Source organism: Caballeronia cordobensis (genome assembly GCF_001544575.2).
In the GTDB taxonomy this organism is placed as follows: Bacteria; Pseudomonadota; Gammaproteobacteria; order Burkholderiales; family Burkholderiaceae; genus Caballeronia; species Caballeronia cordobensis.
In genome coordinates this window covers 56,666-113,219 of the sequence record NZ_FCNY02000020.1, presented here as the reverse complement: position 1 = coordinate 113,219, position 56,554 = coordinate 56,666, and the positions used below count along the sequence as shown (strand labels likewise).

Below are 56,554 nucleotides of genomic sequence, written 5' to 3'. Positions count from 1 at the left end.
AAGGGCGCTTCGCTCAGGGAAGGATGATGATGCGGGAGCGCGAAGGCTCCCGTAAAACGCGAGCGCGTCGATCAAAGCTGAACGCCGCGCGTCAACGCGCCATCGACGACGAAATTCGCGCCGCTCACGAAGCTCGCCGCCGGACTCGCAATGAACGCCACCGCGTTCGCGATCTCCTGCGGCTTCGCCATGCGCCCGGTCGGATTCAACGCGAGCGCGCGGGCAAAGAGCGCGGGATCGTTGTGTTCGATCCAGTCCCACACGCCGCCTTCGAAATACACATTGCCCGGCGACACCGTATTCGCGCGAATGCCCTTCGCGGCGAGCTGATTCGCCAGCCCCTGCACGTAGTGCACGAGCGCCGCCTTGAACACGCCATACGGCCCGGCGGCGAAATCGATCTCGCGCGCCGACACGCTCGAGATCGCGACGATCGATGCCGCGCCGCTCGCTTCGAGATGCGGCATGGCGGCATCGACGAGATTGACCGTGCCGAGCAGGTCCGTCTCGAACTCCTTGCGCCACGATTCGATATCGTTGCCGATCGCGAGCGCGCTCACGTTCGCGACCACGATATCGAGCCCGCCCCAGTCTGCCGCGACGCTTTCGACCCATGTTTTAAGGGCTTTGCCGTCGGATACATCCACGGCCGCGCCCGATGCGCGCGCGCCGCTCGACGCCGCGAGCGCATCGGCGGTCGTCTTCACGCTCGCTGCATCGCGTGCGCAAATGGCCACGTCCGCGCCCTCTTTCGCGAGCGTCTGCGCGATGGCGAGCCCGATGCCTTTCGTTCCGCCCGTCACGATCGCCTTCAAACCTCTGAGCTGCAAGTCCATGTTCGTCGCTCCCGTGAACTTACTTGAGATAGCGCTTGGCGATCATCGCGCCGACCGTATATTTCGGATCGACGAAATTGCCGAGGCGCACCTTGCCGACCTGGCTGAGCATCATGTAAGCATCCCACTTGTCGAAGCCGTAGTCCGCGGCCATCCATAGAATGAGCTCGCGATAGGCGATGCGCGTCGCGTCTTCGAGCGGACGCGCGCTGCCGATGCTCATCAGCGCGTCTTCGTTTTCGAGGCGCGGCCAGGCGATCTTCCAGCCCTTGATGAGATCGACGCGCACGGTCGTCGTGCTCTGATATTCGACCGCCGTGCCGCACACTTCGCCATCGCCCTGACACGCGTGCGCATCGCCGATAAAAAGCCGCCCGCCCGGCGAACGCACCGGCAAGTACGTGATGCTGCCCGGCCCCATGTCGGGCACGTCCATGTTGCCGCCGTGCTGATCGGGCGTGAGCGAGTTGATCGAATCGAGTTCGGGAGAGAGGCTCAACGTGCCGATATGCGGCCGGTACGGCAGCGTATGGCGGCGGCTCCAGTAGACGTTCTCTTCGTCGATGCGGATCTTGCGCACCTTCTCGGGCAACGGCTCGTTCAGGAGCGCCGTGTAGTCGGTGCCCGTGAGGCCGCCGAAGTTCTGGATCATGGCGCAGAAGCCATGCGGATCGGGGCCGCGCGGCGACATCTTTTCGATGTGCACCGCGACTACATCGCCTTTTTCCGCGCCTTCGATCATCACTGGTCCGTTCTGCGGATTGAGAAACGGCACCTCAAGCTTTTCCGATGGCCTGTCGTTTTCATCCGTGAGTTTGCCGCCGAAGGCATCGCGCGTGTCCACGACGATGCGATCGCCGGGCTTCACATGCAGCACGGGCTCCGAATACGGGCCGATGGTGTAGTGAAACGTCTTCTGCACGTCCTCTGTCAGATGATGCTCGACCGGCTCGCGCCCCGCGCCCACGCCGCGCTGCATCATGATCGAATCTTCGAGCCACTTCATGTTGCGCCCTCCGTCACAGAGTCAGGGTTGGCGAACCGGTTGCTCAATGTAGCCTACTTCACCCATCCCCGTTCGATGAGCGGCACATCCCACGCCGGCTCGGGGCTCACCTGCTCGGCGAGAAACTCGACCAGCGCCTTCACCTTGAGCCCCTGGCGCTGCGTCTCGGGATACACGGCGGCGAAGCTGAGCGGTGAGAGCGCATAGTCCGCGAGAATCGGCACGAGCGCGCCTTGCAGCAGCGACGTGCTCGCGACGAGCGTCGGCAGGCATACGATGCCGCCGCCCGTCAGCGCGTAGTCGTGCAGCAGATGCACGGAGTTGGAGCGGATAATGCCGGGCAATTCGATCTCGACGGCATCGCCGCCGCGCGTCATCGTCCACCGATTGCGCGACGGATAGCCGGAATACAGCGCTGTCCTGTGCGCGAGCAGATCGCGCGGGTGCTGCGGCGCGCCATGCTCGCCGACATACGAGGGCGCGGCGCAAAACAGCCGCCGCACCGTGAAAAGACGCCGTTCGATCAGCGATTCGGAAATGGCCGGGAAGATTTGAAACGCGACGTCGAAGCCTTCTTCGATCGGATCGACCACGCGGTCATTGACGATCACGTCGAGCTGAATGCCGGGATACCGCCGGTTGAACTCGGCGAGCGACGCGCCGAAGTGGCCGAGCGCGAAGCCCGGCAGCATCTGGATGCGAAGGCGTCCGGTGGGCGTCGCGCGCAACTCGCGCATCTGGTCGGTCAGTTCGTTGACCCGTCCCACCACTTCGGCGCAATCGCGATAGAACGCCTCGCCGACATCGGATAGCCGCACATGGCGCGTGCTGCGGTGAAAGAGCGGCGCATCGAGGAAGCGTTCGAGCTGCTGGATGCGGTGCGTGATGACCGACCCGGTGACGCCAAGCTGCCGCGCCGCCTCCGCGAAGCTGCTGGTTTCCGCCACCCGCACGAAGGCCTCGATGCTGAGAAAACGATCCATGCTGGTCCCTTTCGAGCGTGTCCAGCATGGAAGTGTAGCCGCAGCGGCGCTCGTGCAACGCGCCGTGATTACTCGGGTTGCGCGTTCCCGCTCAGCGCCGGCGCCTGCGCCTTGCGGCGCACTTTGGCGGGTGCGGTTTCTTCGAGCAACAGGCTCACGCCGACACCGAGCAGCACCGCGAAGATCGGTAGCCACATGATATTCTGGATACCGAACTTTGTTGCGACGAAACCGGCCAGCGCGGGCGCAATACCGCCGCCGAAGATCTCGCCCGCGCCCACCACGATGCCGATCGCCGTCGATACCATGCCGGCGGGCGCCGCCTCCGTCGCGACCGGACCCGAGAGCAACGCGACGAGACCGAGCGTGAAAAAGGACGCGGCGAACAGCACGATGAACAGAAGCAGCGGCTGTGCGCCGACGCCGCGGAACACGTACAGCATGACCGCCGTCCCCGCGAAACCGGCGATGCTCGCTATCCGCCGGCCGACGAAATCGGAGAGACCCGGCAGGCCGAATTGTCCGACGAAGCCGCCGAAGCCGATCGCCGATACCACGATGCCCATGCGCTGCGTGTCCAGCGAAAGGTAATCGGTGAGGTAGAGCGGCAGCATCGCGCCGAGCACGAAAACGCCGGTCATCGCGCAGAAGAGCGCAATCATCGCGACGGGAATGTTGCGGCTCTTCAGCACGTCACGCCAGTTGCCGCGCTCGACGGGCTGCGCGGCCGGTTCGCTCATCGAACGCGGCTCGCGAATGACGAAGTACATCGCGAGCCCGATGATCAATCCGGGAATCGACACGAGCGCGAAGACCCAGCGCCACGACATGACGCCGAGCAGTTGCGTCGCGATGATCGGCGCGAGCGCGAGGCCGAACAGCGCGAAGCCGCTTTGCTGAAGCCCCAGATTGAAGCCGCGCCGCTTGGGATGGGAAGCATCGGCGGTGGCGGCGAAGCTCGTCGGACAGAACGAGCCTTCGGCGACGCCCATCAACGCGCGAACGGCGAGCAGGCTGGCGAGGCCGCCGGCGACGCCCGAGAATCCCGACAGCAGCGAGAACCCGATGATCGCGGGAATCAGGACCTTGCGCCGCCCGATCTTGTCGGAGATGCCGCCCATCAGTGCGGCGAAGACGCCCCACGACAGACCCAGTATGCCGATGCAGTTGCCGACGTCCTGCGCGGTCAGATGCAGGTCCTTCATGATCGACGGGAACAGCGGCGCGATCAGCCACCGGTCGAGGCCCACCAGGCCGAATCCAAGCGCAAGCAGCGTCACCGCTTTCCATTCGTAGGACGTATCCCACCGGTTCGATTTCATCCTTGTCTCCTGAGTCAGAATCGGTGACGGCCGTAGAGGGCTGCACCGACGCAATGGAGCGTGACTCAGGCGGGAGGGGAATAGAATCCCATAACTCGCGAATGCGTCATTCGCGATATGCAAACAATGGCGGGGCTGCGGTACGAAGCGGCGTCGGACAAAGCGTTCACCGGGTCGATTCGACCGTCTGCATGCTATCGAACTCGATCGTCATCTCCGCACCGAGCGACGCGGAGATCTTCGCTATTTTCTTCGCGGGCCAGTTATCGCCCCAGGGATGCGACTTTTCCAACGCTGTCCGTGCCGACACATACTCAGTCGAGCTCTCGCTCAACACGGTCAAACTGTAGACGATGTTTTGAGCGATAAAGCCATCAACGATAAATCGCGTAGCGTTCTCGAAACGGAGGGTGACGAACCGCTTTTTATAATCATCGCAAAGTTGAATCGTCAGTTCATGCGCATTCATATCGACGGCGACGCCGACGATAAACCAATCATGAAACGATTGCATATATCCTCTCAGAACGGCAGGGGGCTGAAGGGAACAACGTCGAATCCGCCATCGCGACCGTTCGGCCCCCAGTTGTGAGCATGGGGGCGTAAGCCGTTGTGAACGTGGTCATAATCGAGGTCAACGACCGGCCTGCCGTCAGCACCATAGAGCCGCATTTGTCCGCTGCCGGGATTGGTGTACCAGGTTCCGGGTTCGCCGAAGTTTGGTGTCTTCGCGATATCGAAAATATCACCGTCTGGCATGTCCGGCTGGTACTCGAACGGCTGGGCGTCACTGAGCGATGCACCGACATCGCTGGCGTCAGTGTCAGCGAAGCCCTTGAGCATTGAATCGCTATCGCTGTCATCGTCCGATCCCGCGCCGCCGAGCGCAGTCCCGGCGACTGCTTCGACAGTGCCCAGCCAATCGAAACCGCCGCCACTACTCGCGCCACCCGCGCCGGATGCGAAATCGCGCACTGAACCGAAGCCCGATTCGCCATCAGCGCGCTTTAACGCCGTGAACTCGCGCAAGTCCAGAGCGTCGCCGCTCTTGGCTTTGAAGCTTACGCCGCCGCCTGGTTTCGGCCAGTATTGCGGCGCATACCACTTGTACACCTCTTGCCCGCTCCACCAGTATCGTTTGCGATTGATGGCGGGCACGAGGCGGCCATCCTGAACGGCGCGACGCAGCACACGCGTGATGCCGTCGCCATCGACCGGTACGTCCCAACTCGATACCCGCAGCTCGTGACGAATGAAATCGACATACTGGCGGAATTCAGTACTCAGGTATGCGCTGCGTCGATTGATGCGAGCCCGAAACAGCCGGTCGAAATCGCGCCGGTCCTGCGCGATCTGTCTCTCTTGCTCTTTCTCTTTAACGCTGCGCTCATCGTAGGACAGATCTCCGTATGGGTGAGTCCGCCACATATACCAGTCAATCTGATGAAATTCGCGTCGAGTCATCAGCGTGCATTGCCAGCCGAAGCCGCCTGACAGCGGCACATACAGCGCATTGAACGAGCGGCCCCATTTGGGAAACGCCATGTCACCTCCGCCTTCAACAGAAGTGCCAATGGTAGCGGGTGAGAATCGGGTATCTGTAGCGTTGTCTCAATAAGCAGGAAGTCGTGGCGGCGCCTTCTCAAAGGCACCGGTCCCAATGGACGCGCCCACGCCCCGCTTATTTGGTCCCTGCAACGACAAAAGCATCCGACCGGTCCGGCAGCGTCAGCCCCGCGAGCACTTCGTTGTTGGCGAAGAACACGACGCCCGTGACCGTCGCGCCGGGGTAAAGGCAAGGCGCGGGGCCGAACGTCACCGTGGCGTCGAGGAAATTCTTGTTGCCGTGCGGCGTCGTCGTTCCGCTGAATGTGCAGCCGCTTTTTCCCGCGCCCGAAACCGAACCGTCCTGACCGACGGTGAACGTCGCCGCCTCGCCGCCCTTGGTCGATCCCGCCGCGCCCGAATAGCTGCCGGCCACGGCGCTCAGCGAGACCGGGCGCTCATAGGCGGCGTCATAGACGAGGTTGTAGCGGATGCTGCTCAGCTTCGCCGTGCTCGTGTAGGCCACGCCCACGAGACTGTTCCGCTCGTTGTAGCCCGCGAGAACGGGCGTATCGACCGCGCCCTTGCCGCTGATGTCGAAAGTCCGCGCGTTGTCCGACTGGAACGTCCCGTGCGAGGCGGACGCCGTGCCCTGCACCAGTCCCAGCGCGCTGGTATCGGCGTTCGCGTACACGAAGTAGAACGCGCCTGAATCGAGCACCACGCCGCCTACGATGTTGTTGTTCGCATCGGTACCCGAATAGAGGCCCTGCGCGGCGTTGGGCGCAGGCGCGGCGGGCGCATTGTTCGAATCCGATCCGCCTCCGCCGCATCCGGCTGCAACGATCGTGGACGCACAAAGGGCAATGACGAGTTTCATGCTTGTTCTGTTTTGTTGTGGCTGTGGGAAATGCGCCAATAGGCGGCCTTCCGGGCTAACGGCATAGGGCGGAAAAACTTGAGGGCCCTGTTGCCGCTGTTACATTCTTCAACGTCAGAGCGCCGTTTAACTAAGGATGCCGAATCATATCGACGGCCAAATCGTTTCCCTGCCTGAAGGCCGCTGCTAAACTCGTGACATCGTCAAATTCGATTCAAGTCCGACCGCGATGCCCGATACCGTCCTGCCCGCCGATCTGAGCTTCTTTCCGACGCTTTCCGCGGCGGGCAGCCTGAGCGCGGCGGCGCGCGAACTCGGGCTCACGGCGGCGGCCGTCAGCAAGCGCCTGTCGCAGATGGAAACGCGCGCGGGCGTCGCGCTCGTCAACCGCACGACGCGGCGCATGATGCTCACGCCGGAGGGCGAGCTTTACCTCGAACATGCGCGGCGCATCCTCGACGAGATCGACGAATTGTCGGAACTGCTCGGGTCCGCGAAACGCAGCCCGAAAGGCCTGCTGCGCGTGAACGCGACGCTCGGTTTCGGGCGAAGCCATATCGCGCCGGCCATATCGAAGTTCGTCGCGAAGTATCCGCAGGTCTCGGTGCAATTGCAGTTGTCGGTCACGCCGCCGCCGCTCACCGACGATGCCTTCGATGTCTGCATCCGCTTCGGCGAGCCGCCGGATACGCGCGTCGTCGCAAGGCGGCTCGCCGGAAACCGCCGGCTCTTGTGCGCCGCGCCCGCCTATATCGCGGCGCGCGGCATGCCGCTCACGGCGCACGATCTCACGCGCCACAACTGCATCGGCATTCGTCAGGGCGATGAAGCGTATGGCGTGTGGCGCCTGAGTTCAGGACGCGGGGCGTCGCGCAAGACGGAGGCCGTGCGCATCAACGGCACGCTCACGACGAACGACGGCGAAATCGCGGTGAAGTGGGCGCTCGAAGGACACGGCATCCTCATGCGCGCCGAATGGGACATCGCGCAGTATCTGGCGGACGGTTCGCTCGTTCGCGTGCTGCCCGACCACGAAACGCCGAACGCGGACATCTTCGCTGTCTATTCCCAGCGGCATCAGATGTCCAACCGGATTCGCGCGTTCGTCGACTTCATCGCCCATGAACTCAAGGGCGAAATGGCCGCGCGCGGGTGACAGGCGCGCGGCGTGCAGCGCGGCGCGTTCAGGCGTCCGGTTTCAGATACGCCAGCAGCATGTCCAGATGCATGGCGGAAATGGACTCATGCGGGGCCGATTCGGCGTAATTGCGCCCCGTGAACGTATTGATGGTGAAGCGGTTCGACACGATGTAATACCCCATGCCCACCAGCGTCACGTAGAAATCCAGCGGATCGACGCCCTTGCGGAACTGCCCGGCCGCCGCGCCGCGTTCGAGGGTGACACGCAGCAGATCGACCACGGGCGAGATCGTCTCTCGCAAGCCGCTCGAACGCTCCAGATAGCGCCCTTCGTGCAGATTTTCGTTATTGACGAGGCTCAGCCATTGCGGATTTTCCCGCAGATACGTCCAGATGGACTTCGCCAGCTCGCGGATCGCTTCGGCCGGTTGCAGGCCGGACAGGTCGAGACTCGCCTCGCGCTCCGCGAACCGCACGTACATGGCTTCGAGCACTGCGACGTACAGGCCTTCCTTGCTCGTGAAGTAGTAGTAGAGCATGCGCTCGTTCGTGCCCGCCGCCGTGGCAATGGCGTCGACCCGCGCGCCGGCGAGGCCGAATTTCGTGAACTGCTCGGTAGCGGCTTCGAGAATGCGCCGTCTCGTGCCTTCCGGATCACGTTTTGCTCGTTGTTCGCTCATTTCTCGGCCACCAATGGGAGTTGCAACCATTAATTAATAGCCGACATTATGCCGAGCGTCACGCTCCACAGCATAGGGCGGCATATACGGATTGTTGCCGCCTTGACGGAGAGAATATGAAACGCTAGTGAAAGGATCGGTCGCAGCCCGCGCTTGCCGGCGCGGGCTGCGTATGTCGTGGACAGGTCGCGTGGCGCGATATTGTTCGCCTAGTGCAGCTTGACTCTCGGGGCGAGCAATCGTCCGAGGCCATGCGCGGCAATGCCGAAGACGGTTCTGCGCAAGCCCGACACGGCCACCAGATGCTTGCGATAGAGCGCCGCGTACATCAGCTTCGCGATAAAGCCTTCGACGAAGAACTTCCCTGTGCTCGTCATGCCGGCCACGCTGCCGACGGCCGTCGGCGAACCCAGCGAAACGAGCGAGCCGTGGTCCTTGTACGTGAAAGCGCCCACGTCCCGGCCTTCGATGCGCGCGCTCAGCGCCTTGCACAAGAACATCGCCTGCTGATGCGCGGCCTGCGCGCGCGGCGGCACCAGCACATCGGCTGTCCACGCGCAGCTCGCGCAATCGCCCAGTGCGAAGATGTCCGCATCCGTCTCGCTCTGCAACGAGCTCGCGACCTTGATCTGATTGACGTGATTCACGGCGAGCCCGTCGAGCGATGCCAGAACGGCGGGCGCCTTGATGCCCGCTGCCCAGATCGTGATATCGGCGGGAATCGATGCGCCGCCCGCGATCTCGACGCTGTCCGGCTGCACGCGCGTGACCGAGGTCGAGACGCGCACCGAAATGTTCATCTTCTCGAGGATGGCGCGGGTCGTATCGGACACGCGCCGGGCAAGCGCGGGCAAGACGCGATCGCCTCGTTCGAGCAGCGTGATGCGCATCGCGGCGCGCGGGCTCTCGGAAAGCAGCCGGAACTGCCGCAGCGTATGCTCCATGCGGCGCAGCTCGGCAGCAAGCTCGACACCCGTCGCCCCCGCGCCGATGATGGCGATATCCACGGCCTCGTCCGCGTCGCTCGCGCCTTGTGCGCGCTTTCTCAGGCAGACCTGAAGCAGGCGCTTGCGCAAGCGCTCCGCCTGCTCCAGCGTGTCGAGCGCGATCGCGTGATCTTCCGCGCCCGGTACGCCGAAGAAATGCGTGCGGCTGCCGAGCGCGAGCACCAGCGTGTCGTATTCGAGGTCGCGCGGCGGCAGCACTTCGGCGTCGCTGTCCTCGAATTCGAACATCGGGCCGATCTTCAGGCGGCGGCTTTCGCGGTCGAGGCCCGTCATCTCGCCGTGAACGAACGTGAAGCCGTTCCAGTGCGAATGGGCTGCATAGGCGATTTCATGCGCGTGCGTATCGAGACTGCCGGCGGCCACTTCGTGCAGTAGCGGCTTCCACACGTGCACCGCGGAGCGGTCGACCAGCGTCACGTGCGCACGCCCCGCCTTGCCGAGCCGGTTGCCGAGGCGCGTCGCCAGCTCCAGGCCGCCCGCGCCGCCTCCCACGATGACGATCCGATGCATCTGCAGGCCTCCCGTTCAGTTGTAGCCCAGGATGGCGGCCGAGTTGGCGTCCGCGCGTTCCGGCACGTTGCCCGCCATGACGGCGACGGGTCCTTCCAGCAGCTTCGAATAAGACGAACCGCGCGCCTTGCCGATCACGTTTTTCGACGTGGAGAGGTTGCCGTGAAACAAGGCTTGAAAGGAGAATGCTTCTTCGTCGATGAAGGGGTTCATGGTTCGGATGAGAACGTTCGTTAGGGAAAGAAGATCTGTCAGAACGATTCTCATGGCACCATTAACGGCCTGCAAACGATATAAATACTCAACGTTGTGCGTAACAGGAAGGATGTGTGAGACGCAAAATACCGAGCATCGACGCACTCATCGCGTTCGAGGCCGCCGCCCGGCACCTGAGTTTCACGCGCACGGCCGAGGAACTGTCGCTGACCCAGAGTGCGGTGGGCCGTCAGGTCGCGAGCCTGGAGGAATATCTCGGGACGCCGCTTTTCAACCGGCACAAGCGAAGAATCAGCCTGACCGAAGCCGGTGAGCTCTATGCAAAGCGCGTGCGGGAAAATCTCGAACGTCTCGAACGGGACACGCTCGCCGCGATGGCGCACCGCAATGCCGGCGGCATTCTGGAGCTCGCGGTCATCCCGACCTTCGCCACGCGCTGGCTCATTCCGCGGCTGCCGGACTTCTATGCGGCCCACGACGACATCGTCGTCAACCTGACCACGCGCGCCGCGCCGTTTCTCTTCAAGGACACGCCGTTCGATGCCGCCATTCACTTCGGCGATCCGGTCTGGCCCGGCTCGGTGGCGAAGTATCTGTTCGGCGAGGAGATCACCGCCGTATGCAGTCCGCGTCTGCTCGACGGACGCACGAAGCTCGCGCCCCGCGACATCGCGGACTTCACGCTGCTGCATCAGTCGGCGCGGCCCGACGCATGGCGGCAGTGGCTCGCGCAGGCAGCCGTGCATGACGTCGACAGCATGAAAGGCCAGCGCTACGAACTCTTTTCGATGCTCGTCGAAGCGGCGAAAGCCGGTCTCGGCATCGCGCTGGTGCCGCGCTTTCTGGTGGCGCACGAACTTCGATCGCGGGAACTGGTGAGGCCGTTCGAACTCTCTCTGCCGAGCGACAAGGGTTACTACCTCGTCTATCCCGAACGCAAGCAAAACTCGCCGTTATTGCGCACGTTCGAGCGCTGGCTGCTGACGACGGCGCAGTCGTATATCGCAACCGAACGGCGTAACGACCAGTGAGCCTCCCATGACATCGGAAAGCCAGGCATCGTTCAATCGACGGCTCGACCAGGCCCGACGCCTGCTCGCACTCGCGCAGACGGGCCTGCACTACACGACCGGCGTCTTCGACAAGGAGCGCTACGAAGAAATCGCGGCGATCGCGCATGAGCAGATCGCGGAAATCGCCTCGCTGAAAACCGATGAAGTCGCCGAGCTATTCGCATTCGAATCGGGCTATGCGAATCCGAAGCTCGACGTCCGCTGCGCCGTATTCGACGATGCCGGCCAGATCCTGCTCGTGCGCGAAGCCGCCGACGGGCTATGGTCGCTGCCTGGCGGCTGGGCCGACGTGGGTCTCTCTCCCGCCGAAAACGCCGCGAAGGAAGTGCGCGAGGAAAGCGGCTATACCGTCGAGATCGTGCGCCTGCTCGCCGCGTGGGATACGGCGAAGCATCCTCATCCGCCATCGGTCTTCCATATCTGGAAGCTCGTGTTTCTCGGCACGGTGCAGCATTCCGGCGAGCGCATCGGCGAGGAAACCGACGCCGTCGGGTTCTTCAGCCCCGACGATCTTCCGCCGCTCTCGCTCGGCCGCATCATGCCCGAGCAGATCAGACGGCTGGACGAACTGCGCCGCGGCGCCGGCGTGGACTTCGACTGAACCGGCGGCACACCCCGGCGCGCGACCGGTGGTACCCTGTCAGGCGGTTCGCCGAATGCCTACCGAGGAGAAGCCCATGCCGGCACGCTCGATTGCGTCTCTGTCACTCTCGTTCGGACTCGTCTCGATACCCGTCAAGCTCTACTCGGCCACGGAGAGCGCGTCGGACGTCCGCTTCAATCTTCTCGCCCCGGACGGCGCGCGCGTCAAACAGCAATACGTATCCGATGCCACGGGCGAAGTCGTCGAACGGTCAGCCATGAAGAAGGGCTATGAGTTCGAAAAAGGCCGCTATGTCGTCTTCACGGGCGACGAACTGAAGGCGCTGGAAGAAGGCGCGAGCCATGTCGTCGAGATCGTTTCGTTCGTCCCGGAGAAATCCGTCGATCCGATCTTCTATGACAAGGCCTATTTCATCGCGCCCGACAAGCGCGGCGGCAAGCCCTACAGCCTGCTCCAGCAGGCACTCGCGCAAAGCGGACGATGCGCGCTGGCGAAGTGGTCGTACAAGGGCAAGACCCGTGTGGTTCAGGTGCGCCCCGCCGAAGACGGCATGGTCTTCCAGCAACTCCTTTTCGCCGACGAAGTGCGTTCTCTCAAGGATCTGAATATCGAACATGTGTCGGTGTCGGACGCGGAGTTGAAGCTCGCGCTTCAGATCATCGAGCAAGGCACCGAAGACGCCTACGACGCCGCCGCCTACGAAGACGAGGAAAAGAAGCGCATCCTCGCCGCGATCGACCGGAAGATCGAGGGCAAGGAGGTCGTCTCGCCGCAAGCCGAAGAACCCGCGGCGGGCGGCGAAGTCATCGACCTGATGGAAGCGTTGCGCGCAAGTCTCGCCAAAACCAGCGCCAAGCCGAAGGCCGCGGGGCCGGCAAAGCGCAAAACCGCGGCGGCGGAAGCCGAAGAAGCCATCGACGTGCCGAAGGTCAGAAAGCCCGCCGCGCGGGCTCAGAAAGTCGCGGCGGAAGCGCCGGCCAGGACGCGTGCGCGCAAGTGAGCAGACGAATCGTTGCGCACGATCTTTCGCTGGCCAAACTCGTGTCGATGCTGGGCGTGACGCGCCGGGTCGTCACCGGCCTGATCGATGCGGGGTTCGTGACGCCCGAGCGCGGGCCGCGCAATGAACTGCGTTTCTCCTTTCAGGACGTCGTGTTGCTGCGCACGGCCTTGCGCCTGCGCGCCGCCGATGTGCCGCCGCGCAAGATCAGCCAGGCGCTTGCCCGTCTGCGCGCCGACCTGCCGGACGAACTGCCGCTGTCGGGCTTGCGCGTGACGGCCGAAGGCGGCTCGGTCGTGGTGAAGACCGGCCCATCGCAATGGGACGCCGTGACGGGCCAGCTGCTGCTCGATTTCGAAGTCGCGGAAGTCAAAGGCAGTGTCGTGCTGCTCGATGCCGCGCCGGAACGCAGGGAAGCTGCGGCGACGCAGGCCGGCGAATGGTACGACCTCGGCGGCCAGCTCATGAAAAGCGATGCGCGGGGCGCGGAACGGGCGTACCGGCGCGCGATTGCGTTGTCGCCCGAGCCGCATTACGGCGCCTATGTCGATCTCGGCGCCTTGCTGTGCGACGAAGAACACCGTTGCGGCGACGCGCTGGCCGTTTTCGACGAAGCCCTGAGCCATTTTCCGGACGACGCCGTGTTGCACTTCAATCGGGCTGTCGCGCTCGAAGGCATCGGCCGCGCGGAAGACGCGGTGCAAAGTTATCGGCGCTGTCTCGAAGCCGATCCGGATTACGCGGACGCGCATCACAACCTCGCGATCCTGCTCGACAAGCGCGGCGACCGGCAGGGTCTCATTCGGCATCTGAACGCGTATAGGAAGCTGAGCAGTTGAGCGTCACTGCGCCGAGCCGGATAGCGGCTTCGTCGCCATCGCGCGGGTCAGGCCATGAACGGGACGGCGCACGGCCACATCGAACGGATTGATCTGCGGGCCGATCGTCGCGGCCTGGCGCTTCAGCAATTCGACCACCATCGGCAAGCGATCCTCGCCAAGACGCGTCGATAGCGTGCCGACGCTCAATGCGCCGACCGCATGCCCCGAGCGATCGAGAATCGGCACGGCGACGCCCGCCATGCCATCGATCAGCCCGCTATTGCGCCCGGCATAACCTTGCGTGCGCACGCGCTCGATCTCGGTGCGCAAATACACTTCGTCGAACACGCCGTGGCTGTGCAGCCGCGGCACGTTGAAGCGGATGATCTCCTCGCGCTCCGCTTCCGGCTGGAACGCGAGAATGGCGAGACTGCCCTGCCCGACGCCGAGCGCGACGCGTCCGCCCACGTCGCCGGTGAACGAGCGAATCGGGAACGGGCCTTCGCACATGTCGAGGCAGACCGCATCGAAGCTGCTTTTGACGAGCAGAAAGATGGTCTCGCCGAGGCTCGCGCACAGGCGCAGCAGCGCGGGCCGGCACAGCGTGCGCATCCGGCTCGGGTTGCCCGCCTGCGCCGCCAGCGAAAAGAAATCGACGCTCAGGCGATATCGCTTGCTGCCTTCGTCCTGCTCGACGACGCCTTCCGCGATCAGCGCGTGCAGGATTCGGTGCACGGTGGCCTGCGTGAGACCGACTGTCTTCGCCAGCGCGGTCACGCGGCTGCCTTCGGCCTGACCCTCGCCCAGCGCGCGAATCACGGCGAACGCGCGTTGCAGCATGCCGACGCCGGGCGCATCCGGCGCGGACCTTCCGTTTTCTTCGTCAGATGCCTTCATTTCTGCCTCGCTCATTCCATTCGGCGGAATCGCCGCGCCGCCCTCCCCACGCGCTGCTATTCGACCCGATTCGGCCCCGCTGCGCAATCTAAGGGATTACCCAAATCCCATTCAGCGAAACGCCAACCCTTCTTAACCGAGATCATGTTCCATTTAACGGAATATCACCGCAGCTTTTAATCGTTCAATGGAATTTGAAATTGACGGGCCGGAATATGGCTGGCTAGAGTCGCTACATCGAAATCGGTAGCCGGTATTCGGCCGGCGCGCGATGCGCACAAGGGGCAGGCCATGTCGTTTCTCACATTGACGGATCTGTCGAAATCGTTCGGCGATCTGCACGCCGTCGCCGACGTGAATCTGTCGGTCGAGAAAGGCGAATTCGTTTCGCTGCTCGGACCGTCGGGTTGCGGCAAGACCACGACCTTGCAGATGATCGCGGGCTTCATCGAGGCGACGCGCGGGCGCATCACGCTCGATGGCCGCGACATCACGCACATGCGGCCGAACAAGCGCGGCCTCGGCATCGTGTTTCAGAGCTATGCGCTCTTTCCGCACATGAGCGTGGAGCAGAACGTGAGCTTCGGCCTCGAGATGCGCGGCATCGACAAGCGCGAGCGCAAGGACCGCGTGAACGAAGCACTCGCGCTCGTGCGGCTCGACAAGTTCGCGCATCGCTTTCCGCGCGAACTGTCGGGCGGCCAGCGTCAGCGCGTGGCACTTGCGCGCGCCATCGTGATCGCGCCGCCCGTGCTTCTGCTCGACGAGCCGATGTCCAACCTCGACGCCAAACTGCGCGAAGACATGCAGTTCGAACTGCGCGGCATTCAGCGCAAGATCGGCACGACGACGATCATGGTCACGCACGATCAGTCCGAAGCGCTGTCGATCAGCGACCGCGTCGTCGTGATGGAAGCGGGCCGCATCACGCAGGTCGATACGCCTTATCGCGCCTACGAGCGGCCGGAGACGAGCTTCGTGTCGCAGTTCATCGGCAAGGCGAACATGCTGCGCGGCACGATCGTGGCGCGCGACGGCGACGCCATTCGCATCGACCTCGGCCACGATCTCGCGGAAACGGGCTCGACCACGCAACTGCCGGAGCGCGAGCGCGCGATCGGCGTGGGCGATGCCGTCACCGTGTGCATCCGTCCGGAGAAACTGAAGCTCGGCGCGGCGGGCAGCGGGCGTCTGCCGGGCCGCGTGACGAGCCGCTTCTTCCTCGGCAGCCAGTGGCTTTATCGCCTGGAAAGCCGCGCGGGGGACATGCTCGTGTGTTGCCAGAACCACGGGGACGAGCCGCTCGAAGAAGGCGCGCAAGTGGGCATCGACTGGAACACGGAATCGATCCGCTTCATTCAGCCGGAGGCCGCCCGTGGATAGCACGCTGCGCACGTCCGAACCCGCCGCCAGCGCGTCTTCGCCCGGCACGAAACGCGCGCCGTGGCACGCCTATCTCCCCTTGTGGATGATGAGCGCGCCCGCGCTGCTGCTCTTCTCCGTGCTCGTGATCGTGCCGCTCGCGATGACGCTCGCACTGACCTTCTACCGCTTCGACCCGTCGATCGGGCCGGTCGCCGCCTTCGATCTGCATAACTACGCCGAAGTGCTCGGCTCCGAGTATTTCCACACGATCTTTCTGCGCACGTTCGGCATCGCCGCGCTCGTGACCTTGCTGTGCATCGTGATCGGCACGCCCGAGGCGTACATCCTGTCGCGCATGGGCGATCCGTGGCGCTCCGTCTTTCTGCTCGTGATCCTCGCGCCGCTGCTCGTCTCGGTGGTCGTGCGCGCGTTCGGCTGGAGCATGCTGCTCAACGTGAACGGGCTCGTGAACCAGTTGTTCGGCGCGTTCGGCATGGGCCCCTACAAGCTGCTCTACACGAACTTCGCGATCGTCATCGCGCTCGTGCATGTGATGCTGCCGTTCATGGTGATTCCGGTGTGGACCGCGCTGCAGCGTATCGATCCGCAGACGGAAAACGCCGCGCTCTCGCTGATGGCCTCGCCCGCCGTCACGTTGTGGCGCATCGTGCTGCCGCAACTCGTGCCGGGCATTCTGTCGGGCAGTCTGATGGTGTTCGGCCTCTCCGCGAGCGCGTTCGCGATTCCCGGCCTGCTCGGCGGCAGGCGTCTGAAGGTGGCGGCCACGACCGTCTACGACCAGTTCCTGAGCTCGATGAACTGGCCGCTCGGCGCGACCATCGCGCTCCTGCTGCTGGTCGCGAATCTCGTCGTGATGCTCACCTACTACCGCGTGCTCGAGCGCCGCTATGCGCGCAGCATGGGCTAACACGAGGCGATCCATCATGCGTAAAAACGGTCCTCTCGCGCTGGCGTTCCATACGATCGTGATCCTGTTCGTGCTCGCGCCGCTCGTCATCGTCGTGCTCGTGGCGTTCACGCCCGAGGAAACGCTCACGCTGCCCACGCGCGGGCTGTCGCTGCGCTGGTTCCGCGCGATTCTCGACTATCCCGACTTCATCTCGGCGTTCTTCAACAGCGTGAAGCTCGCGTTCGCGTCGGCGACGCTCTCGCTCGTGATCGCATTGCCGGCGGGACTCGCGATCGGCCGCGCGCGCTTTCCGGGGCGCGGCTTTCTGAACGCGCTCCTGCTTTCGCCGCTCGTGATTCCCGGCCTCGTGCTCGGCATCGCCATGCTGCGCTTCTTCGCGATGATCGGCGCGACCGGTTCGTTCGCGTGGCTCGTGCTCGCGCACATGGTCGTCATCACGCCGTTCGTGATGCGGCTCGTGCTCGCGTCGGTGAGCGGCATGGACCGCAGCATCGAGCACGCGGCGGCCTCGCTCGGCGCGAGCGCGTGGACCACGTTTCGCCGCGTCACCTGGCCGATGATCCTGCCCGGCATCACCGGCGGCTGGCTGCTCGCCTTCATCAACAGTTTCGACGAACTCACGATGTCGGTCTTCGTGACGTCGCCGCAGACCGTCACGCTGCCCGTGCGCATGTACATGTACGCGACCGAATCGATCGATCCGATGATGGCGTCCGTCTCCGCGCTCGTGATCTTCATCACCGCGGGCGCGATGCTGCTGCTCGATCGCGTGTACGGGCTCAACCGCATTCTGATCGGTCAGCACTGACATCATGGTTAATCCTCAATTCATTCGACTCGCCGAGACGGAACGCGCGCGCATTCCCTTCATGCTCGATGGCGTCGCGACCGAAGCGCTCGCGGGCGATACGCTCCTGACCGCGATCCTCATGCGGCAGCGTCACGTGCGTCAGAGCGAATTCAGCGGCAAGCCGCGCGCGGGCTTTTGCCTCATCGGCGCGTGTCAGGACTGCTGGGTGCGCGACGAAAGCGGCAAGCGCATGCGCGCCTGTTCGACGCGCGTCGAAGCGGGCATGCGCGTGGTCACGGAGGCAGCGCAATGAGCGAGGCGCATCGTGTGGCGATCGTCGGCGCCGGGCCGGCGGGCGTGCGCGCGGCACAGACGCTCGTCGCGGCGGGCCTGCGCCCTGTCGTCATCGACGAAAACGCGCGCTGGGGCGGGCAGATCTACCGGCAGCCGCCCGCCGATGCCGGGTTCCGACGCAGCGCCTCGACGCTCTATGGCTTCGAAGCGAAGAAAGCCGAAGCCGTGCACGACACGATGGCGACGCTGCTGCCGCACATCGACTATCGCCCCGACACGCTCGCCTGGGCGTGCGAGCCAAACCGTCTCGACACGCTTCATGCGGGCCGCGAAGCGAGCGTGCCGTTCACGCATCTGATCATCGCGAGCGGCGCGACCGACCGCATCGTGCCGCTGCCCGGCTGGACGCTCGCGGGCGTCTACACGCTCGGCGGCGCGCAGGTCGCGCTGAAGGCGCAAGGCTGCGCGATCGGCTCGCGCGTAGTGCTCGCGGGCACGGGGCCGTTGCTGTACCTCGTCGCGTATCAATACGTGAAGGCGGGCGCGAACGTGGCGGCCGTGCTCGATACGAGCCCGCTTTCGCGTCAGGCCGCAGCCGCGCCGCGCATGCTCAATCAGCCTTCGACGTTCGCCAAGGGCCTCTATTACGTGGGATGGCTGCATGCGCGCGGCGTGCGCATCGAGCGCGGCGTGACGCTCGACCGCATTGACGGAGGCGGAGACAGCGCGGTGAGCGGCATTCGCTGGCGCACGCAGCGCGGCGACGCGCGCGCGCTCGATTGCGATGCGGTCGGCATGGGCTTCGGCCTCAGGCCCGAAACGCAGCTCGCCGATCTCGCCGGTTGCCGCTTCCGTTTCGACGCGCTGAACCGCTGCTGGCTGCCGGAGCGCGATGCGGCGGGACGCAGCTCCGTGCCCAACGTCTATCTCGCGGGCGATGGCGCGGGCATCGCCGGCGCGGACGCCGCCGAACTCGCCGGACGCCGTGCCGCGCTCGCGCTGCTCGAAGACATCGGCGTTGCGTCGAACCGGCATCACGCGATGAAGCTCGAACACGAACTCGGACGCATCGCGGCGTTTCGCGCGGGCATCGAGCATGCGTTCGCGCCGCCTGCCGACGCCGCACAAAGCTGGCCCGACGATCTCGTCGTCTGCCGCTGCGAGGACGTCACCGCGGGCGCGATGCGCGCGTGCATCCGCAGCGGTCTCGCCACCGAGGTCAATCGGCTGAAGGCGCTCACGCGCATCGGCATGGGCCGCTGCCAGGGCCGCATGTGCGGCGAATCCGCCGTCGCGCTGCTGTGCGCGGAGACCGGCAAGACGCCCGCCGATGCGGGCCGGCTGCGCAGCCAGGCGCCCGTCAAGCCGATTCCGATCACGCCGATGCTCTATGACGACGGCGTGCAGATGCAGCCCGAGGAAGCCCACGATGAGTGATGCGCGCCCGAGTGTGAATCACTACGATGTCGTGATCGCGGGCGGCGGGCTCGTCGGCTCGTCGACGGCGCTCGCGCTTGCGAAGAAGGGCCTGCGCGTCGCCCTCGTCGAACGGCGCTTCTGCGGCGCGCAGGCGAGCGGCGTGAACTACGGCGGCGTGCGCACGCAGGGCCGCACCGCCGAGCAATTGCCGCTCGCCGTGCGCGCGCGCCGCGTGTATGACCGCCTGCCGGAACTGATCGGCATCGACGGCGAGTTCGTCGTGTCGGGCCATCTGCGGCTCGCGCGGCGCGCAGCCGATCTCGATGTCCTCGATGAATGGTCCGCGATGGCGCGCGAACACGGCGTCGAATCGCAGGTGCTGACAGGCGAGGCGTTCCGCAAGCGCTATCCGTGGCTCGGACCCGCGGCGATCGGCGGCTCGCTGTGTCCGACCGACGGCCATGCGAATCCGCGTCTCGTCTCGCCGGGTTTCGCCCACGCCGCGCGCCGCGCGGGCGCGGACGTGCGCGAGCAGACCGAACTGACCGATATCGTCTTCGACGGCACGCGCTTTCAGATGCGCGCGGGCGGCGAGCGCATCAGTGCCGACTGGCTCGTCAACAGCGCGGGCGCGTGGGCGAACCGCATCGCGGGCAGCTTCGGCGAAAGCGTGCCGATGAAGGCCATCTATCCGAACATGTGGGTGACCGAGCCGTTGCCACTTTTCATCGGCCATAGTCTCGGCGTGGTCGGCGGCGGCATCTATGCGCGCCAGGTCGAGCGCGGCAACTGCGTGATCGGCGGCGGACGCGGACATGGCGACGGCGAATACGCGCAGCCATCGACGGCCACGACGCGCGCCGTCATGCGCGATGCGTGCGCGCTCCTGCCCGCGCTGCGCGATGCGCTGCTGATCCGCACCTGGAGCGGCGTGGAAGGCGAGACGCCCGATAGCAATCCGGTCATCGGGCCGAGCCGCACCACGCCGCGTCTACTGCATGCATTCGGTTTTTCGGGCGGCGGCTTTCTGCTCGCGCCCGGCGTCGGCGAAGTGCTCGCCGATCTCGTCGCGCACGGCGAAACCGCCACGCCGATCGACGCATTTTCCATCGGCCGGTTCAGCCTCATGCCGCTTGCCGCTACTCCCCTGCCATAACAAGGACAAACACGATGAAGCTGTCCCGCACACTCGCCTCGCTTGCCGCGCTCGTCGCTCTCGGCGTCGCGTCGACGTCCGCCTGGTCGCAGAGCAAGACTATCTATATCGGCATGAACGGCGGGCCGATGGAAAAGGCCTATACGAGCGGCGTTCTGCCCGATTTCGAAAAGGCCAACAACGTGAAGGTCGTCGTGGTGCCGGGCACGTCGTCCGATGTGCTCGCGAAACTGCTCGCGAACCGCAACAGCCCGCAGATCCACGTCGCGTTTCTCGATGACGGCGTGATGGCGCGCGCGGTCAGCATGGGAGTGTGCGAGAAGCTCGACGATTCGCCCGTGCTCAAGGAGCTCTATCCGTTCGCGCGCCTGAAGGACGACATGGGCGCGGGCGTGCAGCTCGGCATGACGGGCATCGGCTACAACACGAAGCTCTTCAAGGAAAAGGGCTGGGCGCCGCCGACCTCGTGGATGGATTTCGCCGATCCGAAGTACAAGGGCAAGGTCGTGTTCCAGTCGGCGTCGAGCAGCACGTTCGGCCTGCACGGCTTCCTCGCGATCAACCGTCTGCTCGGCGGAAGCGAGAAGAACGTCGAGCCGGGCTTCAGCAAATGGGCGACGACGGTCGGCCCGAATGTCGTCGAATACATTCCGAACTCGGCCAAGCTCTCGGAGATGATCACGACGGGCGAAGCCGGCCTCTTTCCGCTCACGCCGACCGCTATCGGCGATCTGAAGGACAAGGGCTTGCCGGTCGCCTATGTCGCGCCGAAGGAAGGCGCGGTGCTGCTGCTCGTCGATCTGTGCGTCGTGAAGAACAATCCGGACCCGGCGCTTGCGCAAAAACTCGCGCAGTTCCTGCTGTCCGCGCCTGCGCAGACGAAGGCAGCCGAAGCGGGCAAGCAGATTCCCACCAACTCGCAGGCGAAGATGACGCCCGAGATGGACAAGAATCTCGGCGATCTCAATGCGCTCGTGAAGAAAGTGACCGTCGTGGACTGGGACACGATCAACGCGAATCGCGCGCAGTGGGACAAGCGCTGGAATCAGCAGATCGAGAAGTGAGAGGCAGTGCATCATGAATCGCGGCGTGCGTGTTGCGCGCCGCGACTGCATCGCTGATGCGAGAAAGCTGGTCATGCGCTCGATATCCCAGTCCTCCATCTTCTTCGGAAACGCGCGATGCGACGGCTCGCGGTTATGCGACGGCGACACGGCGGGCAGCCAGTCTCCTTGGTCCCAGCGCGGGCGGCGGCCAAGATGCGTCAACTGGATCATCACCTTCGCGCCGTGCGCGTGGCACTCGTCGACGAGATCTTTCATCCACGGCACCACTTCGTCCTTGTACGCGAGGATGTTGTTGCGGCTAGGCCGGCTACGCGGAAACATCTCACGTTTCATAACCGAGGACATGGCCGTCCGGATGATGCGCATTCCGGATTACGTCGAAGTCTTCACGGGCGTGCGGCCGAAGAAAGCATGAGTTGCCGCGGTTTTATGCGCGGCGGGGGTTTCGGGTTGAAGCGCGGATGGCGTGATGATGGACGTCACGCGGTGTTTTCGAGCACATCGTACTTTACCGTTGTGTGGGCTTGTTGATTGTCGCTTGCGTTGCCGAAATGTATTTTTTGATATCTGGCTGGCCGAGTGCGATCAGATTAAGGACGGCAACGCCTAGCCGGCGTGCAAACTCATCGTCCAGCTTGAAATCGAACTCGTCAAGCAAGATCGGCAGTTCGAGTTTCCCTGTCAGTAGCGGTGCGATCTTGGCGGGCTCAATCGCACGAACGGACAGCATCTGCTGATCTTCGAGATACGTAAGAGCCACGGAATAAGGTTGATGCGTAGCCATTAAGACCCTCTGCGTTGTTGGTAGTAGTCGAATGCCTTTTGTAAACGCAGGGCAGCGCCTCGTGCGCCACCCACTGCGTTCCCAAGTCCGATGCGCCATTGAATTCGCACCGGACCAACCCGACGCGAAGGATCGTCATACCCCCCATTTGCTCGGCTCGGTAATTTTCTTGTGCTCGCGGATGTAGTGCCTCTTCGTTCATATCAACTTTCGTCCGGACGTGAAACGGGAGTCCAGTCCATTGGCTCTCTAGTGGTGATTTGCAAGCGATGTCTCATTTCTGGATATCCGGCTGCGAGGATAAGAAAGGTCAATCCCCCTAATAATCGTGCATGTTCGTCAGTTATCGGGACATCGACTGCCTCGGGCTCCACCGAATGCTGCACAGCTCGCTCAATGGCTCCTTGGATACGATCTTTCACAACAACGCAAGTTTTCACTGTTTGCGTTTCGTCATCGTAATACGTAATCACCGCCCTATCTTTCGTACTCATTCCTAGTAACCCCTACATGTCTGATAGTTACCGAAGGCTTCCTGCGAACATTGCGCGAACGCACGAGGGTTGCCGCCTAACATTGCAGTTTTAACATTGCACATTTCCATTTCTAACTCGTACTGTGCATGGCATTCAGCCTCCTGAGCTTCACTGACTCCACGCATCGCCAACTCTGTTACATCATCGCTCAGTACGTCCGCCTGATACGCGAACGGCTGCACGTCACCGAGCAAAGAACCGCCGCCGTTTTCCTCAGCACCTCCGAAGCTTTTGAGCATCGAGTCGCTATCGCTGTCATCGCCCGATCCCACGCCGCCGAGCGCAGCCTCGGCGACTGCTTCGACAGCACAGAGCCAATCGAAACCGTTGTCCAAGCTACTGCTGCTCGCGCCACCCGCGCCGGATGCGAGATCGCGCACTGAACCGAGACCCGATTCGCCGTTTGCGCGCTTGAGCGCAGCGAATTCGCGCAAGTCCAGAACGTCACCGCTCTTGCCTTTGAAGCTGACGCCGCCGCTTGGTTTCGGCCAGTATTGTGGCGCATACCACTTGTACACCTCTTGCCCGCTCCACCAATACCGTTTGCGGTTGATTGCGGGCACGAGGCGGCCATCCTGAACGGCGCTACGCAGCACACGCGTGATGCCTTCACCATCGACCGGTACATCCCAACTCGATACCCGCAACTCATGACGGATGAAATCGACATACTGGCGAAATTCAGTACTAAGGTAAGTCATGCGTCGGTCGATACGCGCCCGAAACAGCCGGTCGAAATCCCGCCGGTCCTGCGCAATCTGTCTCCCTTGCTCTTTCTCTTTAACGCTGCGCTCTTCGTAGGACAGATCTTCGTATGGATGAGTCCGCCACATAAACCAGTCAATCTGATGAAATTCGCGTCGAGTCATCAGCGTGCATTGCCAGCCGAAGCCGCCTGACAGCGGCACATACAGCGCATTGAACGAGCGGCCCCATTCGGGAAACGCCATGTCACCTCCATATTTGAACAGGATTGCTAATTCTAGGTGGCGGCAGTTCCCTGCCCGTAGAGATGTCTTGAAAAATGACAGCAGAAGGCCATCGTGCTATGAATTGCCGTGGCACAGCCCATGCTGCAAAACACCCATGAACCCACCCTTCTACACAATCGGCCACTCAACGCGCACGGTGGACGAACTCGCCGCGCTGCTGAACGTGGCATCGGTCGAGCTCATCGTCGATATCCGCACCGTGCCAAAATCCCGAACGAATCCGCAATTCAACGCGGACACGCTGCCCGCGAGTCTCGCGCCGCATCGAATCGAGTACCAGCGGATCGCGGAACTGGGCGGCCTGCGCGGCAAATCAAAAGACATCGCGCCCGAGGTGAACGCCTTCTGGGAAAACCGCAGCTTCCACAACTACGCCGACTACGCGCTGTCGGACGGCTTTCATCGAGGCCTCGAACGGCTGATCGACCTCGGCCGCGAGAAGCGCTGCGCCGTGATGTGCTCGGAAGCGGTCTGGTGGCGCTGTCACAGGCGCATCGTCGCGGACTACCTGCTCGCGCGCGGCGAGCACGTGTTTCATCTGATGGGCGATGACCGCATCGAAGAAGCGCATCTGACGCAAGGCGCGTCGGTGCTGTCCGCCGGCGTCATCCACTATCCATAGCAGGATCGTCCTATCCGCACGCGCGGGCGCGTGTCACAGTGGCAGGCATCCTCTGACGTGGAGCACGCCGTGTCCGCCGCCGAAACTTCCACTCTGCTTTACCGCCCCTTCACCGCCGACGACATTCCCGCGGCGCACGCCTTATCCGTCGAAGTCAAATGGCCGCATCGCGCCGATGACTGGCGCTTCGTCGTCGATGCCGGCGCGGGCTTCGTCGCGCAGGACGGCGAGCGTATCGTCGGCACCGCACTCTTCTGGACCTTCGGCGATAACGGCGGATCGCTCGGCATGGTGATCGTCGCGCCGGACTGTCAGGGCAAAGGCATCGGCCGCACGCTGATGGAACTGCTGCTCGACGCGCTCGGCGAGCGCATCACCGTACTGCATGCGACGCCCGCTGGCGAGCCGCTCTACGCGAAGCTCGGCTTTACGCGCATCGGTGCGGCTCATCAGCATCAATCCGCCGCTTTCGCCGCGCCTCATATCGACTTGCAGGCAGGCGAGCGCATTCGAACGATCGAGCCGCGCGATACCGATACGCTCGTTGCGCTCGCCTCGCGCGCCAGCGGGTTCGACCGCGGCGTACTGCTGCCTTCGCTGATCAACGTCGCGCAAGGCGTCGTGCTCGAACGCGACGGCGAGACGCTCGGCTTTGCATTGATGCGCGAATTCGGGCGCGGCCATGCGATCGGCCCGGTCGTGTCCGTCACCGGCGACGGACAGCATGTGCGCCGCGCGCAAGCGCTCATCGCGCACTGGCTTGCGCGCAACGAAGGCAAGTTCACGCGCATCGACACGCCGGACGGCAGCGGCTTGCAGGACTGGCTCGAAGGCGCGGGGCTCGCGCGCGTCGATACGGTCATCAGGATGGCGCGCAACGGCACGCCGCCGCACGATGCATCCGTTGCGCAATTCGCGATCATCAATCAGGCGCTGGGTTAAACGAGATGACGATCCTCTATAAAGCCAATCCCGAACGCGGCATGCAATGGGCGCAGCACTTCGCGCAGAAAGCGCCGGACGTGCCGTTCCGTTTATGGCCCGATATCGGCGACGCGGCCGCCGTGCGCTATCTCGCCGCGTGGGAACCGCCCGCCGACGTCATGCAGACCTTCCCGAATCTCGAAGTGATCTTCTCGACAGGCGCGGGCATCGATCAGTTCGATCTCTCGGGCGTGCCGCAGCATGTCGCCGTTGTGCGCATGACGGAGCCGGGCATCGTCGAGGGCATGGTCGAGTACGTGACGCAATCGGTGCTCACGATTCATCGCGATCTCTTCGATTACGCCGCGCTGCAACGCGAGCGCGTATGGCGCGAGATGCCCTTGCGCGCCGCATCGACGCGGCGCGTCGGCGTGCTCGGGCTCGGCATGCTCGGCACCGCCGTGCTGAACGCATTGCGCATCTTCGGCTTCGATTGTGCGGGCTGGAGCCGTTCGCCGCACGAGATCGAAGGCGTCGCATGCTTTGCGGGCGCCGATACGTTCGATGCCTTTCTCGCCCGCACCGATATTCTCATCTGCCTGCTGCCGCTCACGGAGGCGACGCGCGGCATCATCGACAAACAGGTGTTCGGCACGCTGCCCAAAGGCGCGTCCTTCATCAACGTGGGGCGCGGCCCGCATGTCGTGCAGCAGGATTTGCTCGATGCGCTCGATAGCGGCCAGCTTCATGCGGCGATCCTCGACGTGACCGACCCCGAACCGTTGCCGCGCGAGCATGCGTTCTGGACACATCCGCGCGTGCGTCTCACGCCGCATATCGCGAGCGCGACGCGTCCGGAAACCGCCGTCGAGGTGGTGCTGGACAACCTGCGCCGCCATCGCGCGGGCCTGCCGATGATCGGCGCGATCGACCGTACGCGCGGCTATTGAAGCCGCCGCACGGCGCGCGCAGCACAAAATGCTGCGCGCGCCCCGAAAAAAGCGCATTTGCTCTCTTTGAAGATTTTTTTGACGATGCGTGCGTTAGGGCTTCGCGGCTAGTATGAAACCGTCAAGAGCCATTCCGCCCCCTTCGCGAAGAGAGAGCCGCATCATGCCGATTCAATCGCTTGTCGAGTCCGACCGCAAACATCTGATTCACCCCGTTGTCAGCTATCGCGCGCACGAGGCGCGCGGCGTCACCGTGCTCGATTCCGCCGATGGCGTGTTCCTGCGCGACATCGACGGCAAGGAACTGCTCGACGCATTCTCCGGCCTGTGGTGCGTGAACACGGGTTACGGCCACGCGAGCATCGTCGAGGCCGCCGCGAAACAGATGGCGAAGCTGCCCTACGCGACCGGCTACTTCCACTTCGGCTCCGAGCCCGCGATCGAGCTGGCCGCGAAGCTCGTCGAGCTCGCGCCCGCTTCGCTGCAACACGTGTATTTCACGCTCGGCGGCTCGGATGCCGTCGATTCCGCGCTGCGCTTCATCACGCACTACTACAACGCGACGGGCCGCGCCTCGAAGAAGCATTTCATCGCGCTGCAACGCGGTTATCACGGCTCGTCGTCGATCGGCGCGGGCCTCACTGCGCTGCCCGCGTTCCATCGCAACTTCGATCTGCCGCTGCCGACGCAGCATCACATTCCGTCGCCGTACGCGTACCGCAACGATTACGCCGATGACGCCGCGCTCATCGCGGCTTCGGTGCAGGCGCTCGAAGCGAAGGTCGCGGAACTCGGCGCGGACAACGTCGCCGCCTTTTTCTGCGAGCCGATCCAGGGTTCGGGCGGTGTGATCGTGCCGCCCGCGGGCTGGCTGAAAGCGATGCGCGAAGCCTGCCGCAAGCTCGATATTCTTTTCGTCGCCGATGAAGTCATCACCGGCTTCGGCCGCACCGGCCCGCTCTTCGCGTGCGAAGGCGAAGGCGTCGAGCCGGACCTGATGACGGTCGCCAAAGGCCTCACTGCGGGCTATGCGCCGATGGGCGCGGTCCTCATGTCCGATGCGGTCTATCAGGGCATCGCGGATGGCGGCGATGTGTCCGCGGCCATCGGTCACGGCCATACGTACTCGGCGCATCCGGTGAGCGCGGCCATCGGCCTCGAAGTCATGCGGCTCTATCACGAAGGCGGTTTGCTCGCGAACGGCCAGGCGCAGGCGCCGCGTTTCGCGCAAGGGCTCGATGCGTTGCTCGCGCATCCGCTCGTCGGCGATTCGCGCCATCGCGGCCTGCTCGGCGCGCTCGAACTCGTCGCGGACAAGGACAGCAAGCGCGGCTTCGACGCGGCGTTGAAGCTGCCGGACCGCATCGCGGCGGCGGCGTATGGCAATGGCCTCGTGTTTCGCGCATTCGGCGACAACATTCTCGGCTTCGCGCCCGCGCTCTGTTATACCGAAGCGAATTTCGACATGCTGTTCGAGCGCCTCACGAAGACACTCGACGACGTGCTCGCGCAAAGCGACGTGCGCGATGCGTTGAAGCGCGCGACGGGCTTCAATTCGCGCGCGGCTGCGTGATAACATCGACCGACCGCCGACATGTCAGACCAACCCCGCCGCGATGAGCAACGACAGCAAGCTGGACCGAATCGACCTGCGTATCCTCTCGCAATTGCAAAAGCGCGGGCGCATCACCAACGTCGAGCTCGCCGATGCGGTCGGTCTGTCGCCCAGCCCGTGCCTCATTCGTGTGAAGCGGCTGGAGAAGGCGGGTTACATCGTCGGTTACGGCGCGCAGATCCAGCTCGAAAAGCTCGGCGACGTGCAAGTGGTCTTCACGGAAGTCACGCTCGCGGATCATCGCCGCGAGGACTTCATCAACTTCGTGAATGCGGTGAAAGATGTCGACGAGATCGTGGAATGCCATCTCGCGAGCGGCGGCTACGACTATCTGCTGAAGTTCGTCACGCGCAGCGTGAGCCACTATCAAAGCATCATCGAGGGGCTGCTGGAGCGCAATATCGGCATCGAGAAGTACTTCAGCTACGTCATCATCAAGACGTCGTTCGTGAAGTCGCATTACCCGCTCGAAACGCTTTTCTCGCAGAATCATCACTGAGGCGCGCGCCTCTTTACTCTTTTCTTTCGAATGCACGCTCGCGCTTTTTGCACGCGCGTGCTTTTTCTCGTCGATCATTCGTTGATAACTTTCACGCGGAGTAATCCATGTCCAGCACCTATCGTATTGCCGTGATTCCGGGCGACGGCATTGGCAAGGAAGTGATGCCCGAAGCATTGCGCGCGCTCGATGCGGTCAGCAAACGTTTCGATATCGCGCTCGAATACCGGCATATCGAATGGGCGAGCTGCGATTACTACGCGCAGCACGGCCAGATGATGCCGGACGACTGGAAGGCGCAACTGCAGGACGCCGACGCCATTCTGTTCGGCGCGGTGGGCTGGCCGCAGACCGTGCCGGATCATGTTTCGCTGTGGGGCTCGCTGCTGAAGTTTCGCCGCGAGTTCGATCAATACATCAATCTGCGTCCGGCGCGCCTCTTCGAAGGCGTGCCCTCGCCGCTCGCGAATCGCAAAGCGGGCGACATCGACTTCATGATCGTGCGCGAGAACACGGAAGGCGAATATTCGTCGGTCGGCGGCGTATCGTTCGAAGGCACCGAGCGCGAGTTCGTCTCGCAGACCTCGATCTTCACGCGCCACGGCGCGGAACGCGTGCTGAAGTTCGCGTTCGATCTGGCGCAAAAGCGCGAGAAGAAAGTGACCGTTGCGACCAAGAGCAATGGCATTTCGATCAGCATGCCGTGGTGGGACGCGCGCGCCGCCGAGATCGCCGAGCAATATCCCGAGATCAAGTGGGACAAGCAGCACATCGACATTCTGTGCGCGCGCTTCGTGCTGAATCCCGATCGCTTCGATGTAGTCGTCGCGACCAATCTCTTCGGCGACATTCTTTCCGATCTCGGCCCGGCCTGCACGGGCACGATCGGCATTGCGCCGTCGGCCAACATGAATCCGGAGCGCAACTTCCCGTCGCTGTTCGAACCGGTGCACGGATCGGCGCCCGACATCGCGGGCAAGGGCATCGCCAATCCGGTCGCAATGGTCTGGTCCGCCGCGATGATGCTCGACTTCCTCGGCGAACGTGAAGCGCACGACGCGATGTTGTCGGCCATCACGGCCGTGCTCAAGGAAGGCCCGCACACCGGCGATCTCGGCGGCAAGGCGAAGACCGCGGAAGTCGGCGCGGCCATCGCGCAGTTGCTCGCCTGATCCATCTGGAGACCCTCATGACGCAACGCTACGAACTGCGCGATCTGATTCGCGCCGATAACTTCATCGACGGCGCATGGACGCCCGCGGCAAGCGGCAAGCGCTTCGCCGTCACCGATCCGGCGACGGGCGAAGTCATTGCGCAAGTGGCCGACAGCGGCCCCGCCGACGCACGCGCCGCCACCAACGCCGCCGCGCGCGCCTTTCCCGCCTGGCGCGATACCTTGCCGAAGGACCGCGCGGCAGTGCTGCATCGCTGGCACGCGCTCATCGTCGAGAACGCGGATGCGCTGGGGCGGCTGATCTCGCTCGAACAAGGTAAGCCGTTCGCGGAAGGGCGCGGCGAAGTGATGTACGGCGCATCGTATGTCGCCTGGTTCGCCGACGAAGCCACGCGCATCTATGGCGACCTCATTCCGCAGCAGCAGCGCGGCAAGCGCATGAGCGCGGTGAAGGAGCCGGTGGGCGTCGTCGCTGCGATCACGCCGTGGAATTTTCCGCTTGCGATGATCGCGCGCAAGATCGCGCCCGCGCTCGCGGCGGGCTGCACGGTCGTCGGCAAGCCCGCGGAAGACACGCCGCTCACCGCGCTTGCGCTCGTGATGCTCGCGCATGAAGCGGGCGTGCCGGCGGGCGCGTTGAATCTGATCAGCGCATCGCGCGAGAATGCGCAGGACGCCGTCGCCGACTGGCTCGAAGACGGCCGCGTGCGCAAGATCACCTTCACTGGCTCGACGCCCGTGGGCAAGTATCTCGCGCGCGAGTCGGCGGGCACGTTGAAGAAGCTGTCGCTGGAACTCGGCGGCAATGCGCCTTTCATCGTGTTCGACGATGCCGATCTCGACGCCGCCGTCACGGGGCTGATGGCATCGAAGTTTCGCAATGGCGGGCAGACCTGCGTGTGCCCGAATCGCGTGTATGTGCAATCGTCCGTCTTCGACGAATTCGCGGCGTTGCTCACGAAGCGCGTGGCCGCATTGAAGGTCGCGCCCGCCACCGACGCCGATGCGCAAATCGGCCCGATGATCAACACGCGCGCCGTCGAGAAGATCGAGCGTCACGTGAACGACGCCGTGAAGCGCGGCGCGCGCGTGCTCACCGGCGGCAAGCGTCTGAGCGAACTCGGCGCGAACTACTACGCGCCCACCGTGCTCGCCGACGCCACGCCCGAGATGCAGTTGAGCTGCGAGGAAACCTTCGGCCCGGTCGTGCCGCTCTTTCGTTTCGACACGGAAGACGATGCCATTCGCGCCGCGAACGACACGCCTTTCGGTCTCGCGTCGTACTTCTATAGCCAGAACCTGAAGCGCATCGAACGCGTGTCGCGTCTGCTCGAAACAGGGCTCGTCGGCATCAACGAAGGCGCGATATCGAGCGAAGCCGCGCCGTTCGGCGGCGTGAAGGAATCGGGTTATGGACGCGAAGGCTCGAAGTACGGCCTCGACGATTACCTCTCGATCAAGTATCTGTGTCAGGGCGGGCTCGAATGAATGCTTATCCAATCGAGATTCCCTTTCCCGATATCTCTGCGCACGCATCGGGCAATGCGGGCGTGCCGTACGTGCATACCTTCGATTCGGGCATCGACGGCCCGCATGTGATGATCAACGCGCTCACGCACGGCAATGAAGTGTGCGGCGCGATCGTGGTCGATGCCTTGCTGCGCGCGAACCTGCGCCCGCGTCGCGGCAAGCTCACGCTTGCGTTCGCCAACGTGGACGCCTACGCGCGCTTCGACGCGAACCAGCCCGATCGATCGCGCTTCGTCGATCAGGACTTCAACCGCGTATGGACCGCGCAAGCGCTCGACGACACATCGCGCGATTCGAGCGAACTGCGCCGCGCACGCGCGATGCGGCCTGTCATCGACACCGTGGATCTGCTACTCGATCTCCATTCGATGCATGAAAAGAGCAAGCCGCTGATCGTCGCGGGGCCGCTCGATAAAGGCATCGAATTGTCGGCGAAGCTCGGCACGCCCGCGACCGTCATCTGCGACGAAGGCCATCCCGAAGGCCGGCGCATGCGCGACTACGAAGACTTCGGCGATCCGGCCAGCGCGAAGAACGCATTGCTCATCGAATGCGGACAGCATTGGGAAGCGAACGCGGTGACGGTCGCGCGCGATGTCACCGCGCGTTTTCTCGTGCTCTCGGGCGTCATCGACGAAGAAGACGCGCCCATGGGCTGGATACAGCCATCGCCCGATGAAATGCGCGTCGTGCGCGTGACGGAACCGGTCGTCGCGAAGAGCATGGACTTCCGTTTCGCCGATGATTACACCGGCCTCGAAGTGTTTCCTAACGCGGGCAGCGTGATCGGCTGGTCGGACGGCGCTGCCGTCAAAACGCCCTACGACGACTGCATGCTCGTGATGCCTTCGCTGCGGCAGTTGCGCCCGGGCGTGACGGTCGTGCGGCTCGGCAAGATCGAACGTCGAATCCAATCCCATTGAAGGCGAAGCCATGAAAGTTCAGCAGATCAAGCAGAGCATCGAGTTGAAGGGTCTGGAAGACTGGGGCACGGCGGGCCTGCCCGGCACGCAGGAGATCAAGGTATCCGGCGTGCAGAAAGTCATTCCCGGCAGCGAGGCGATCGATACGGGCGTATTCGAATGCACGCCCGGCACGTATCGCCGCGCGGTGAAAGAGGCCGAGGTCATGCATTTTCTGGCGGGCAGCGGCCGCTTCACGCCCGATGGCGAAGACACGATTCACTTCAGCGGCGGCGACACGCTCTTCTTCGCGGCCAACACCGAAGGCACATGGGAAGTCGATGAAACCATGCGCAAGGTCTACGTGATCTTCTAAAGCGCGAGTGCCCGTGACCATTTCCCTGACATAACATCAGGTCATGGTCACTCCAACAATTCCGGCGTTGCCCCCATCTATTTGACTCAATATATTTTTAATCATCCCCGCGTCGTCCCCGCCTGGCGCTGAAGGCGGGGACGACGCGACCTGCAAGACGTCCACTGCATCAACCTTGTCGAGGATAACGCCGTGATGAAGATTGCAAGGTTCCGCTGCCTGCGCTCCCCGCTTCGCCCTTTGGCCATGACGCTGATGCTCTCGCTCGCGGGCGCGGCGCCGGCGTTCGCCGCGGGCAAGATCACGTTCGTGTCGCAAGGCGGCGCGTATCAGGAAGCGCAGACGAAGGCGATACTCGACCCCGCCGCGAAAGAGCTCGGCATCACCATCAATCAGGACAGCATTCCGGATGCGTGGCCGCAGATCAAGGCGCAAGGCTCGACCGGCAAGCCGATCTGGGATGTCGTCGATACGCCGACATCCAATTGCCTGCGCGGCGGACGCGAAGGCCTGCTGGAGAAACTCGATTTCTCGAAGATCCCCAATGCCGCCGCGATTCCCGAGAAATACCGCACGCCGTATTCGGTGGCCTACGAGTTCTATTCGACCGTCATCGGCTATAACAAGAAGACCCTGAAGAAGGTCCCGCAAAGCTGGAAAGACTTCTGGGACGTGAAGAATTTCCCCGGCACGCGCGCCTTGCGCAATGACCCGATGACCGTGCTCGAAGCCGCGCTGCTCGCCGACGGCGTGCCGCGCGACAAGCTGTATCCGCTCGATGTGGATCGCGCATTCAAGAAGCTCGAAGAGATCAAGCCGAACGTCACGGTATGGTGGACGTCCGGCGGCCAGTCGGCGCAATTGCTGCACGACGGCGAAGTCGATATGACGATGATCTGGAATGGCCGCGCGAGCGCCGTGATGAAAGACGTCCCCGATGTCGCCTTCACCTTCAACGACGGCATTCTGCAAAACACGCAGCTTTGCATTCTGAAGAACGCGCCGAACATGAACGACGCGGTGCGCTTCCTGAACGCCGCGGTATCGCCGGAATTGCAGGCGAATCTGCCGCTCTATATCGATTACGGACCCGGCAACCCGGCCGCGTTCAAGACCGGCAAGATCAGCGACAAGCGTGCGGCCGAGTTGCCGAGCGCGCCTGCGAATGCCGCGAAACAGGCGTTGTTGTCGGAAGAATGGTGGGCGTCCGAGCCGGGCATTCAGGCGAAGGCGCGCTGGCTCAAGTTCATGCAATAACGCTGCGTTTCACGTGTTCGATACGCTGATCCTGGGCGGCGGCTCGGCCGGCTGCGTGCTGGCCGCGCGCCTCAGTGAAGATGCGCGTGCGAGCGTGTGCCTCGTCGAAGCGGGCCGCGACATCTCCGCGCGCACGATGCCCGACGCCATTCGCAGCCGCTATCCCGGCCGCGCTTATCTCGACACGCGCAATATCTGGCAAGCGCTGAAAGCGCGCATGAGCGGTTCCGCTTCGTTGCGCCGCTATGAACAGGCGAGGCTTCTGGGCGGCGGCTCGGCCATCAATGCGTTGATGGCCAATCGCGGCTCGCCCGCCGATTACGACGAATGGGAAGCGCTCGGCGCGCAAGGCTGGAACTGGCAGAGCTGCCTGCCCTACTTTCGCAGGCTCGAAACGGATTGCGATTTCAGCGGCCAGCTGCATGGCGGCGACGGACCGTTGCGCATTCAACGCGCCGCATGGCCGCGCGTGTCACCGTTCGTGCGCGCGGTCCTCGCTTCGCTCGCTCAAAGCGGTCATGCGATGCACGACGATCAGAACGGTCCGTGGGAAGACGGCACGTTCATCGGTTCGATCGCGGTCAGCGCGAAGGGCGAACGCATTCCCACATCGGTCTGCTATCTCGACGATGCGACTCGCGCGCGCAGCAATCTGACAATACGCACGGGCGAAGTCATCGAGCGCATTCTGTTCGACGGCACGCGTGCGATCGGCGCGCGCATCGTCCGCGACGACGGCACGCATGAAGACGTGCATGCGCGGCGCGTGATCGTATCGGCCGGCGCGATACACAGTCCCGCGTTGCTGATGCGAAGCGGCATCGGTCCCGCCGATGAACTCGCCGCGCTCGGCATCGACGTGCGCGCGGATCGTCCGGGCGTCGGGCGCAATCTGATGGAGCATCCGTCGATCGCGGTGTCCGCGTTTCTGCCGCGCGCCGCGCGCACGCCGTTTCCCGACGAACATCACGAGCAGGCGATCGTGCGCTTCTCCTCCGGCTTGCCCGGCACCGTGCAAGGCGACATGCACGGCGCGATTCTCTCGCGTTCGGGCTGGCATTCGGTGGGCTATCGGCTCGGCACGATCTTCTTCTGGGTCAACAAGTCGTATTCGCGCGGACGCGTGACGCTCGCATCGGCGAATGTGTTCGATGAACCCATCGTCGAGTTCGCAATGCTCTCCGATGCGCGCGATCTGGAACGGCTCAAGCTCGCGTTGCGCTTCGGCGCTGCCGTGCTGGCATCGCCTTCGATGAACGGGCATCGCGATGTGATCTTTCCATCGAGCTATTCGCCACGCGTCGCGGCGGTTGCGGTTCCAGGCGCATGGAACGCGGCGCAGCGCGGCATGCTGAGTGCGCTGCTCGATATCGCCGGACCGATGCGCGGCGCGTTGATCAAAGGCGTCGTGACCCAGGGCGTGAGCATCGGCGAACTGCTTGGCGATGACGACGCGCTGACCGCGTTCGTCATGCGCAATGTCGGCGGCACGTGGCATCCATCGGGGACGTGCCGCATGGGTTCATCGAGCGATGCCTATGCGGTGACGGATTCATGTGGCGCGGTGTATGGCGTCGAAGGACTGCATGTGTGCGACGCCTCGCTGATGCCTTCGATTCCGTGCGCCAATACGAATGTGCCGACGATCATGATCGCGGAGCGGGTGGCGGAGGGGTTGCGTGGCACATCGCCCGACAAACGCGAAGCCGCCGCGCATACGCTCGACTACTCGCCATACCCCACGATCCCCTTCACCTCCAAAAACGCCTCCAGCCCCCACTCGCCATACTCGCGCCCGTTGCCCGATTGCTTATAGCCGCCGAACGGCGAGCCTGGGTCCCACGCCGGATAGTTCACATAGACACTGCCCGCGCGCATGCTCAGCGCCACGCGCCGCGCGCGCGCCTGATCCGCGGACTGCACGTAGGCCGCGAGCCCATAGGGCGTATCGTTCGCAATAGCGATCGCCTCTTCCTCGTCGCGATACGGCATGATCGCGAGCACCGGCCCGAAGATTTCCTCGCGCGCGATGGTCATCGAGGGCGTCACGCCAGCGAACACGGTGGGCTTCACGTAATAGCCGCGTTCGAGTCCATCGGGACGTCCTTCGCCGCCCGTCACCAGTGTCGCGCCCTCCTCGATGCCGATGCCGATCAGCTTCTGCACGCGCCCGTATTGCACATCGCTGACCACGGGACCCATCGTCGTGGCGGGATCGCTGGCGGGACCCACGCGATGCTTCCGCGCCGCGCGCAACGCAATCGCCACCGCTTCATCGTGGCGGGATGCGGGCACGAGCATGCGCGTCGGCGCATTGCACGACTGACCGCTGTTACTGAAGCACGCGTTCACGCCCGCCGTTACCGCGGCGTCGAAATCGGCATCGTCGAGCAGGATGTTGGCCGATTTGCCGCCCAGTTCCTGATGCACGCGCTTCACCGTCGGCGCGGCCAGCTTCGCTATTTCGATGCCCGCGCGCGTGGATCCGGTGAACGACACCATATCGACATCCGGATGCGCGGCAAGCGCCGCGCCGACCGTCGGGCCATCGCCGTTGACGAGATTGAAAACGCCTTTGGGCACACCCGCCGCATCGACGATCTCGGCGAACAACACCGCATTCATCGGCGACACTTCGCTCGGCTTGAGCACGACCGTGCAGCCCGCCGCAAGCGCGGGCGCGACCTTGCAGACGATCTGATTGATCGGCCAGTTCCACGGCGTGATGAGCGCGGCCACGCCGACCGGCTCGTGATTCACGAGCGTCGTGCCCTTCTTGCGCTGCCACTGGAAGTGTTCGAGCGTGCGCAGCGTTTCCTCGATATGCCGCTTGCCGAGCGCCGCCTGCCAGGCATGCGATAGCTTCGCCGGCGCGCCGATCTCGCGCATGATGACGTCGGCCATCTCGTCATAGCGCGCGAGATACGCATCGAGCAGACGTCGAAGCAAAGCGGCGCGCGCTTCGACCGGCGTCTGCGAATACGATGCAAATGCACGCCGCGCAGCGGCCACCGCGCGATCGGCATCATGCGTATCGCCGAGCGCGACTTCGCCGATCGTTTCTTCCGTGCTCGGATCGATAACAGGCAAGCGCGCGTTGCCGGACGGTTCGACCCATTCGCCGTCGATATAGAACTGTTGTAGATGTCGCATGGCTTCGGTGGTGTAAGTATCAGGCCCGCGCCGCGGCCGACGAACGCCGGCTCACGACGACGATCATCACGAGACACAAGGTCAACGCGGTCAGCATGGTGCTGATGGCCGCAATGGTCGGATCGATTTCATCGCGCAAGGTGACAAACATGCGGCGCGTGAGCGTCTGGTTATTGCCGCCGGAAATGAACAGCGCAACGACGGTTTCGTCGAGCGCCTGAATGAACACGAACACCGCGGCGGAAATCACGCTCGCCTTGATCTGCGGCAGCGTCACCGCCATGAAGGCGCGAAAGCGGTTCATGCCGAGACTGCGCGCGACCATTTCCTGCGTGCGGTCGAAGGTGCGCAGATCCGCGCCGACGGAGATCAGCACATACGGCAGGCCCAGCATCGTGTCCGCGATGATAAGACCGCCGAGCGTGTTCACATAGCCCATCTGCGTGAAGACGAAGAACACGCCCACCGCGACGATGATGATCGGCACCATCAACGGCAGCATCAGCAGCGGGCGCAAGTAGCGCAACGACCAGTGCGATCCGTACTGAATGCCGTATGCCGCCGCGATGCCGAGCGGCGTCGCGATCAGCGCCGCGCATGACGACGCCGCGAAAGTCGTCTTGGCGGCGTCGATCCACGCGGGGTTATCGAAGAAGGCGTGATACCAGCGCAATGAATACGCGGGCGGCGGAAAAGTGAGGAAGCGCGCATCCGAGAACGACAGCGGCACGACGATCACCACGGGGATCATCAGGAACGCGAGGATCAGCATCACCGACGCGCCAAGCGTCACGCGGCCAAACGATAAGCGATTCATTTCGCCCCCAGCGTCTTTTCGAGCGGAATCACGCGGCTCACCGCATAGAAGATCGCGAACACGCAGATGAGCAGCACCACGCTCACCGAACTCGCCGCGCCCCACGAGTTATAGATCTCGACATTGCGGCTCACGATCATCGAGACCATCATCGACTTGCCGCCGCCCATCAGCTCCGGCGTGATGTAGAAGCCGAGGCACAGCACGAACACGAGCGTGACGCCCGCGAGCACGCCGCTCATCGACAATGGCAAGAACACGCGCAGGAAGACATGCAGCGGCGAGCCGCCGAGGCTCGCGCCGGCTTGCGAGAGATTCTGCGGAATCTTCTGCATCGCGGAGTAGAGCGGCAGCACCATGAACGGCAACAGGATATGCACCATCGCGATGATGGTGCCGAACTGGTTATACGAAAGCTGCAAGGGCCGGTCGATGAGGCCCATGCCGAGCAACGTCTTGTTGATGAGACCGGTGCGCTGCAACAGCACGAGCCACGCATACGTGCGCACGAGCACGCTGGTCCAGAACGGCAGGATCACCATGCCGAGCACGAGCGCGCTCCATCGCGGCGATATCGATGCCGCGAAATACGCGACCGGATAGCCGAGCAGCAACGTGATGGCCGTCACGATGAAACTGAGCTTGAAGGTCAGAAGAAACGTGTCGAGATACGCGCCCGTGAACACGCGCTCGTAGTTCGCGAGCGACAACACGCCATCGTGATAGAACGATTGCCACGAAAGCCACGCGAGCGGCGCCACGAGCAGCACGACGATCACCAGCAGCGCGGGCGCCATCAACAGCAGCATCGTGCGGTCTTCGCGACGCTGATGGCGCACCGAAGGGTCGAGCGTCGCGGAATGCATCGGGGCGGTGTCCTGGAGAATCCGTTTGGCTGTCGTCATCATGCACCCACGGCGTCGAGAAACTGATACCACGCGGCGACGAGCCTCACGCCCGGCGCGCGCAGCGCGTGAAACGGCACGGGCCGCAAGCCGTCCTGTGCGAGCAGCGCGAGTTCCGGCGTGTCGCCGAGCGCGAGCGCCGCCGCGTGCTGGCCGACGAGACTCGCCATCGCCACGCCCGCGCCGTTATAGCCGAGACAGAACGTGGTGGCGCTATCGCTGCGGCCGACATGCGGCAGCGCATTGAATGTCATGCCGACGTAACCCGACCAGCGATAGTCCACCGCCACGCCCTTCAACTGCGGAAAAAGCGCGACCATTGCGCGTTGCAGCGCATCGAAGCCGGTCGGCTCGCCTTCCTTGCCGAACGCATCGCGCCCGCCGAAGAGCATGCGGCCATCCACCTTGCGGAACCACTTCATCATGCGGCGCGTTTCGGTATAGCTGCGCCGGTTGACCATGAGTTCGCGATCCAGTTCGGGCGGCAATGGCGCGGTCGCGATCATCGCGCTTCTGAACGGCACGAGTTCGCGATGATAGGAAGCGGTAGCCTCGGTCAGATTCGAATACGCGTTGGTCGCGACGATCACCTGCTTCGCGCGCACCGTGCCGCCCGGCGCTTTCAAGAGCACGCGGCCATCCCGCTCGCGCGTCATCTCGATGACCGGCGTGGACTCGTAGATCGACACGCCGCGCGCGGTGAGACCGGCTGCGATGCCGCGCACGTATTCCAGCGGCAAGATCGTGCCCGCGTCCGCGCTCAGCACGCCGCCGACGAAGCCCTTCGAGCCGGTCTCATGCTCCACTTGCGCACGCGATTGCACGCTCATCGACGTATCGTTGAGCGCCGTGCGCACCCAGTCCGCTTCGGCGCATATCGACTCGAGCGCGCGTTCCGTATGCGCGCAGCGCAGGCTGCCCGTGTGCTCGAAGCGCGCACGCTCCAGCTTGAATTCGTCGATAAACATCTCGACGGTGCGCACGCCGTCATGCGCGAGCCGATGCATGCGCTTCGTGACATCGATGCCATGCGCGCTCGCCATCGCCGGAAACGACACGCGAAACTTCGACGACACCACGCCGCCATTGCGCCCGCTCGCGCCCCAGCCGACCGGATTCGCATCGAGCGCCACGCATTCGACGCCGCGCTTTTGCAGCGCATACGCGGCGCTCAAACCCGAATAACCCGCACCGATGATCGCGACTTCGACATCGATATCGCGTGCGAGCGGCGCACCCGTGCTCACCGGCGCATCCATCGCGGGGATACGCGCGGCCATCGCCCGCCACAGCGATTCGGGTTGCGGGCGCGGCTGTGTCGTCGGAGCGCGCATGGTCAGGCGGTGGCGCGCACTTCGTCGTCGACCGCATCCGCGAGCGCGGCGAGCGTCGCGAACTTCCATGTCGGCGTCGTGACGGCTTCGGGCACGGGCGTCGCGCCGAAACCCTTCATGCCCTGACGCCGCTCGATCCAGCACGTCGCATAACCGAGCCTGGTCGCGATGCCGATATCGTGATACTGGCTCTGCGCCGTATGCAGAATCTCCTCGAACTTGTAGCCGAAAGCGGCCTGACGTCCGCGGTTATACGCGAAGAATTGCGGATCGGGCTTCGCGACGCCGGTTTCGTCGCAGCACACGGTGTCGTCGAACGGATTGCCGAGCGTGTGCGCATACGCCGACAATGCGACGCGGTCCGCGTTCGTCATCGCGACGAGGCGGAAGTGCTTGCGCAGGCGCTTCAGTGCCGCGACGGAATCCTCGAACGCGGGCCATTCGAGCACGTCGCGCTGGAATGCCGCGGCGGATTGCGCATCGGCGGGCAAGCCGAGCTTCTTCGCGAGATGCACATACACGTTCGCCATTTCATGACTGGAGCGTCCCGGATGGATCGCGCGCCCTTCCATGTACGGCTCGAAAATCTGATCGTCGGTCAGGTCTTGCGCCTTCGGGCCGCCGAGCCGGCGCACGGAATCCAGCACGCCCTTTTCGAAGTTGATCAGCGTGCCCACGACATCGAACGTCAGAACCTTGAAATCGGTGAGATTCATGTTTGCTTCATCCTTTACGGGTTGCGCATCTACGTTGGCAGTCGAAATCGCCCGTGCACAGGCGGTCAAAATGAAATCAGGCCGGCACGACGATCGTGTCCTGCGGATCGAGCGCGACGGTCATCGACGCGCCTGGGGCCGGAATGCGCTGGCGCGCTTCGTGGCTGCCGGGCTGGCGAAGACTGATCGTGGTGCCGTCGGCGAGCGCGGCGAACACACGCAGGCTCTCGCCTTGATAAAGCACTTCGGTCACACGGCACGAAAGACGGTTGGCGTTCGCATGACGATGCTCGCCGTCGATGACGAGTTTTTCCGTCTGCACCGCGAGCAGAAGCTTTTCGCCGCGCGGCAAGGGGTGCGCCGTGCGCAGGACGGTATCGCCGAGACGCACGGCATCGTCGCCGGCGCGCACGACATCGAGCATCGTCGCTTCGCCGATGAAGCTCGCGACGAACGCATCGCAGGGCCGGTCGTAGAGGCGTTCGGGCGTATCGATCTGCACGAGCCTGCCGTCCTTCAATACCGCGACGCGATCGCTCATGGTGAGGGCTTCGCGCTGATCGTGCGTCACGTTGACGATAGTCGCGCCGAGTTGCCGGTGCAGCCTGCGCAATTCGATCTGCATGGTCTCGCGCAATTGCTTGTCGAGCGCGGAGAGCGGTTCGTCCATCAGAATGAGTTGCGGCTGAAAGACGATCGCGCGCGCCAGTGCGACGCGTTGCTTCTGTCCGCCCGAAAGCTGATGGATGCTGCGGCTTTCATACCCTTTGAGCTCGACCATTGCGAGCGCTTCCGCAACGCGTTTCGCCCACGTCGATTTCGGCTCGCGTCGCGCGCGCAGCGAGAACGCGACGTTCTCGCCCACGGTCATGTGCGGAAAGAGCGCGTAGTTTTGAAACACGATGCCGATTTCGCGCTTGTGCGGCGGCGCAAATGTTATGTCACGCTCGCCGACCCACACGCTGCCCGAGGACGGCTGCACGAAGCCGCCGAGAATGCCGAGCAGCGTGGTCTTGCCCGAGCCGGACGGTCCGAGCAGCGAGACGAACTCGCCCGGCGCGATATCGAGCGATACGTCTTCGAGTGCCGTCACCGCGCCATAGCGCTTGGTCGCGGCCTTGATCGACACGCCTGTCTTTGCTCGTGCGTCCATGACGTTCGTCTCATCGAAAAAGGAGAGGTTGGGAAAATACTAAGTCGCGAAGTTTTTGACGGCAATTCCAAAATTGTTGGATCGGGCATAACATGAAGTCATGCCAAACCTTCGCAGAAAACTGCCGAGCGCGAACGCGCTTTTCGTATTCGAAGCCGCTGCGCGCTGCGGTAATTTCACGCGTGCCGCGCAGGAGCTTTATGTCAGTCAGCCGGCCGTCAGCCGCATGCTCGCGCGCATGGAAGACCATATCGGCGTGCGGCTTTTCGAGCGCGTGCACGGCGGTATCGAACTGACGGAAAGCGGCAAGATTCTCTATCACAAGATATCGGAAGGCTTTAGCGGCATAGAAAGCGCGATCCGTGAAATCGAGGCGCGCGCGACCGGCATCGAAACCGTCACGCTGTCCGTTTCCACCGGCTTTACGACGCACTGGCTGATGCCGCGCATGAGCCGGCTGAATCAGGCGTTTCCTTCGGTCGATTTGCGCTTTCAGCTGATATCGGGGCGCATAGGCGGGCCGCTCGTCGATGTCGATCTCGGCATGCGCTTTCTGCACGATGAAGAGATCGACGAGTACGCCGTGCTCGTCATGCCCGAAATGCTGCTGCCGCTTTCCAATCCGCGTTATCACGAAACCGCGCGGACCGAGGAAGGACGCGCGCATGGCGATACCGTCATCGTCATGGACGACGAAGAGCGCGGCTGGCACGAACGTTTTCATGCGTTTGCGAAGAAAGAGCGCCACGCGGCCGGCATGCTGAGCTTCAACGATTACGCGATCGTCGTGCAGGCGGCGCTGCTCGGCCAGGGCATCGCGCTCGGCTGGCTCAACGTGACCTCGCACTGGCTCGCGCAAGGCACGCTCGTGCCGGCCGAAGAAGAGCTGATCGTCACGAGCCGCCGCTGCTGCCTGCTCACGCCGCCGAATCAGCCCGTGCGGCCCATCGTCGCCGCCGTGCGCGCGTGGATCATTCAGGAAGCGCTAAGCGACATGCGCATCGTCGAAAGCCAGTATCCGCGGCTCGGCTTGCGCGACGCGCTTCATCAGACCGGCATCGAGCTCGGCTGAGCGCGCTTTCTTGCGCGCTCGCTCGACGAATGCGCTCGGCGTCACGCCGCATAGCCGCTTGAAATGCCGCGCCAGATGACTCTGATCGAAGAAGCCCACTTCCGACGCGACGACGGAGCCCGGCACGCCCGCGAGCAAGAGCGTTTGCGCCCGGCGCACGCGCAATTCGCACAAGTACTTATACGGCGACAACCCGAATTGCTCGCGAAACACGGTCGCGAAACGCGATACGCTCAGCGCCGAAAGATCCGCGAGTTGCGCGAGACTCACGGTCTTGTCGAAATTGGCTTCGATATAGGCGAGCGCGTCGACGAGATTGGCTTGACTCATGGCGAAGTCTCGGATGTGACGATTTCAGGGTTCGTCGACGTTGCGCGTTGAAATCGTCTGATGGAAAACGAGGCGAGATCGATCGGCGTGCTGCCGGTATCGAGCAGTTCGGCAAGCGTTTCGCCCACGCCGGGACCGATCTGAAATCCCGAGCCGGAGAAGCCGAACGCATAGAACAAGCCATCGACTTTCGAACTCGGGCCGATAACCGGCTCCGAATCCGGCAGATAACTTTCCACGCCGCTCCATACGCGAATTACATGCAGCGGACGCATCGCGGGAACCATGCGGCGGAACTGCGCCATCTGCGCGACGGTGTGTTCCGGCAGCACGGATGCGCGCCGCGTATCGGCATTCGCGGGACCGGGCGGGCCGCCGCCCAGCACGATATTGCCGCGCGGAATCTGCCGGAAATAGACGCTTTCTGCCTTGATCGACGTGTACACGCCCATCGAAAACGGGAACACGTAGGGCACGGGTTCGGTCACGGCCATCTGCGGGCCGCGCGCCATGAGCGGCACCGGTTCGCCGAATTGCGTCGATAACAGGTTGGCCCATGCGCCCGCGCAAATCAGCACTTGCTCCGCGCGATACACGTCGCCCGCCGCGCTTTCCACGCGAAAGCCGCCCGCTTCCTTTTCCACGCGCACCACGTCCGCATTCTCGACGATGCGCGCGCCAAGCCGTGCCGCCGCGCGTCCGAAAGCGGGCGCGGCGAGACGCGGGTTCGCGTGGCCATCGAGCGGCGAGATCGATGCGGCAAGCACATCGCGCCCGAGAAACGGAAAGCGCCTGAACATCGCGGCGCCTTCGAGCACGTCGAGATCGAGGCCATAAGCGCGCGCATCGGCAGCATAGCGATGAAAGTATTCGGCGTCGTGCGCGTGATAGCACACGCGCGTATGACCCGAAGGCAGGAACTCGACATCCTCGCCGAGCCATTCGCGCGCATGCCGCCACGTTTCGAGCGCACGGTTGGACATCGCGAGTTGTTCGAGCGCGCGTCCCTGACGGCGCACGCCGCCGAAGTTCACGCCGCTCGCCTGCTGTCCGGTCAGGCCGCGTTCGAGCAGAATCACGGAGCGCTTGCGGCGGCTCAGAAAGAAAGCGGTCGTCGTGCCGACGATGCCGCCGCCTATCACGATCACATCGGCGCGCTCGCTCATTCGCTCGTCTCCATGTCGTGCGGCGCGAGCGCCATCGGCAACGGTTTGACGGGCGCCTGCCCGCGCAGGCGGCCCACCGCTTCGAGCGGCACGCGCGCTTCGGCAGCGATGACTTCCGCGCCCGCATGCGCACAGAAGCGGCCCTGGCACCGCCCCATGCCGACGCGCGAAAACGCCTTCGCACGATTCGCTTCCTTCGCGCCCATCTCGTTGACGACGCGTCTCAACTCGCCCGCCGTAATCGCTTCGCAGCGGCACACGATCGTTTCGTCCGGCAACGCGGCGGCGAAACGCGCGGGCCACGGAAACGCCGTGCGCAAACCCGCGGCGAAGCGCGTATAGCGGCTGAGCTGCGTGCGCAAGCGGTTCGCTTCGGCGGTGTCGTGCGGCAGGCTCAGGTCTTTCAGCGCCGCCAATGCGGCGAGCCTGCCCGCGCGTTCGGCCGCGTCGGCGCCACGCACGCGCGCGCCGTCGCCCGCGAGATAGACGTCTTTCACGTTGCTGCGGCCATCTTCGTCGGCGATGGGGAGCCACTGCTGCAACGCATGATCGAAGCGGAATTCGCAGCCCGCGAGATCGGCGAGCTGCGTTTCGGAGCGCAGGTGATAGCCGAGCGCGACGGCATCGCACGGCACATGCAGCATCGCGCCATCGGCCTGCCTGACGCGCACGCCTTGCACGCCATGTTCGGGCGAGCCTTCGATCTCGACCGGCACGATGCCGCGATGAACCGGCACGCGCGCCTCCTTTAGCACGCGCATCAACGCCATGCCTTTCTTCAGCGCCGATGGAATCGCGAGCAGTTGCGGCAACGCGCGCAAGCGTTCGGCGAACGTCGATGTATCCAGCACCGCGCTCACCGTCGCGCCCGCCTTCACGTATTGCGCGGCGACGAGATAGAGCAGCGGTCCCGTGCCCATCATCACGACGCGCGAGCCGATCGCGCAGCCCTGCGATTTCAGCGCGACCTGCGCGCCGCCGAGGCTATACGCGCCCGCGCGATGCCAGCCGGGCACGGGCATCAGCCGATCGGTCGCGCCGCTGCAGACGATGAGCGCATCGAAGGCGAGCTTGCGATGACGCGTGCCGTTCATCACGTGCACGGCGTTCGGCTCGATGTTCCACACGAGCGTATCGGGCATGTAGTCGATCTTCGCGCGCAACGCATCGAAGTCGCGATGCAACGCATGCGCGCGCCCGGCTTCCGTGCCGTACAGCGTTTCGTACGTGCGCGTGAATCCTTCGGGTTGCCGGCGATAAATCTGCCCGCCGTCCCTTCTGCCTTCGTCGATAACGACGGGGCGCAAGCCCGCCTCGGCCAGCGCCTGCGCCGCGCGCACGCCTGCCGGACCCGCGCCGATCACGATCACGGTCGCGGCCATACGCCCTCCGTTTGCGCAAGACGCGTGACGACGGACATGCCTTCGAGCGCTTGCGTCGTGCAGGCGCGCACGCGTTCGCCGTCTGCCGTCCACACCCAGCAATCCTGGCATGCGCCCATGACGCAGAAACCCGCGCGGCGGCCATCGCCGAATTCGGAGTCGCGCAAGTCGTGTTGCGATGTCAGCAGAGCGACCATCAAGGTATCGCCTTCGGCTGCGAGCGCGCGCTGGCCGTCGATGACGATCTCGAACGTCCTGCGTCCTTGTTCCGCGACTCTGACGAAGCGTCCGCTCATGCCGTCACCGTATCCGTCGACTGCATGCGCGCGAGATCGGCGGCGCTGTGATGGCACAGAATCTCCGCGCCCGAAGGCAAGGTCTTCTTCGCGGGCGGCGTGACGTTGCACTTGCCGTCGATGCGCGCGGCGCAGCGCGAACGGAAGCTGCACAGTTCGCGCGCATCGCTTTCCGGCCCGAGCGCGGGCAATGCGGCGAGCGCCGTGGCGCGGCGCGAATCGAGCCAGCCGGGGCGCAGCGCGGGCACCGAATCGACGAGCAGCCCCGTGTACGGGTGATACGGCGGATGCGAAAGCGCCTCGCGCTGACCCGCTTCCACGCACTGCCCCGCATACAGCACGATGACTTCATCGCAGATGGCGCGCACCGTCGATATGTCGTGGCTGATGAACATGTACGACACCTTCAGCTCGCGGCGCAGTTCCGCGAGCAGATCGAGGATCGCCGCGCCGACGACCGTATCGAGCGCGGACGTCACTTCGTCGCAGAGAATGAGCTCGGGATTCGCCGCCAGCGCGCGCGCGAGATTCACGCGCTGCTTCTGTCCGCCCGACAAACCGCCAGGCTGGCGCTTCGCGATCGATGCGGGCAGCTTCACCAGATCGAGCAGTTCGAGCATGCGCTTGTTGGCGGCGGGACCGCGCAGGCCGTGATAGAAATTCATCGGGCGCGCGAGAATATCGGCGATGGTGCGGCTCGGATTCAACGCGGTATCGGCGTTCTGAAACACGATCTGCACACGCCGGTATTGATCGAGCGTGCGCTCCGACAACTTCGCGGGCAAGGGCTTGCCGTCGAGCAGCACGTCGCCGCGCGCGCGATCGACGAGGCCCGCGATCACGCGCGCGAGCGTCGTCTTGCCCGAGCCCGATTCGCCGATCACGCCGAGCGTCGCGCCGCGCGCGATCTTCAGGCTCACGTCGTCGAGCACGCGCACGGCGGGCACGCCGTCGGCATCGATGCGGCCATAGCCTGCGCTCAGGTTGCGAATCTCCAGCAGCGGCGCTCTATTCGATTCGTTATCCGTATTAATCGCGACTTCCGGGCGGCGCGTCGCCGCGAGCAGCTCGCGCGTGTAATCGTCGGCGGGCGCATCGAGCACTTGCGCGGTCGCGCCGTTCTCGCGCACGCGGCCGCCGTTCAATACCACGATGCGATCCGCCATCTGCGCGACCACGGCGAGATCGTGCGAGACGTACACGGCCGTCGTGCCCAACTCGCGCACCACGCCCTTGAATGCCGCGAGCACTTCGATCTGCGTGGTCACGTCGAGCGCGGTCGTGGGTTCGTCGAACACGACGACAGCGGGATCGGTGATGAGCGCCATCGCCGCCATCAGACGCTGCAACTGGCCGCCCGAGACCTGATGCGGATAACGGTCGCCGATGCTTTCCGGATTCGGCAGCGCGAGCGCGCGAAAGAGGCCAATGGCCTTCTCTCTCGCCGCGGAAGCGCTCAAGAGCTTATGCAGCAGCGCCGGCTCCGTCACCTGATCCATGATCGTGCGCGCGGGATTGAAGCCCGCCGAGGCGCTCTGCGCCACATAGGCGACCGTGCGCGCGCGCAATGCGCGGCGGCCTTTTTCGTCGAGCGCGAGCACGTCGGTATCGCCGATCTTCACCGAGCCGCCCGCAATCGAACAACCGTTGCGCGCGTGCCCGAGCAGCGACAGCGCGATGGTCGTCTTGCCCGATCCCGATTCGCCGATCAGCGCGAGCACCTCACCTTTTTTCACCGTGAAATCGACGCTCTTCACGATCTCGACGACCGGGTCCGGCGCGTGCCCCGCGACGACGCGCAGGCCTTTCACTTCGATCATGTTCATTGGCCGCCTCCATGCGAACGCGCGCCATGACGACGCAGACTGTCGATGAGCAGATTGACGCCGACCGTGAGCGTCGCGATCGCGACCGCGGGCATCAGCACGGCGGGCGCGCCTTCGGCCAGGCCGCCGATGTTCTCGCGCACGAGCGAGCCCCAGTCCGCGTTCGGCGGCTGCACGCCGAGACCGAGAAAGCTCAGCCCGGAGAGCAGCAGCACGATGAACACGAAGCGCAGGCCGAAATCCGCGAGCATCGGATGAATCATGTTGGGCAGCACTTCCACGCGCGCGATGTAGAACAGCTTCTCGCCGCGCGCCTTCGCGACCTGCACATATTCGAGCGTCATGATGTTCACCGCGAGCGAGCGCGAGATGCGGAACGCGCCGGGTATGTAGGCGAGCGCGGCGACCATCATCAGCATCGGAATGGATGAGCCGAAGGCCGCGATCACGACGAGCGCGAGAATCTTGCTCGGGATCGAGATGAGCGCATCGAAGAGACGGCTCAGCACTTCATCGACCCAGCGGCCCGACACCGCCGCGATCAGCCCGAAGAAGGTGCCGATGACGCTTGCCGCCACCGTCGATGCGAGCGCGAGCCCGACCGTGTATTGCGTGCCGTAGAGAATGCGGCTCAGCATGTCGCGGCCGAGGTAATCGGTGCCGAGCAGATGCGCCGCGCTATACGAGCCGAAGATTTCCGTCGACGTGAATGCGCCGCCCTTGTAGGGCGCGACGACCGGCCCGACGAACGCGACCGCGAGCCAGAACACGACGATGAAAAGACCGATCAGTCCGAGCACCGAGAAGCGATGCACGAGCCGGTTCAACACGCTGCGCTTGATTGCAACAGGTGCCTGCTCTTGCGGTGCATCGGCGGGTGGCTGGTCGTATAGCACGGTCGTGGCGTGAGTAGTGACGTTCCGATTCATCGTTGACGCAGCCTCGGGTTGGAGACGATCTGAGCCAGATCGGCGATGAGCACGAGCGCGAGATAGGCCGCGCAGAACACCATCACGCAGCCCTGCACGAGCGGCATGTCGCGATTGGTGACGGCATCGACCATGAGGCTCGCGAGACCGGGATAATTGAAGATCGATTCGACGATCACCACGCCGCCGAACAGATACGAGAGACTCAACGCGACCGCGTTCGCAATCGGCCCGATGGTGTTCGGCAACACGTGGCGCAACACGATCCGCATGGGCGACGCGCCCTTGAGCAGCGCCATTTCCACATACGACGCGTTGAGCTGATCGAGCACCGCCGCGCGCGTCATGCGCGCCATCTGCGCGACGATCACGCAGCACAGCGTCATCACGGGCATCGCATAGGTGCGCACGAGCCCGCCGAACGACGACACATCCGAGAGATACGACAGCGCGGGCAGCCAGCGCAGCTTCACCGCGAAGATCAGCACCGCGATGGTCGCGACGAGAAACTCCGGCACCGCGACGGTCGAAAGCGTGAGCACGTTGAGCGTGCGATCCAAGAGCGAGCCGCGATACATCGCCGATGCAATGCCGATGAAAAGCGCGACCGGCACCGAGACGAGCGCCGTCAGCCCGGCGAGCACGAGCGAGTTCGGCAGACGCGTGGCGATGAGCTCGCTCACGGGCAGATTGTTCGACAGCGACGTGCCGAAGTTGCCCGTCACGACATGCACGAGCCATTGCATGTAACGCGTGATCGCGGGCTGGTCGAGGCCGAACTGATGACGCAGCGCTTCCACCTGCTCCGGTGTCGCGGCCTGGCCGAGCGCCTGTTGCGCGGCATCGCCCGGCAAGAGACCGGTAATGCCGAACACCACCATCGACACGATCAGCAGCGTGAGCAGCGCGAGGCCGAAGCGCGCGGCGACGAGTCGTTGCGCATGAACTTTCATCGGATATCGCCTCTCGTTGAAGGTTGTCATCGCGCGCCGCCATGCAAAGCGGCGGCGCGCGTCCGGTGCTACAGCACGTTCATGCGTCGAGCCACACGTTCTCCGCGAACATCCAGCCCATCAGACCCGCGAGCGGAATGCCGCCGAGCCCCTTCAGCTTCGTCGTGTGCGCATCGAGCGAGCTCTGGAACATCGGAATGCCGATGCCGCCGTCCTTGTGCACGAGCTCCTGCATGTCGCCGTAGAGCTTCTTGCGCTTGGCGTCGTCCGGCTCGCCGCGCGCGCTCACGAGCAGTTGATCGAACTGCGCGCTCTTCCAGTTGGCTTCGTTCCACGGCGCGTCGGACTTGAAGAACTGCGTGAAGATCACGTCCGCGCTCGGGCGCGCGTTGATGTTGCCGAAACCGAGCGGATGCTTCATCCAGTGGTTCGACCAGTAGCCGTCGGACGGCACGCGGGTCACCTGCAGATTGATGCCCGCCTGCGGCGCGACCTGCTGCATCAGCACGGCCATTTCGACGGAGCCTTCGGCTGCCGGCGACGCATACAACTGAATCGGCGTGTTGCCGACCTTCGCTTTCTGGAAATGGAACTTCGCCTTCTCGGGATCGAACGCGCGCTGCGGCAGGCCGGTCATGTAGTACTTGTTGGTCGGATCGATCGGTTGATCGTTGCCGATCGCGCCATAGCCGCGGAAGATCGTCTTCCTCATCTGCTCGCGGTCCATCAGATACATCATGCCGCGGCGGAAATCGGCGTTGCCGGTGATGCCGCCATCGTCGCGCATGATGAGATCGGTGTACTGGCCGGTCTTCGTTTCGAGCACCGCGAAACCCTGCGTGCCCTTGATGCGCTCGGTCGAACGCGCGCTCACCGCGTTGATGAGCTGCACGTCGCCCGATATGAGCGCGTTCACGCGCGCGGGCTCATCCGCGATGCCGATCAGTTCCACCTCGTCCAGATGCGGCATCCCCGGCTTCCAGTACTTCTCGTTGCGCACGCCGACCGTACGCACGCCCGGCGCAAATTCCTTGACCTTGAACGGGCCCGTGCCGACCGCCGTCTTGAAGTCCGTCGTGCCGTCCTTGATGATGAGAAAGTGCGAGTCCGCGAGAATCACGGGCAGATCGGCGTTCGCGCCCGTCAACGTGATGGTCAGCTCGTTCGGGCCGGTCGCCTTGACCTCCTTGAACTGATCGGCGAGCGTCTTCGCCTTCGAGCCGACCGCCGGGTCCTTATGGCGCATCAGCGAGTAGATGACGTCCTGCGGCGTGAGCGACTTGCCGTCGTGGAACTGCACGCCGCTGCGCAGCTTCACGACCCATACGGTCGCGTCCTTCGTTTCGAGCGATTCGGCGAGCGCCATCTTCGCGCCGAGATGATTGTCGAGTTCGGTCAGGCCGCTGTAGAACATGAATCCACGCGCGTAGTCGGTGCCGAGCGAGCCCTTCGCCGGATCGAGCGTGTCCGCCGCCGACGACGACTGCGTCGCCACGCGAATGCGCCCGCCCTGCTTCGGCTTGTCCTGCGCGAAGGCCGCGCCGCTCGCGGAGAGCAGCCCCGTGCCCGTCACGGTAAGCAGTCCGCCCGCGGCCATCGCGCGCAGGACGTTGCGGCGCGACGCGCCACGGCGCGTCAGTTCTTCGAGCCGTTTGCCTGCATCGGCATGGGCAAGTGCTTCAGGCGATGTGTCGATGCTCATGAACTTCTCCGCGATAAGGGCTTGTGGATGTTCGACGGCTCGTTATGGAATGGCGGCCGCCTGTCTTTGCTTCGATGCTTCAATAGAAGACGTCTTTGATCGAGTAATACGCGCCGACGAGCGGCAGAAACCAGGGCTTGCCCGTATGGCCGGGAATGGCGGGCCAGTCGAAATCGCGCCACGGATTCGCGTCTGCGTTGCCGTTCATCACGTCGGCCATGACCTGGCCCATGTGCGTCGACATCTGCGTGCCGTGGCCGCTGTAGCCCATCGAGAAATAGAGGCCGTCGTGCTGGCCCGCGCGCGGCAGGCGGTCCGCGGTGATATCGACGAGACCGCCCCAGCAATAGTCGATGCGCACGTTGGCCAGCGCCGGAAAGATGGCGGCGAGATTGGCCTGCAGAATGCGTCCGCTCTTCGCATCCGAAGGACGTTCCGATGCGGTGAAGCGCGCGCGTCCGCCGAGCAGCAGGCGCGCATCGGGCGTCACGCGAAAATAGTTGTGCATGAGGCGGCTCGTCGTGTACGAGCGCCGGTTCGGCAGCAGTTGCTGCAACTGCTGCAGAGGCAACGGCTCCGTCACGATGATGAACGAGCCGACCGGCGCCAGCCTGCGCCGGTACCACGCGAACGGGCCATGTTTCGACGGCCCCGTCGCGATCAAAACCTGCTTCGCGCGCAAGCTGCCCCGCTTCGAATCGATGCGCCAGCCGCCGCCTTCTTTCGTGATCGCCGTGACTTCGGCATGTTCGTAAAGACGCGCGCCCCGGCGAGACGCGGCTTGCGCCAGTCCGGCCGCGAACTTGCCCATATGCATCTGTCCGCCGTGACGTTGCAGCAAGCCGCCGTAAAAGGCGTCGGATTGCACTTCGTCGCGGACCCGTTCGCGATCGAGCAAATCGATGTCCGGGTCCACTTCACGCCGGATCAGCTCGGCGGTCTTCGCGATGTGTTCGAGATGATGCGGCTTCGCGGCGAGCTTCAGCTTGCCCGACGCGAGATAGTCGCAATCGATCCCCTCTTCCTTGATTAGACGCTCGACGGTATCGACAGCCGCCGCATACGCGCGATAACACCCTTGCGCACGCTCGACGCCGAGTTGCGCGCGCAGCGCCGCATAATCCTGCGCGACGCCCGTATTGCACTGCCCGCCGTTGCGGCCCGACGCGCCGCCGCCGATGCGCCCGGCATCGAGCACGACGACGGACGCGCCGCGCCTGGCCAATGCGAGCGCCGCCGACAGGCCCGTGAACCCGCCGCCGATCACGGCGACATCGGCCTGACCGTCGGCCGGGCCTTCGCACGCGAACGTCATCGCGGGCGCGGTATCGAGCCAGTAGGAGTCGAGTTTCATCGGCATCGCTCGCTTGAAGGAGTGCGTGTTACAGACCGAGCTGCGTGGCGAGATCGCCGATGGTGTCCACTTCGTAATACTCGTAGTACGGCGTGCCCGGCTCGTGGCCGCGCTTGACGAACGCCTTGTGCTTGACGCCCATGTCGTGCGCGGTCATCAGGTCGTAGCGCAGGCTCGACGAAACGTGCAGCACGTCTTCCGGATTGCAGTTCAACTGGTCGAACATGTACTCGAAGCCCTGCATGCGCGGCTTGTACGACTGCGCCTGCTGCGCCGTGAACACCCGATGAAACGGCGCGCCGAGCTTGTCGACGTTGCTTTGAATCTGATCGTTCGACGCATTCGACAGAATCACGAGCTTGTACTTCGTCGCAAGCCGCGAGAGGCCTTCCGGCACGTCCGGATGCGGGCCCCACGTCGGCACCGCGAGATAATACTTTTCTGCTTCGGCCTCGTTGAATTCCACGTTCATGCGCGCGCAGGTGCGACGCACCGCATTGACGATCACGTCGCGATAAGGCTTCCACGCGCCGAGCACTTCGTCGCGCCGGTAGCCCGAGAAGAACTTGACGAATTGCTCCAGGTCGTCGCCTTGCAGGCGGTCGCCGTACATCTCGCGGGCCATGTCGGCCATGCGGAATTTCGTCAGCGTGCCGTAGCAGTCGAACGTGATGTACTTCGGCTCGAAATCGATCATGGTGTCGGTCCTGTCGTGTGATGAAGGTGAAAACGGTGAACAGCGAAACCGTTATGAAAATTTAAACAAGGCAAAAATGACGGGTGGCGTCGAATGCGTGCCCTGCGACGATACAAGTCATGCGTTTTGAGGCATCGCCGCAGCACAAAATGCGGCGCGTTTTTGCACGGTCGTGCGCATCATCCTTCGGTGTCGATGAGCACGCTCTTGAAGCGCAGATTCGCTTCGTAAGCCTGCCGCCCGAGATCCTTGCCGATGCCCGAACGCTTGTAGCCGCCGGTCGGAATCACGAAGTCGCTCGTGCGGCCGTAGCGGTTGACCCACACGGTGCCCGCTTCGATGCCGCGCACCATGCGCAGCGCGCGGCCGATATCCGCGGTATGCACGCCGGCGGCGAGACCGTACTCGGGATGCGCGGCGAGTTCGAGCGCTTCCTCTTCGGTGTCGAAGGACTGCACGGTCAGCACCGGGCCGAAGATCTCGCTGCGCACGGCTTCGCTTTCCTGCGTGACATTCGTGAGCAAGGTCGGCGAGTAGAACGCGCCGGGCGTCGCGGCATCCGCGCGCGTGCCGCCGCATCGCAAGCTCGCGCCCGTAGCGATCGTGCGCTGAACGATGCCGTCGATGCGCTGCGCCTGCGGCTCGGAGATGATCGGCGGCAAGGTCGTGCCCGCGGCCCATGTCGCGCCGGCCTTCAGTTCGCTGAACACGCGCGCGATGCGTTCGACGAGTTCATCGGCGATGGCGCGCTGCACGAGCAGCCGCGAGCCCGCGACGCACACCTGTCCCGCGTTGCCCGTGATCGCGCCCGCGATGCGCCGCGCCACGTCATCGATGCGCGGCGCATCGGCGAACACGATCTGCGGGCTCTTGCCGCCGAGTTCGAGCGTGACGGGCTTCGTGCCCGTCTCCGCGCACGCGGCCATGATCGCGGCGCCGGTGCGCGTCGATCCGGTGAAGGTCACCTTGCCGATGCGCGGATGGCGCACGAGCGCATCGCCGGTGATACGGCCATCGCCCTGAACGATGTTGAAGATGCCCGGCGGCACGCCCGCTTCCAGCGCCAGTTCCGCGAGACGCAGCGCACTGAACGGCGTCATCTCCGAGGGCTTGAGCACCACGGCATTGCCCGCAGCGAGCGCGGGCGCGACCTTCCAGACGCCCATCACGAGCGGAAAATTCCACGGTGCGATGGCGCCGATGACACCATACGGCTCGGCGATCGTCATGCCGAGATGACGATGCTCCGTCGCCGCGACATCGCCGCCGATCTTGTCGGCGAACTCGGCATAGAAGCGGATGCTTTCCGCAGCGAACGGCACGTCCCAGTGGTACGCATCGCGCACGGGGCGCGTCGAGCCGAGCGCTTCGAGCGGCGCGAGACGGGCGGCGTCGGCGGCGACGAGATCGGCGAACTTGCGGAGCACGCGTGCGCGCTCGCGCGGCGCGCGGCGGGCCCAGTCGCTCGTCTTGAACGCGCCATACGCGTTCTGCACGGCGTAGTCGATCATTCCTTCATCGGCGACGGGCACCGATGCATACGCGACGCCATCCGACGGCCGCGACACTTCGATACGCGACGGGCCCGCATTGATCAGTTCGCCGCCAATGAAATGCCCGCTCCTGATGCCGATGCTGGCGGGATCGAAACGGTCCATATGCGTGAGTCCTCCGTGACGTGGCGTTGACATGGCTTCATCGTAGGACCGGAGCGCCGGCATTTTTCGCTGACAAAATTGCCGATTCAGCACAGCGCGCGCGTTCTTCCCGCGATAACCCGCGGTTTTGCGTTGCATCACGCGCGCACAGCCGTGTGCCGCGGGAGACAGGAAGATCGTCCTAGCCATGCGCGCCGCGCGGTGTCAAAGTCACGGTAAATGTCTCAGCATGAGGAGGCCTGCGTGCCCGACTCGAACAACAACGATGTGATCGAATACCGGGCTTTCACGCTCGACGACATCCCCGCCGCGCATGCGTTGACCACGTCCGTCAAATGGCGGCATCGCCCGGACGACCTGCGCTTCGCGGCGCGTCTCGGTCATGGCTTCGCCGCCGTCGATAGCCAGGGCCGCGTCGTCGGCAACGCGCTCGCGTGGGAGTTCGGCGCGCATGCCGCGACGCTCGGCATGTTCATCGTGTCGCCAGAGCATCAGCGGCGCGGCATCGGACGCGGACTGCTCGACCGTCTGATCGCGAAGCTCGGCGCGCGCATGCTGCTCATTCACGCATCGAACGAAGGCAAGCCGCTGTGCGAGGACCGCGGCTTCACACGCATCGACACCATCCAGCAACATCAGGGCGCGGCGTTTCAGCCGCCGCTCGTGTCCTTGCCGCCCGGCGAGCGGCTGCGGCCCATCGGCGCGAAAGACACGCCGCGCCTCGCCGAGCTCGCCTCGCGCGCGAGCGGGCTTGATCGCTCCGCGCTGCTGCCCGAATTGCTCGATGTGGCGAGCGGCATCGCACTCGATCGCGACGGCGAACTTATCGGCTTCGCGCTGTTCCGGCGTTTCGGCGACGGTCACGTGATCGGCCCCGTCGTCGCGCCGGAATCGCCGGACCAGAGCCGCGCCAAGGCTCTGATCAGCTACTGGCTCGCGCTGAACGCGGGCATGTTCGTGCGCGTCGATACGCCGCTGCGTTACGGGCTGTCCACCTGGCTCGAAGGGCTCGGGCTGCCGCTCGTCGATACCATCGAGCAGATGGCGCTGAACGGCACGCCATCCGCCGATGAAACGCTCGCGCAGTTCGCGCTGACGAGCCAGGCGCTGTGGTGACTCACGCTTTCTCCAGCCACGCGAACTCCGCGAAGCGATAACCCATCACGCGGCCGGAGGGACTGCCTTTGAGGCCGCGCAGCTTCGCGCTCTGCGCATCGATGAAGTTGATGAACGCGGGAATCACGAGGCTGTTCTTCTCGTAGATGATCGTCTGCATGTCGCCGTACATCTGCTTGCGCTTCGCTTCGTCGCGCTCGCGGCGCGCCTGCACCAGCAATTGATCGAACTGTTCGTTCTTCCAGCCCGATTCGTTCCAGTTCGCATTCGAGCGGAAGAACTGCGTGTAGAG

56 protein-coding genes and 1 pseudogene (1 of these 57 only partly in view) are annotated in these 56,554 nt (G+C 64.1%); 25 read left to right on the top strand and 32 right to left on the bottom strand.

Features of this window, described 5'->3' with window-relative positions; genetic code table 11:
• Positions 1–71: 71 nt before the first annotated feature.
• The 7 genes from AWB70_RS29975 to AWB70_RS29945 all read right to left on the bottom strand — a co-directional run bounded on the left by AWB70_RS29975 (position 72) and on the right by AWB70_RS29945 (position 6,572).
• Positions 72–836: an SDR family NAD(P)-dependent oxidoreductase gene (locus AWB70_RS29975; protein WP_053570672.1), complete on the bottom strand. Its 765-nt coding sequence runs from the start codon at positions 834–836 to the stop codon at positions 72–74.
• A gap of 19 nt (positions 837–855) precedes the next feature.
• Positions 856–1,842 carry an acetamidase/formamidase family protein gene (locus AWB70_RS29970; protein WP_045456452.1) on the bottom strand — a complete coding sequence of 329 codons (987 nt, stop codon included), beginning with the start codon at positions 1,840–1,842 and terminating at the stop codon, positions 856–858.
• A 53-nt stretch (positions 1,843–1,895) separates the two neighbouring features.
• Positions 1,896–2,825: a LysR family transcriptional regulator gene (locus tag AWB70_RS29965; protein ID WP_053570673.1), complete on the bottom strand. Its 930-nt coding sequence runs from the start codon at positions 2,823–2,825 to the stop codon at positions 1,896–1,898.
• A gap of 68 nt (positions 2,826–2,893) precedes the next feature.
• Positions 2,894–4,147 (bottom strand): MFS transporter, encoded by a 1,254-nt coding sequence (locus AWB70_RS29960; RefSeq protein WP_053570674.1) that lies wholly within the window; start codon positions 4,145–4,147, stop codon positions 2,894–2,896.
• 166 nt (positions 4,148–4,313) lie between these two features.
• The gene (locus tag AWB70_RS29955; protein WP_053570675.1) at positions 4,314–4,661 is read right to left on the bottom strand and encodes a hypothetical protein; all 348 of its coding nucleotides are present in this window, start codon (positions 4,659–4,661) and stop codon (positions 4,314–4,316) included.
• Positions 4,662–4,669: 8 nt separating this feature from the next.
• Complete coding sequence (locus tag AWB70_RS39125) at positions 4,670–5,692, bottom strand: hypothetical protein (RefSeq protein ID WP_060854229.1); 1,023 nt, start codon at positions 5,690–5,692, stop codon at positions 4,670–4,672.
• A gap of 136 nt (positions 5,693–5,828) precedes the next feature.
• A complete protein-coding gene (locus tag AWB70_RS29945; RefSeq protein WP_053570677.1) occupies positions 5,829–6,572 on the bottom strand; it encodes a hypothetical protein in 744 nt (247 codons plus the stop codon).
• Positions 6,573–6,801: 229 nt separating this feature from the next.
• On the opposite strand from AWB70_RS29945, the gene AWB70_RS29940 reads away from it, so the two are divergent.
• Positions 6,802–7,728: a LysR family transcriptional regulator gene (locus AWB70_RS29940; protein ID WP_053570678.1), complete on the top strand. Its 927-nt coding sequence runs from the start codon at positions 6,802–6,804 to the stop codon at positions 7,726–7,728.
• A gap of 28 nt (positions 7,729–7,756) precedes the next feature.
• Here AWB70_RS29940 and AWB70_RS29935 read toward each other — a convergent pair whose 3' ends face one another.
• From AWB70_RS29935 to AWB70_RS29925, 3 genes are all read right to left on the bottom strand, one after another.
• Complete coding sequence (locus tag AWB70_RS29935) at positions 7,757–8,392, bottom strand: TetR/AcrR family transcriptional regulator (RefSeq protein ID WP_014193669.1); 636 nt, start codon at positions 8,390–8,392, stop codon at positions 7,757–7,759.
• Between the two features lie 209 nt (positions 8,393–8,601).
• Complete coding sequence (locus tag AWB70_RS29930; RefSeq protein ID WP_053570679.1) at positions 8,602–9,909, bottom strand: NAD(P)/FAD-dependent oxidoreductase; 1,308 nt, start codon at positions 9,907–9,909, stop codon at positions 8,602–8,604.
• A gap of 15 nt (positions 9,910–9,924) precedes the next feature.
• Positions 9,925–10,176, bottom strand: a complete 252-nt coding sequence (locus tag AWB70_RS29925) for a hypothetical protein (RefSeq protein WP_143281722.1) — start codon at positions 10,174–10,176, stop codon at positions 9,925–9,927.
• Positions 10,177–10,238: 62 nt separating this feature from the next.
• Here AWB70_RS29925 and AWB70_RS29920 point away from each other — a divergent pair, with 62 nt between their 5' ends.
• The 4 genes from AWB70_RS29920 to AWB70_RS29905 all read left to right on the top strand — a co-directional run bounded on the left by AWB70_RS29920 (position 10,239) and on the right by AWB70_RS29905 (position 13,641).
• On the top strand, positions 10,239–11,156 hold the full coding sequence (locus AWB70_RS29920) for a LysR family transcriptional regulator (protein ID WP_014193671.1): 918 nt from the start codon (positions 10,239–10,241) through the stop codon (positions 11,154–11,156).
• A gap of 7 nt (positions 11,157–11,163) precedes the next feature.
• Positions 11,164–11,799 carry an NUDIX hydrolase gene (locus AWB70_RS29915; protein WP_053570680.1) on the top strand — a complete coding sequence of 212 codons (636 nt, stop codon included), beginning with the start codon at positions 11,164–11,166 and terminating at the stop codon, positions 11,797–11,799.
• A gap of 76 nt (positions 11,800–11,875) precedes the next feature.
• Positions 11,876–12,802 carry a non-homologous end joining protein Ku gene (gene ku / locus AWB70_RS29910; protein WP_053570681.1) on the top strand — a complete coding sequence of 309 codons (927 nt, stop codon included), beginning with the start codon at positions 11,876–11,878 and terminating at the stop codon, positions 12,800–12,802.
• Positions 12,799–13,641 (top strand): tetratricopeptide repeat protein, encoded by an 843-nt coding sequence (locus tag AWB70_RS29905; RefSeq protein ID WP_053570682.1) that lies wholly within the window; start codon positions 12,799–12,801, stop codon positions 13,639–13,641. The genes ku and AWB70_RS29905 overlap by 4 nt, the downstream gene beginning before the upstream one ends.
• A 3-nt stretch (positions 13,642–13,644) precedes the next feature.
• Here the strand turns inward: AWB70_RS29905 and AWB70_RS29900 are convergent, their stop codons facing one another.
• Entirely contained in the window at positions 13,645–14,520 is an 876-nt protein-coding gene (locus AWB70_RS29900) for an IclR family transcriptional regulator (protein WP_053570683.1), read from the bottom strand.
• A 291-nt stretch (positions 14,521–14,811) separates the two neighbouring features.
• On the opposite strand from AWB70_RS29900, the gene AWB70_RS29895 reads away from it, so the two are divergent.
• The 7 genes from AWB70_RS29895 to AWB70_RS29865 are packed head-to-tail and all read left to right on the top strand — an operon-like array spanning position 14,812 to position 21,539.
• Positions 14,812–15,903, top strand: a complete 1,092-nt coding sequence (locus AWB70_RS29895) for an ABC transporter ATP-binding protein (RefSeq protein WP_053570684.1) — start codon at positions 14,812–14,814, stop codon at positions 15,901–15,903.
• Positions 15,896–16,813 (top strand): ABC transporter permease, encoded by a 918-nt coding sequence (locus tag AWB70_RS29890; RefSeq protein WP_045456425.1) that lies wholly within the window; start codon positions 15,896–15,898, stop codon positions 16,811–16,813. The genes AWB70_RS29895 and AWB70_RS29890 overlap by 8 nt, the downstream gene beginning before the upstream one ends.
• Positions 16,814–16,829: 16 nt before the next feature.
• A complete protein-coding gene (locus tag AWB70_RS29885) occupies positions 16,830–17,624 on the top strand; it encodes an ABC transporter permease (RefSeq protein ID WP_014193678.1) in 795 nt (264 codons plus the stop codon).
• 4 nt (positions 17,625–17,628) lie between these two features.
• A complete protein-coding gene (locus AWB70_RS29880; protein ID WP_053570685.1) occupies positions 17,629–17,919 on the top strand; it encodes a (2Fe-2S)-binding protein in 291 nt (96 codons plus the stop codon).
• Positions 17,916–19,337: an FAD/NAD(P)-dependent oxidoreductase gene (locus AWB70_RS29875; RefSeq protein ID WP_053570686.1), complete on the top strand. Its 1,422-nt coding sequence runs from the start codon at positions 17,916–17,918 to the stop codon at positions 19,335–19,337. The genes AWB70_RS29880 and AWB70_RS29875 overlap by 4 nt, the downstream gene beginning before the upstream one ends.
• Entirely contained in the window at positions 19,330–20,475 is a 1,146-nt protein-coding gene (locus AWB70_RS29870; RefSeq protein WP_053570687.1) for an NAD(P)/FAD-dependent oxidoreductase, read from the top strand. The genes AWB70_RS29875 and AWB70_RS29870 overlap by 8 nt, the downstream gene beginning before the upstream one ends.
• A 14-nt stretch (positions 20,476–20,489) precedes the next feature.
• Positions 20,490–21,539: an ABC transporter substrate-binding protein gene (locus AWB70_RS29865; protein WP_045456416.1), complete on the top strand. Its 1,050-nt coding sequence runs from the start codon at positions 20,490–20,492 to the stop codon at positions 21,537–21,539.
• Positions 21,540–21,635: 96 nt separating this feature from the next.
• Here the strand turns inward: AWB70_RS29865 and AWB70_RS39665 are convergent.
• The 3 genes and pseudogenes from AWB70_RS39665 to AWB70_RS29840 form a co-directional block, all read right to left on the bottom strand.
• Positions 21,636–21,797, bottom strand: a pseudogene (locus AWB70_RS39665) (hypothetical protein); the annotation flags it as partial.
• Between the two features lie 253 nt (positions 21,798–22,050).
• The gene (locus tag AWB70_RS29850) at positions 22,051–22,326 is read right to left on the bottom strand and encodes a hypothetical protein (RefSeq protein ID WP_053570689.1); all 276 of its coding nucleotides are present in this window, start codon (positions 22,324–22,326) and stop codon (positions 22,051–22,053) included.
• A 496-nt stretch (positions 22,327–22,822) separates the two neighbouring features.
• A complete protein-coding gene (locus tag AWB70_RS29840) occupies positions 22,823–23,812 on the bottom strand; it encodes a hypothetical protein (RefSeq protein ID WP_060854228.1) in 990 nt (329 codons plus the stop codon).
• A 136-nt stretch (positions 23,813–23,948) separates the two neighbouring features.
• On the opposite strand from AWB70_RS29840, the gene AWB70_RS29835 reads away from it, so the two are divergent.
• The 11 genes from AWB70_RS29835 to AWB70_RS29785 all read left to right on the top strand — a co-directional run bounded on the left by AWB70_RS29835 (position 23,949) and on the right by AWB70_RS29785 (position 35,519).
• Positions 23,949–24,476: a DUF488 domain-containing protein gene (locus tag AWB70_RS29835; RefSeq protein WP_053570691.1), complete on the top strand. Its 528-nt coding sequence runs from the start codon at positions 23,949–23,951 to the stop codon at positions 24,474–24,476.
• Positions 24,477–24,545: 69 nt separating this feature from the next.
• Positions 24,546–25,418, top strand: a complete 873-nt coding sequence (locus AWB70_RS29830; protein ID WP_053570692.1) for a GNAT family N-acetyltransferase — start codon at positions 24,546–24,548, stop codon at positions 25,416–25,418.
• Between the two features lie 5 nt (positions 25,419–25,423).
• Positions 25,424–26,350, top strand: coding sequence for a 2-hydroxyacid dehydrogenase (locus AWB70_RS29825; RefSeq protein ID WP_053570693.1), 927 nt, complete (start codon positions 25,424–25,426; stop codon positions 26,348–26,350).
• 163 nt (positions 26,351–26,513) lie between these two features.
• Positions 26,514–27,923 (top strand): aspartate aminotransferase family protein, encoded by a 1,410-nt coding sequence (locus AWB70_RS29820; RefSeq protein WP_053570694.1) that lies wholly within the window; start codon positions 26,514–26,516, stop codon positions 27,921–27,923.
• 43 nt (positions 27,924–27,966) lie between these two features.
• Positions 27,967–28,464: an Lrp/AsnC family transcriptional regulator gene (locus tag AWB70_RS29815; protein ID WP_014193689.1), complete on the top strand. Its 498-nt coding sequence runs from the start codon at positions 27,967–27,969 to the stop codon at positions 28,462–28,464.
• Positions 28,465–28,571: 107 nt separating this feature from the next.
• Positions 28,572–29,636, top strand: a complete 1,065-nt coding sequence (locus tag AWB70_RS29810) for a tartrate dehydrogenase (RefSeq protein ID WP_014193690.1) — start codon at positions 28,572–28,574, stop codon at positions 29,634–29,636.
• A 17-nt stretch (positions 29,637–29,653) separates the two neighbouring features.
• Complete coding sequence (locus tag AWB70_RS29805; protein ID WP_053570695.1) at positions 29,654–31,126, top strand: NAD-dependent succinate-semialdehyde dehydrogenase; 1,473 nt, start codon at positions 29,654–29,656, stop codon at positions 31,124–31,126.
• Positions 31,123–32,091 (top strand): M14 family metallopeptidase, encoded by a 969-nt coding sequence (locus AWB70_RS29800; protein ID WP_053570696.1) that lies wholly within the window; start codon positions 31,123–31,125, stop codon positions 32,089–32,091. Before AWB70_RS29805 ends, AWB70_RS29800 begins: the two co-directional genes overlap by 4 nt.
• Before the next feature lie 10 nt (positions 32,092–32,101).
• Positions 32,102–32,446: a cupin domain-containing protein gene (locus tag AWB70_RS29795; RefSeq protein WP_053570697.1), complete on the top strand. Its 345-nt coding sequence runs from the start codon at positions 32,102–32,104 to the stop codon at positions 32,444–32,446.
• A gap of 246 nt (positions 32,447–32,692) precedes the next feature.
• The gene (locus AWB70_RS29790; protein ID WP_231927897.1) at positions 32,693–33,703 is read left to right on the top strand and encodes an ABC transporter substrate-binding protein; all 1,011 of its coding nucleotides are present in this window, start codon (positions 32,693–32,695) and stop codon (positions 33,701–33,703) included.
• A gap of 13 nt (positions 33,704–33,716) precedes the next feature.
• Complete coding sequence (locus AWB70_RS29785; RefSeq protein WP_053570698.1) at positions 33,717–35,519, top strand: GMC family oxidoreductase; 1,803 nt, start codon at positions 33,717–33,719, stop codon at positions 35,517–35,519.
• Here the strand turns inward: AWB70_RS29785 and AWB70_RS29780 are convergent.
• The 6 genes from AWB70_RS29780 to AWB70_RS29755 form a co-directional block, all read right to left on the bottom strand.
• Positions 35,429–36,856 (bottom strand): aldehyde dehydrogenase family protein, encoded by a 1,428-nt coding sequence (locus tag AWB70_RS29780; RefSeq protein ID WP_053570699.1) that lies wholly within the window; start codon positions 36,854–36,856, stop codon positions 35,429–35,431. The two genes, AWB70_RS29785 and AWB70_RS29780, sit on opposite strands and share 91 nt — an antisense overlap.
• A 19-nt stretch (positions 36,857–36,875) precedes the next feature.
• Positions 36,876–37,673 (bottom strand): ABC transporter permease, encoded by a 798-nt coding sequence (locus AWB70_RS29775; protein WP_014193697.1) that lies wholly within the window; start codon positions 37,671–37,673, stop codon positions 36,876–36,878.
• Positions 37,670–38,581, bottom strand: a complete 912-nt coding sequence (locus AWB70_RS29770) for an ABC transporter permease (RefSeq protein ID WP_053570700.1) — start codon at positions 38,579–38,581, stop codon at positions 37,670–37,672. The genes AWB70_RS29775 and AWB70_RS29770 overlap by 4 nt, the downstream gene beginning before the upstream one ends.
• Positions 38,578–39,912: an NAD(P)/FAD-dependent oxidoreductase gene (locus tag AWB70_RS29765; protein WP_053570701.1), complete on the bottom strand. Its 1,335-nt coding sequence runs from the start codon at positions 39,910–39,912 to the stop codon at positions 38,578–38,580. Before AWB70_RS29765 ends, AWB70_RS29770 begins: the two co-directional genes overlap by 4 nt.
• A 2-nt stretch (positions 39,913–39,914) precedes the next feature.
• Complete coding sequence (locus AWB70_RS29760) at positions 39,915–40,628, bottom strand: HAD-IA family hydrolase (RefSeq protein ID WP_053570702.1); 714 nt, start codon at positions 40,626–40,628, stop codon at positions 39,915–39,917.
• A gap of 76 nt (positions 40,629–40,704) precedes the next feature.
• Entirely contained in the window at positions 40,705–41,781 is a 1,077-nt protein-coding gene (locus tag AWB70_RS29755; protein ID WP_053570703.1) for an ABC transporter ATP-binding protein, read from the bottom strand.
• 100 nt (positions 41,782–41,881) lie between these two features.
• Here AWB70_RS29755 and AWB70_RS29750 point away from each other — a divergent pair, with 100 nt between their 5' ends.
• On the top strand, positions 41,882–42,853 hold the full coding sequence (locus AWB70_RS29750) for a LysR family transcriptional regulator (RefSeq protein WP_045456380.1): 972 nt from the start codon (positions 41,882–41,884) through the stop codon (positions 42,851–42,853).
• Here AWB70_RS29750 and AWB70_RS29745 read toward each other — a convergent pair.
• The 11 genes from AWB70_RS29745 to AWB70_RS29695 form a co-directional block, all read right to left on the bottom strand.
• Entirely contained in the window at positions 42,767–43,183 is a 417-nt protein-coding gene (locus AWB70_RS29745) for a helix-turn-helix domain-containing protein (RefSeq protein ID WP_053570704.1), read from the bottom strand. The two genes, AWB70_RS29750 and AWB70_RS29745, sit on opposite strands and share 87 nt — an antisense overlap.
• Entirely contained in the window at positions 43,180–44,349 is a 1,170-nt protein-coding gene (locus tag AWB70_RS29740) for an NAD(P)/FAD-dependent oxidoreductase (protein ID WP_053570705.1), read from the bottom strand. Before AWB70_RS29740 ends, AWB70_RS29745 begins: the two co-directional genes overlap by 4 nt.
• On the bottom strand, positions 44,346–45,731 hold the full coding sequence (locus AWB70_RS29735) for an FAD/NAD(P)-dependent oxidoreductase (RefSeq protein WP_053570706.1): 1,386 nt from the start codon (positions 45,729–45,731) through the stop codon (positions 44,346–44,348). Before AWB70_RS29735 ends, AWB70_RS29740 begins: the two co-directional genes overlap by 4 nt.
• Positions 45,716–46,027, bottom strand: coding sequence for a (2Fe-2S)-binding protein (locus tag AWB70_RS29730; RefSeq protein ID WP_053570707.1), 312 nt, complete (start codon positions 46,025–46,027; stop codon positions 45,716–45,718). Before AWB70_RS29730 ends, AWB70_RS29735 begins: the two co-directional genes overlap by 16 nt.
• Positions 46,024–47,853: an ABC transporter ATP-binding protein gene (locus tag AWB70_RS29725; protein ID WP_053570708.1), complete on the bottom strand. Its 1,830-nt coding sequence runs from the start codon at positions 47,851–47,853 to the stop codon at positions 46,024–46,026. The genes AWB70_RS29730 and AWB70_RS29725 overlap by 4 nt, the downstream gene beginning before the upstream one ends.
• The gene (locus tag AWB70_RS29720; protein ID WP_014193707.1) at positions 47,850–48,782 is read right to left on the bottom strand and encodes an ABC transporter permease; all 933 of its coding nucleotides are present in this window, start codon (positions 48,780–48,782) and stop codon (positions 47,850–47,852) included. Before AWB70_RS29720 ends, AWB70_RS29725 begins: the two co-directional genes overlap by 4 nt.
• Complete coding sequence (locus tag AWB70_RS29715; RefSeq protein ID WP_014193708.1) at positions 48,779–49,735, bottom strand: ABC transporter permease; 957 nt, start codon at positions 49,733–49,735, stop codon at positions 48,779–48,781. Before AWB70_RS29715 ends, AWB70_RS29720 begins: the two co-directional genes overlap by 4 nt.
• 79 nt (positions 49,736–49,814) lie before the next feature.
• A complete protein-coding gene (locus tag AWB70_RS29710) occupies positions 49,815–51,437 on the bottom strand; it encodes an ABC transporter substrate-binding protein (protein WP_053570709.1) in 1,623 nt (540 codons plus the stop codon).
• A gap of 79 nt (positions 51,438–51,516) precedes the next feature.
• Positions 51,517–52,791, bottom strand: a complete 1,275-nt coding sequence (locus AWB70_RS29705; RefSeq protein WP_053570777.1) for an NAD(P)/FAD-dependent oxidoreductase — start codon at positions 52,789–52,791, stop codon at positions 51,517–51,519.
• 28 nt (positions 52,792–52,819) lie between these two features.
• The gene (locus AWB70_RS29700) at positions 52,820–53,488 is read right to left on the bottom strand and encodes a haloacid dehalogenase type II (protein ID WP_014193711.1); all 669 of its coding nucleotides are present in this window, start codon (positions 53,486–53,488) and stop codon (positions 52,820–52,822) included.
• 179 nt (positions 53,489–53,667) lie between these two features.
• On the bottom strand, positions 53,668–55,146 hold the full coding sequence (locus tag AWB70_RS29695; protein ID WP_053570710.1) for an aldehyde dehydrogenase family protein: 1,479 nt from the start codon (positions 55,144–55,146) through the stop codon (positions 53,668–53,670).
• 219 nt (positions 55,147–55,365) lie between these two features.
• On the opposite strand from AWB70_RS29695, the gene AWB70_RS29690 reads away from it, so the two are divergent.
• Positions 55,366–56,262, top strand: coding sequence for a GNAT family N-acetyltransferase (locus AWB70_RS29690; protein ID WP_053570711.1), 897 nt, complete (start codon positions 55,366–55,368; stop codon positions 56,260–56,262).
• A 1-nt stretch (position 56,263) separates the two neighbouring features.
• On the opposite strand, the gene AWB70_RS29685 is transcribed toward AWB70_RS29690, so the two are convergent.
• Positions 56,264–56,554 carry the 3' portion of an ABC transporter substrate-binding protein gene (locus AWB70_RS29685; protein ID WP_053570712.1) on the bottom strand. 1,278 nt of this gene lie beyond the right edge of the window, so only the last 291 of its 1,569 coding nucleotides appear in the window; the start codon falls outside the window, past its right edge — the gene reads right to left on this strand; the stop codon is at positions 56,264–56,266.

Coding starts and splice junctions, on each gene's coding strand:
- AWB70_RS29975 (WP_053570672.1), bottom strand. CDS start 836: ATGGACTTGCAGCTCAGAGGTTTGAAGGCGATCGTGACGGGCGGAACG.
- AWB70_RS29970 (WP_045456452.1), bottom strand. CDS start 1,842: ATGAAGTGGCTCGAAGATTCGATCATGATGCAGCGCGGCGTGGGCGCG.
- AWB70_RS29965 (WP_053570673.1), bottom strand. CDS start 2,825: ATGGATCGTTTTCTCAGCATCGAGGCCTTCGTGCGGGTGGCGGAAACC.
- AWB70_RS29960 (WP_053570674.1), bottom strand. CDS start 4,147: ATGAAATCGAACCGGTGGGATACGTCCTACGAATGGAAAGCGGTGACG.
- AWB70_RS29955 (WP_053570675.1), bottom strand. CDS start 4,661: ATGCAATCGTTTCATGATTGGTTTATCGTCGGCGTCGCCGTCGATATG.
- AWB70_RS39125 (WP_060854229.1), bottom strand. CDS start 5,692: ATGGCGTTTCCCAAATGGGGCCGCTCGTTCAATGCGCTGTATGTGCCG.
- AWB70_RS29945 (WP_053570677.1), bottom strand. CDS start 6,572: ATGAAACTCGTCATTGCCCTTTGTGCGTCCACGATCGTTGCAGCCGGA.
- AWB70_RS29940 (WP_053570678.1), top strand. CDS start 6,802: ATGCCCGATACCGTCCTGCCCGCCGATCTGAGCTTCTTTCCGACGCTT.
- AWB70_RS29935 (WP_014193669.1), bottom strand. CDS start 8,392: ATGAGCGAACAACGAGCAAAACGTGATCCGGAAGGCACGAGACGGCGC.
- AWB70_RS29930 (WP_053570679.1), bottom strand. CDS start 9,909: ATGCATCGGATCGTCATCGTGGGAGGCGGCGCGGGCGGCCTGGAGCTG.
- AWB70_RS29925 (WP_143281722.1), bottom strand. CDS start 10,176: ATGAGAATCGTTCTGACAGATCTTCTTTCCCTAACGAACGTTCTCATC.
- AWB70_RS29915 (WP_053570680.1), top strand. CDS start 11,164: ATGACATCGGAAAGCCAGGCATCGTTCAATCGACGGCTCGACCAGGCC.
- ku (WP_053570681.1), top strand. CDS start 11,876: ATGCCGGCACGCTCGATTGCGTCTCTGTCACTCTCGTTCGGACTCGTC.
- AWB70_RS29900 (WP_053570683.1), bottom strand. CDS start 14,520: ATGAAGGCATCTGACGAAGAAAACGGAAGGTCCGCGCCGGATGCGCCC.
- AWB70_RS29895 (WP_053570684.1), top strand. CDS start 14,812: ATGTCGTTTCTCACATTGACGGATCTGTCGAAATCGTTCGGCGATCTG.
- AWB70_RS29885 (WP_014193678.1), top strand. CDS start 16,830: ATGCGTAAAAACGGTCCTCTCGCGCTGGCGTTCCATACGATCGTGATC.
- AWB70_RS29880 (WP_053570685.1), top strand. CDS start 17,629: ATGGTTAATCCTCAATTCATTCGACTCGCCGAGACGGAACGCGCGCGC.
- AWB70_RS29875 (WP_053570686.1), top strand. CDS start 17,916: ATGAGCGAGGCGCATCGTGTGGCGATCGTCGGCGCCGGGCCGGCGGGC.
- AWB70_RS29870 (WP_053570687.1), top strand. CDS start 19,330: ATGAGTGATGCGCGCCCGAGTGTGAATCACTACGATGTCGTGATCGCG.
- AWB70_RS29865 (WP_045456416.1), top strand. CDS start 20,490: ATGAAGCTGTCCCGCACACTCGCCTCGCTTGCCGCGCTCGTCGCTCTC.
- AWB70_RS29850 (WP_053570689.1), bottom strand. CDS start 22,326: ATGGCTACGCATCAACCTTATTCCGTGGCTCTTACGTATCTCGAAGAT.
- AWB70_RS29840 (WP_060854228.1), bottom strand. CDS start 23,812: ATGGCGTTTCCCGAATGGGGCCGCTCGTTCAATGCGCTGTATGTGCCG.
- AWB70_RS29835 (WP_053570691.1), top strand. CDS start 23,949: ATGAACCCACCCTTCTACACAATCGGCCACTCAACGCGCACGGTGGAC.
- AWB70_RS29825 (WP_053570693.1), top strand. CDS start 25,424: ATGACGATCCTCTATAAAGCCAATCCCGAACGCGGCATGCAATGGGCG.
- AWB70_RS29820 (WP_053570694.1), top strand. CDS start 26,514: ATGCCGATTCAATCGCTTGTCGAGTCCGACCGCAAACATCTGATTCAC.
- AWB70_RS29815 (WP_014193689.1), top strand. CDS start 27,967: ATGAGCAACGACAGCAAGCTGGACCGAATCGACCTGCGTATCCTCTCG.
- AWB70_RS29810 (WP_014193690.1), top strand. CDS start 28,572: ATGTCCAGCACCTATCGTATTGCCGTGATTCCGGGCGACGGCATTGGC.
- AWB70_RS29805 (WP_053570695.1), top strand. CDS start 29,654: ATGACGCAACGCTACGAACTGCGCGATCTGATTCGCGCCGATAACTTC.
- AWB70_RS29800 (WP_053570696.1), top strand. CDS start 31,123: ATGAATGCTTATCCAATCGAGATTCCCTTTCCCGATATCTCTGCGCAC.
- AWB70_RS29795 (WP_053570697.1), top strand. CDS start 32,102: ATGAAAGTTCAGCAGATCAAGCAGAGCATCGAGTTGAAGGGTCTGGAA.
- AWB70_RS29790 (WP_231927897.1), top strand. CDS start 32,693: ATGACGCTGATGCTCTCGCTCGCGGGCGCGGCGCCGGCGTTCGCCGCG.
- AWB70_RS29780 (WP_053570699.1), bottom strand. CDS start 36,856: ATGCGACATCTACAACAGTTCTATATCGACGGCGAATGGGTCGAACCG.
- AWB70_RS29775 (WP_014193697.1), bottom strand. CDS start 37,673: ATGAATCGCTTATCGTTTGGCCGCGTGACGCTTGGCGCGTCGGTGATG.
- AWB70_RS29770 (WP_053570700.1), bottom strand. CDS start 38,581: ATGATGACGACAGCCAAACGGATTCTCCAGGACACCGCCCCGATGCAT.
- AWB70_RS29765 (WP_053570701.1), bottom strand. CDS start 39,912: ATGCGCGCTCCGACGACACAGCCGCGCCCGCAACCCGAATCGCTGTGG.
- AWB70_RS29760 (WP_053570702.1), bottom strand. CDS start 40,628: ATGAATCTCACCGATTTCAAGGTTCTGACGTTCGATGTCGTGGGCACG.
- AWB70_RS29755 (WP_053570703.1), bottom strand. CDS start 41,781: ATGGACGCACGAGCAAAGACAGGCGTGTCGATCAAGGCCGCGACCAAG.
- AWB70_RS29750 (WP_045456380.1), top strand. CDS start 41,882: ATGCCAAACCTTCGCAGAAAACTGCCGAGCGCGAACGCGCTTTTCGTA.
- AWB70_RS29745 (WP_053570704.1), bottom strand. CDS start 43,183: ATGAGTCAAGCCAATCTCGTCGACGCGCTCGCCTATATCGAAGCCAAT.
- AWB70_RS29740 (WP_053570705.1), bottom strand. CDS start 44,349: ATGAGCGAGCGCGCCGATGTGATCGTGATAGGCGGCGGCATCGTCGGC.
- AWB70_RS29735 (WP_053570706.1), bottom strand. CDS start 45,731: ATGGCCGCGACCGTGATCGTGATCGGCGCGGGTCCGGCAGGCGTGCGC.
- AWB70_RS29730 (WP_053570707.1), bottom strand. CDS start 46,027: ATGAGCGGACGCTTCGTCAGAGTCGCGGAACAAGGACGCAGGACGTTC.
- AWB70_RS29725 (WP_053570708.1), bottom strand. CDS start 47,853: ATGAACATGATCGAAGTGAAAGGCCTGCGCGTCGTCGCGGGGCACGCG.
- AWB70_RS29720 (WP_014193707.1), bottom strand. CDS start 48,782: ATGAATCGGAACGTCACTACTCACGCCACGACCGTGCTATACGACCAG.
- AWB70_RS29715 (WP_014193708.1), bottom strand. CDS start 49,735: ATGAAAGTTCATGCGCAACGACTCGTCGCCGCGCGCTTCGGCCTCGCG.
- AWB70_RS29710 (WP_053570709.1), bottom strand. CDS start 51,437: ATGAGCATCGACACATCGCCTGAAGCACTTGCCCATGCCGATGCAGGC.
- AWB70_RS29705 (WP_053570777.1), bottom strand. CDS start 52,791: ATGAAACTCGACTCCTACTGGCTCGATACCGCGCCCGCGATGACGTTC.
- AWB70_RS29700 (WP_014193711.1), bottom strand. CDS start 53,488: ATGATCGATTTCGAGCCGAAGTACATCACGTTCGACTGCTACGGCACG.
- AWB70_RS29695 (WP_053570710.1), bottom strand. CDS start 55,146: ATGGACCGTTTCGATCCCGCCAGCATCGGCATCAGGAGCGGGCATTTC.
- AWB70_RS29690 (WP_053570711.1), top strand. CDS start 55,366: ATGTCTCAGCATGAGGAGGCCTGCGTGCCCGACTCGAACAACAACGAT.